The organism is Halomonas piscis, assembly GCF_031886125.1.
Taxonomy (GTDB): domain Bacteria; phylum Pseudomonadota; class Gammaproteobacteria; order Pseudomonadales; family Halomonadaceae; genus Vreelandella; species Vreelandella piscis.
Map to the genome: position 1 here is coordinate 2,266,841 of NZ_CP119391.1, position 56,509 is coordinate 2,323,349.

Below are 56,509 nucleotides of genomic sequence, written 5' to 3' on the forward strand. Positions count from 1 at the left end.
CCCAGACGCGCGCGATAGCGCGCCGCGGCGATCAGCAGCAGCACCAGGCCCAATAACAGCCCGCGCCAGAACATGAAGGTGGCCGCGTCTACCGAGGTGTCCTTGACCAGCAGCGCATCCGGCGAGAGCAACAACACACCGCTCATGGTGATCAGATAGCCGCGCAGACGAAACGGCAAACGCTTCCACATGAGGCAATCTCCCGGATTTGGTGCCATCGAGGGTGTTAACTGCAGGGTGCCGGATGATCGACTGGCCTGGCGCCACGGCCTGAAAGCGCTTCTCGTCGTGGCGCGTCAGCGCTGAGGGCGAAGCGGCGTTATCCGTCCTGGCACTCGCCCTGGTAGCTGCCTTCAATCTCGGTGTGCATGGTCATCTGGCCGATGTCGGACTCGGTGTCGATCTCGATATCGCCCTCGATGCGCTCGCCCATGAAGCGCATTTCACCGTCGATCATGGCTTCGCCGTCGTCGGCGTGGCAGGCCATGGAGTAGCTCAGTCCGTCGGCGCGGATGTCCTGGTCAAGCAGCTCGCAGCCTTCTTCCTCCTCGATAAAGCCAAAATCCGCGCTTTCCAGGTCTTCGGCAGTGATGCACTGGCTATCGGTATCGGTGCGCTCGGGCATGTCCACGTCGCCCTCGACGTTGGTGACGCTGGTGAACTCCCACTGGCCGGGCTTGATATCGGGGGTCTCGGCCTGAGCGGCGAGGGGCAGCGCGAAAACGACGGCGGCGGCTAGCATCTTCATGTTCATGGTCATCTGACTCCCGGATAAAAACGTGGCAGTGTGGCTGGAAACAGAGCTTGGGAAAAGCCCACAGGGTGCCATCCTACCCCAATCCGGCCGCGACTGCCCGCCTGCGGCGGCGAGCCGGCCATGCTTTCCCCGAGGTTTGCTTTTTTTACCCGAGCGCCGTTTTTGCCCCTTTCATGGAGGTTGTCATGCACGACGATGCCCTGATCGAACACGGGTTTTACTGCCCCTACTGCGCCAGCCCCCTGACCTTTGCAATCGACGCTTCCCAGGGCAGCCATACCACCTGGGAAGACTGCCACCAGTGCTGCGCCCCGATCCTGGTCGAAGTGGTGGTATCGCCGTTCAGCGGCGAGCTCGAAAGCGTGCGCACCGGGCGCGACGACGACGTGCTGTAACGCTCAGTCGCCGGTGCGCACAAGGCCCGCCCGGCGCTTTTTCTCCCCGCGGCGCATGAGGTACCAGGCCACCAGGGTGGCAAGGGATACCGCGAGGATGATCAGCGTGGCAAGGGCGTTGATCTTGGGCGACACTCCCAGGCGCACCGAAGAAAATACCACCATGGGCAGGGTGTTGGCCCCGGGGCCGGAGACAAAGCTGGCGACGACCAGATCGTCCAGCGACAGGGTAAACGCCAGCAGCCAGCCGGCGATCAGCGCCGGCGAGATGATCGGCAGGGTGACGGTAAAAAACGTCTTCGCCGGCGGCGAACCCAGGTCCATGGCGGCCTCCTCGATGGAGCGGTCAACCTCGCGCAGCCGCGCCGCCACCACCACCGCCACGTAGGCGCTGCAAAAGGTGGTATGGGCAATCCAGATGGTGACCATGCCGCGATCCGCCGGCCAGCCGGTCAGCGCGGCCATCTGCACAAACAGCAAAAGCAGCGAAAGCCCGGTGATGACTTCGGGCATCACCAGCGGCGCGGTGACCATGCTGGCAAGCATGGTCCTGCCGCGAAAGCGCCCGAACCGGGTCATGGCAAGCGCGGCCGGGGTTCCCAGGCACACCGCCATGCCGGCGGCAAAAAACGCCACCTTGAAGCTGGTCCACACCGCCGCGAGGATCTGCTCGTCGCGGAAAAGCTCGCCGTACCATTTCGTCGAGAACCCCGCCCATACGGTTACCAGGCTCGAGACGTTGAACGAATACGCCACCAGCACCGCCATGGGCAGATAGAGAAACACAAGCCCCAGCGCCAGCGCGGCGCCGCTGAAGGAAGGCAGCCGTCTCATGAGGCCAGCTCCCGGGACTGATGGCGGTGAAAGAGCATCAGCGGAATCACCAGCAGCCCCAGCATGATGGTGGCCAGCGCCGCCGCCACCGGCCAGTCGCGGTTGAGAAAGAACTCGTCCCACAGCACCTTGCCGATCATCAGCGTGTCCGGGCCGCCGAGAAGCTCGGGGATGACGAACTCACCCACCGCCGGAATGAACACCAGCAGGCAGCCCGCCACGATGCCGCCGGCAGACAGCGGCAGCGTCACCGTCATGAAGGTGTTGAAGCGCCGGGAGCCAAGATCCGACGCCGCCTCCCAAAGGGTCATGTCCAGCCGGTTCAAGTGAGCGTAAAGCGGCAGCACCATGAACGGCAGATAGGCATAGACAATGCCCACGATCACCGCAAAGCGGGTGTTGAGCAGGCGCAGCGGCGCGTCGATCAGACCAAGCCCCAGCAGCAGCTGGTTGGCAAGTCCGCTATTGCTCAAAATCCCCATCCAGGCATAGATGCGGATCAGAAACGACGTCCAGGACGGCAGCATCACCAATAGCAGCAAGACCAGCTGGGCGCGCGGCCGAGCTCGAGCCATGGCCCAGGCCATGGGATAGCCCAGCAGCAGGCACGCAAGCGTGGCCAGAAACGCCGTCTTCACCGACCCCCAGTAGGCCGCCGCGTAAAGCGAGTCGCCGAGGACAAACAGATAGTTGCCCAGGTCGAGAAACACCTGCAGCGTGCCGTCGACGTACTCGGCAAGCGGCGCGTAGGGCGGCACGCTGATCGCCGCCTCGGACAGGCTGATCTTCAGCACCAGCGCAAACGGCAGCAGGAAAAACAGCGCAAGCCAGACAAGCGGAAGCGCTATCACCGCCCGGCGCCCGAGCGACAAGCGCCCCGGCCGGGCGGCGGATAAAAAGGCAAGTCGGGCGCGCAAGGACATGGGCGGCGTCACTCCAGATGGTAAAGCCGGGGCGATGGCAAAAGGCCGACGGCCGAACTAGCGATTCAGCACGATGGTGCTGTGGTCTTCCCAGTAGACGTACACCGCATCCTCCCAGGTGGGTCGGTCGCCGCGGCGTTCGGTGTTGGCCATGCTCACCTTGAACAGCGTACCTTTTGCGGTGCGCACGTAGTAAAGCGAAAACCCGCCGAGATAGGCAATATCCTCCACCTCGCCCGCTTCCCAATTGTAGGGCGTGTCGGGACGCTGGCGGGTAAGCCAGACCTTTTCCGGGCGCAGCCCGGCCCAGACTCGGCGCTCGGCGGCCTGGGTGGTTACCCCGTGATCGATATAAAGCGGGCGCTCAAGGGCCGGGCTTGCAATCAGGCAGTGGTCGGCGGCGTCTACCTCGATTTCGCCTTCCACAAGGTTGAGCGTGCCGATGAATTCCGCCACCGTGCGGCTTGCCGGGCTTTCGTAGATATCCACCGGCGAGCCCACCTGCTCGATCCAGCCGTCGGCCATGACCCCGACGCGGTCGGCCATGGTCATGGCCTCTTCCTGGTCGTGGGTCACCATGATGCAGGTCACCCCCACCTGCTCGATGATTTCCACCACCTCAAGCTGCATTTCGGTGCGCAGCTTCTTGTCCAGCGCGCCCATGGGTTCGTCAAGGAGCAGCAGTCGCGGACGCTTGGCCAGCGAACGCGCCAGCGCCACCCGCTGTCGCTGGCCGCCGGAGAGCTGGGCCGGCTTGCGCCGGGCAAAGCGCTCCATATGGACAAGCCTGAGCATTTTGGCGACCCGCTCGCGAATTTCGGCTCTGGGCAGCCGGTCCTGCTTGAGACCGAAGGCGATGTTCCGCTCCACGCTCAGATGCGGAAACAGCGCGTAGGACTGGAACATCATGTTGATCGGCCGGCGGTACGGCGGCAGGCGGGTAATGTCGGTGCCGTCGAGCAGAATACGCCCGTCGCTTGGCGTCTCGAAGCCCGCCAGCATGCGCAGCAGCGTCGACTTGCCCGACCCTGATCCGCCCAGCAGGGCAAAGATCTCGCCGCGCCTGACCCGGAGGTTGACGTCGTCCACCGCCACCACGTCGTCAAAGCGTCGCGTCAGACGCCGAATATCGAGCACGGTCTCTTCGGCAAACCGCGGCGTCTTGCCCGCGGCGGCAGCAGGCGTCGTCATGCCCTTCCCTCCTGGCTCAGCGGCCGGATTTTACCCGGTTCCAGATGCGCGTGCGGGCGCGCTGCACGTCCCGGGGCTTTTCGTTGGCCACGTAGAGCTTGTCCATGACGTCGTCGCTCGGATAAATCGCCGGGTCGTCGAGAATGTCCTCGGGCAGGAAGTCGTCGGCCGCGGCGTTGGGATTGGCGTAGTGCACGTACTCGGTGATCTCGGCGGCGATCTCGGGCTTGAGAATGAAGTTGATAAAGGCGTGAGCGCTTTCCGGATTGGGCGCGTCGGCGGGAATCGCCATCATGTCGAACCACAGCGCCGCACCCTCCTTGGGAATGGTGTAGGCAATGTCGAAGTCGCGCCCGGCCTCCTCGGCGCGCTCGGCGGCCTGGAAGACGTCGCCGGAGTAGCCCGCCGCCACGCAGATATCGCCGTTGGCCAGGTCGCCGATGTAGCGCGAGGAGTGGAAATAGGTGACGTCGTTGCGCACCTTGGCGATGACGTCGCCGCCGGCCTTGAGGTCATCCACGTCGTTGCTGCGCGGGTCCAGGCCGATATAGGCCATGGCCGGCGAGATCATCTCGTCGGCGGAGTCGAGCATGGCGATGCCGCAGCCGGCGTCATCAAGCGCCCCGGTCACCTCGGGGTCGAACAAGAGCGCCCAGCTGTCGAGCGGGGCGTCGTCGCCCAGTATCTCGGTGACCCGGTCGACGTTATAGCCGATGCCGTTGGTGCCCCACATGTAAGGCACCGAGTAGCGGCTGCCGGGGTCAACCTCCTCGAGCTCGTCGAGTAGCCTGGTGTCGAGGTTTTCCAGATTGGGCAGCTGGTCATGGTCAAGCTCTTGATAGACGCCGGCGCCGAGCTGGCGACTCAGATAGTGATTGGACGGCACCACCACGTCGTAGCCCGAACGCCCGGCCAGCAGTGCGGCATCCAGCACTTCGTTGCTGTCGAACACGTCGTAGGTCACGTCGATGCCGGTCTCCCGGGTAAACTCTTCCAGCGTGTCCGGCGCGATATAGTCCGACCAGTTGTAGATGCGTACCTCGTCGGCCTGAGCGGGCATCGCCGCCACGGTACAGACAAGCGCTGCCGCCTTAAGCGGTAGTGTGTGCAGTCGCCCCATGAAACTCGCCCCCTTGTTGTACATTTTTACAGACTCGCCATTGATAGGCCCAGCGGCTGTTGCCTCCCGGCAGGCTCCCCCACTGGCAGACTAGCGAATTTTGCGGTCAGGCTAGGCTCATCGCAAGCGCCTGCCGGCAAAAAACTTGCATTTGGCCAACATGGCCCCCACGTCCTTGTCTGGCGGCGGCCTTTTGCCAAGACGCTGCCGCCTAGCCCAATACCCACATTACCGACTTTTTGCGCTTCAAGCCCGTTCGCTGGCGGCCTGGCACCCGCCGCACGGCACCGTTTCCCCGACCGCAAGGATAGCTTATAGCTATTACGATTTATGATTTTTCTCAATTTTATTAATCGAGCGGCAAGGGTTAGGGTATGAATCACCAGCTTGGCAACACCCGCTGAAGCAACCGACATCAACAGGAGATGTTTTATGTCCTTGATCAATACCGAAGTGAAGCCGTTTAAAGCCACTGCCTACCTCAACGGCGAATTCGTCGACGTCAGCGAAGAGAACCTCAAGGGTCAGTGGTCCATCTTCTTCTTCTACCCGGCGGACTTCACCTTCGTCTGCCCCACCGAGCTTGGCGATCTGGCCGACCGCTACGAGGAGTTCAAGAAGCTGGGCGTGGAAATCTACAGCGTTTCCACCGACACCCACTTCACCCACAAGGCCTGGCATGACAGCTCTGAGACCATCGGCAAGCTGCAGTATCCGATGCTCGCCGACCCGACGCACACCGTCTCGCACAACTTCGAAGTGCTGATCGAGGAAGACGGCGTCGCCGAGCGCGGCACCTTCGTGGTCGATCCGGACGGCAAGATCCAGATCATCGAGCTCAACGCCGGCAACATCGGCCGTAACGCCGAAGAGCTGCTGCGCAAGGTGAAAGCCGCCCAGTACGTCCGCGCCAACCCCAACGAGGTTTGCCCGGCGAAGTGGGAAGAAGGCGAAGAAACCCTGGCCCCGTCGCTGGACCTGGTCGGCAAGATCTAAACCGACCTGCGCCTTCGGCACCCGGGTCCGGCCCGGGTGCCCCACCCGTCACGGCGGGCTTGGGTTTGTGCCCCGAGGGCCAAGCGAGCCCAAACCCAAGCCCGGACCGCCAGGTCTCCCTGATACCCGAACCCCATGAATCGGCCGCGTTGTCCGCGTCGCGTGCGACGCCTCGTGCCCGTTTCATCCCTTATGACGCACCGTCAGCGACTGTGAGGAAGCGATCGACATGTTGGATGACAACCTGAAACAGCAGCTCAAGGCCTATCTGGAAAAAGTGACTCAGCCGTTCGAGCTTCTAGCCTCCCTCGACGACGGCGCCAAGTCTCAGGAGCTTGCCGAGCTGCTGGAAGAAATCAGCGGCCTGAGCGACAAGATTACCCTCTCGACCGACGGCACCGACGCGCGCAAACCGTCGTTTGCCATCAACCGCCCGGGCGAAGACACCGGCGTGGTGTTTGCCGGCATTCCCCTGGGCCACGAGTTCACCTCTCTGGTGCTGGCGCTGCTGCAGGTCGGCGGCCATCCGCCCAAGGTCTCCGACGAAACCCTGGAGCAGATCAAGTCCCTGGACGCCGACATGGAGTTCGAGACCTACTTCTCGCTCTCCTGCCAAAACTGCCCGGACGTGGTCCAGGCGCTCAACCTGATGGCGATCTACAACCCCCGGATTCGCCACGTGGCCATCGACGGCGCCGTCCACAAGCAGGAAGTCGACGAGCGCGAGATCATGTCGGTGCCCAACGTCTACTTGAACGGCGAGCCTTTCGATCAGGGCCGCATGAGCCTGGAGCAGATACTGGCCAAGGTGGACACCGGCGCGGCCGAGCGCGAAGCGCAGAAGATGAACGAAAAGGCAGCCTTCGATACGCTGATGATCGGCGGCGGTCCGGCCGGCGCCGCGGCGGCCATCTACGCCGCGCGCAAGGGCATCAGCACCGGCCTTGCCGCCGAGCGCTTTGGCGGCCAGGTCGCCGATACCCTGGGGATCGAAAACTTCATCTCGGTCTCCAAGACCGAAGGCCCCAAGCTGGTCACCGCCATGGAAGAACACGTCAAGGACTACGACGTGGACATCATGAACCTGCAGCGGGCGGTCAAGCTGACCCCGGCGGAAAACGAAGGCGGCCTGCACGAAGTCACCTTCGAGTCCGGCGCCACGCTCAAGAGCAAGACCCTGGTGCTGGCCACCGGCGCCCGCTGGCGCGAGATCAACGTCCCCGGCGAGAGCGAATACCGCAACAAGGGCGTGGCCTACTGCCCCCACTGCGACGGCCCGCTGTTCAAGGGCAAGCACGTGGCGGTGATCGGCGGCGGCAACTCCGGGGTCGAAGCGGCCATTGACCTTGCCGGCATCGTCGGCCACGTTACCCTGATCGAGTTCATGGGCGAAATGCGCGCCGATGCGGTGCTGCAGGAAAAGCTCGAAAGTCTGCCCAACGTGGACATTCTGCTCAGCGCCCAGACGACCGAAATCACCGGCGACGGCAGCCGGGTCAACGGCTTGACCTACAAGGACCGCAACACCGACGAAACCCACCACGTCGAGCTTGAAGGGGTTTTTGTGCAGATCGGCCTCGTGCCCAACACCGAGTGGCTCAAGGGCTCGCCGGTGGAAATGAGCGCCCACGGCGAAATCATCACCGACGACAAGGGCATGACCTCGGTGCCCGGCATCTTCGCCGCCGGCGACGTCACTACCGTGCCCTACAAGCAGATCGTCATCGCCATGGGCGAAGGCGCCAACGCCGCGCTGGGCGCGTTCGACTTCATTATCCGTAACTGAATGATTCGCAGCGGATCACGCGTCGCTGAATCACAAAACCCGCCGCAAGGCGGGTTTTTTTATGCCTGCATCAGCTGCATGGTGGTCTTTTATCCCGATATCGGCAGCATGGACTTGCTGCATGGTGGGAGCGCAATTTATTGCGCGAAGATACCGCCACGACACAGCATTCGCGCACTGAAGTGCGCTTATATGGACCCGTCCTGTTGTGCAAGCTAGAAGCAACCACGCATAAAGGTGAGGACTGCACGCTTATATCCGGCCTGTTGGTGGCACCTGCGGTGCCTGGCCCTGATGGAATACGCGCTCTCTGCTCTGATCTCCCACTCGGCCTCGCCATGGGCCTGCGCACTTCACAGAGTGACAGAGAGTCGGTCTGACCCGTTATGCCATCGAAGCATCTCGCCTGCGCAACCTCGGGGTTGGGTAACTTATCGTATGCTGAACGATCTCGCCTGTTTATTCGGTATCATTAAGCGGCCTCCTGCGGCTGGTAGCGGCGCTCATGGGCCAATAGCGACCAGCAAATCCGCGCCATCTTGTTTGCCAGGGCCACAATGGCCTTGCGTTGTCCAAGACGCGCCGCTAATGAGCAGGCCCAGCGGGACAGCCGGTCGGGCTGTTCCTGGCGCTGAAACTGGCGTAATGCCGCGCGGGCACCGTGCACCAGCTGCCGTCGAACCTCGCCATTGCCGCGTTTGGTGATACCCATTAACTGATGGCGGCCACCACTGGAATGCTGGCGTGGCACTAGCCCTAACGAGGCGCTGAACTGACGCCCGTTGGGAAACCGTGCCGGATCGCCCAGGTGGCTGAACAACAGCGTGGCGTTGATCGGGCCGATGCCGGGCAGACTCATCAGCCGCTGCATGTCGGCTGACGCTTTGGCCTGTCGCTGCAGCCGCTTGTCATAGCGCGCGATCCGCGCATCGTTCTCGAGCCACTGGTCGAGCAGGTCGTTCAGCAGGGTGTAGAGTTCTTCACCCAGCCGCGCCCGTTGCTCGTCCAGGCGTTCACGGATCACACCTTGGCGTATTACCGCATGCCCTTGCGACACGATCAGGCCAAACTCTCCCAGTAGGCCGCGCAGCTCATTGCCGATGGCAGTGCGCTCGCGCACTAACCGGCTGCGCACCCGGTGCACCGCTTGCAGGGATTGTTGCGCTTCTGTCTTGATCGTCACCCGAGGCGTCGCCGGGCGTGCTGCGGCCTCGGCGATAGCCGCGGCATCGCGTGCATCATTCTTGTGGCCCAGCACGAAGGGCTTGACCGCCTGCGGCGGCAGTAGTTCTGCCTCATGGCCCAGGGCGCGAATTTCGCGTGCCCAATAATGGGCCGAGCCGCACGCCTCCATGGCGATGCGGCAAGGCGGCAGCTGGGCCAGCGTGAGCCGCAGCTGATCACGCTTAACCTGCTTGTTAAAGATGTTATGGCCGCGCGCATCGGCGGCGTGCAACTGAAAAACGTGTTTGGCCAGGTCAATGCCGACAATGCTAATCTGTTTCATGGATGGGCCCTCCTTTCAGATGCCGTCAGTGTTCTGTGCACTGCTAGCTAGATGTCATATCCAGCTTGGCACAGAAGGACGGGTCCATCCCATTTCCCACCCAAGATTCAACTTAGTGCCAAAACAGGGCCACGGCACCTGCTAACGCCCACGACACACCGGGCATTCCGGGTCTCTTGGCAGCCTGAACTGCCGCCACTGCCCGCGCAGAGCGTCAAAGGTGGCAAGTCCCCGGTGCACCTGGCCGGCACCGCTCAAAAGCTTGAAGGTTTCCACTGCCTGGAAGGTGCCGATCAGGCCCACCAGCGGCGCCATGACGCCGTTTTCCGCGCAGGTCATGGCTTCGTCGTCGCTGTCGTCCGGCGGATAGAGGCAGGCGTAGCAGGGGCACTCGGGGTCCCGGGGGTCAAAGACCGCCACCTGGCCGGAAAAGCGGATCGCAGCCCCCGAGACCAACGGCACGCCGGTGGCCCGGCTGGCGGCGTTGATCGCGTAGCGGCTGGAAAAGCGGTCGGTGCAGTCGAGCACCACGTCCGCCGTGGCCACGACCTCCTTCAAGGCCTCTCCCAGCAGGTGGTCATTGATGGCAGTGATCTCGCAGCCGGGGTTGAGGGCGGAAAAGCTCGTTCTGGCGGACTCGGCCTTGTTGCGCCCCAGGTCCGCCTGGCCGTGGGCGATCTGGCGCTGAAGGTTGGAAAGCTCCACCTCGTCGGCGTCGACCAGAGTCAGCCGCCCAACCCCCATGGCGGCCAGGTACATGCCCGCCGGGGAGCCCAGCCCGCCGGCGCCGATAATCACCGCGTGGGCGTCCAGCAGGCGCTGCTGCCCGCCTATCTCCACCTCGGGCAGCATGATCTGACGGCTGTAGCGCAGTAGCGCCTGATCATCCATCATGAGTTATTTTCCCTCCAGGTCATCGAGCGGCAGGCTGAAGCTTTCCTTGACCTCTTCCATCACCACGTAGCTTTTGGACTCTTTCACCCCGGGCAGCGTCAGTACCACGTCGCCCAGCAGCTGGCGGTAGGCCGACATTTCGGCAATCCGGCACTTCAGGATATAGTCGAACTGGCCGGAGACCAGGTGGCACTCCTGGATCTGGGGCAGTTTTTCCACCGCTCGGCGAAACTCGTCAAACACCGCCGGCGTCTGGCTTTCCAGGCTGATTTCCACAAACACCAGCAGATCGGCGTGCAGCGCGCGCGGGTCGAGCAGGGCCTGGTAGCCGCGGATCACCCCGGTACGCTCCAGGCGCTTGACGCGCTCCAGGCAGGGCGTCGTGGAAAGCCCCACCCGAGCGGCCAGGTCGACGTAGGAAATGCGCGCGTTTTCCTGCAGGCAGCGCAGGATATTCAGGTCGATACGGTCCAGCGTCTTGTGCTTGGCTTTCATGGCAGGATCCCATCGCGTTAACAGAAATGGCAGTCAGGCAGCGGAGTGCTGCCCCAGGCTGACGCGTTCGTGGCCGCCCAGATCCCGCACGCTTGCCACGCGGGCGTAGCCGGCCCGGCCAAGCATAGCGCGCACATCGGCGGCCTGGGTATGGCCGTGCTCCAGCGCAAGCCAGCCGCCCGGGGCCAGAAAGTCGCGGGCGCGATCTACCAGAAAGCGCAGGTCGGCGTAGCCCGCCTCCCCGGCGACCAGCGCCGAGCGCGGTTCGAAGCGCACGTCGCCCCGCGCCAGATGCGGATCGTTATCGGCAATGTACGGCGGGTTGGCAACGATCAGGGCGAACGCCGGCTCGGCCTCGCGCTCCAGGGCCTCAAACCAGTCGCTGTGGATAAAGCGGGCGTTGCCCAGCCCGAGCGCAGCGGCGTTGCGCCGAGCAAGGGCGACGGCCTCCGTACGGATATCCACGCCGACAACCTGCCACCCCGGGCATTCGCTTGCAAACGCCAGCGCCACCGCGCCGGTGCCGGTGCCCATGTCCAACAGCCGGCCGGCGGGGGCGGCGGCGTGCTCAAGAGCGGCTTCGACCAGGGTTTCGGTATCCGGCCGGGGGATCAGCGTGCCCGGCGAGGTGGCCAGACTCAGCCCCCAGAACTCGCGCTCGTCGGTGAGGTACGCCACCGGCCAGCCCTGGGCCCGAGCGGCAACCAGGGCGTCAAAGCGCGCCCGGTGCCAGCGGGCGCCGGTGGCGCTGCCCTGCGTGCTCTCCCCCCAGGCTCCCCAGGTGCTGTCTCCCCAGGTATATAGCCAGGTGCGGTTACAGCCGATGACGTGAAGCAGCAGCGCTTCGGCGTCCAGCCGGGGGGTCGGCGAGCCGGCCTCTTCAAGGCGCCGGGCGGCTCGGCGCGCGCTCTCCTCCAGAATCACTCGCTGCCCTGAAGCGCGGCCAGCTGGTCAGCCTGGTATTCGTGAATCAGCGGGTTGATCACTTCATCCAGCTGCTCGCCGTTGACCACTTCGTTGAGCTTGTAAAGCGTCAGGTTGATGCGGTGGTCGGTGATCCGGCTCTGGGGGAAGTTATAGGTGCGAATGCGGTCGCTGCGATCCCCGGTGCCGACCAGCGAGCGGCGCGCGTCGGCCTGCTGCTGGCGCTGCTCGTCCAGCGCGTTCTGCTTGAGCCGAGAGGCCAGATGCGACATCGCCTTGGCCCGGTTCTTGTGCTGGCTGCGCTCTTCCTGGCACTCGACCACCACGCCGGTGGGCAGGTGGGTAATGCGCACGGCCGAGTCGGTGGTGTTGACGTGCTGGCCGCCGGCGCCGCTGGCGCGAAAGGTATCCACGCGCAGATCGGCCGGATTGATGTCGATCTCGCCGACGTCTTCCACCTCGGGCATCACCGCCACGGTGCAGGCCGAAGTATGTACGCGCCCCTGGGACTCGGTGGCCGGCACGCGCTGCACCCGGTGGGCGCCGGACTCGAACTTGAGCCGGGCGTAAACGCCGTCGCCCCGGACCCGGGCAATGATCTCTTTATAGCCGCCCATCTCGCCGTGGTTGGCGCTGACCACAGCCACCCGCCAGCCGTGCTGCTCGGCATAGCGCGAATACATGCGAAACAGATCGCCAGCAAACAGCGCCGCCTCGTCGCCGCCGGTACCGGCGCGCACTTCCAGAAACACGTTGCTGTCGTCGTCGGGGTCTCTGGGCACCAGCAGGCGCTTGAGTTCATCTTCCAGCGCTGCCAGCCGCTCGCGTCCGTCGTCGATCTCCATCTCGGCCAGCTCGCGCATTTCGGCGTCGCTGTCGTGGCGCATGGCCTCGGCGGCCTGAATATCGCCTTCGATGCCGCGGTAGCGCTGCCAGGCGGCCACCAGGTCCTCGAGCTCGGCGTATTCCCGGGAATAGTCACGAAAGCGCGGCTGGTCGGTGATCACATCGGGGTCGGCGAGCAGCATGGCCAGCTCCTCGAAACGTTCGACAAAGCCGTCCAGGCGGTGGCGCAGCGTTTCTTTCATACGAGGGTTTCATCCTTCTGGCGAGGCGCCTCTGCCTTGCGGGGCGCAGCGGCCTTGTCGTGAGTTTCAAAGGCGGGCTTGGGCGGCAACAATAGCCTCGGCGCCGCGTGCAATACGGCGTGATCCTCCTCGGAGGCGGCATCGCGAATCGCCTGGGTCGGCCGGTGCATCAGCCGGTTGGTAAGCTGATAGGCCAGCCGCTCGATGATCTCGGCGGGGTCTTCGCCCCGGGCCAGGCGCGCCAGCGCCTGGTCCCGGGAGAGATCGCGCAGCGCCTCCCCCTGCTCGCGGTAGGTCTGGATCAGCTGGCCGCCGCTGCGAATGCGGCGCTCGTGAAGCCAGCTGCCCACGCCGTGCTCGATCAGCGACTCGGCCTGGTCGGCGGCGACCTGACGATGGCGACGATTTTCCTGAATGACCACTTCCAGGTCATCCACGGTGTAGAGAAAGACGTCGGCAAGCTCGCCCACCTCGGGCTCGATATCCCGGGGCACGGCAATATCCACCATGAACACCGGGCGGTGTCGACGGTTCTTGAGCGCCCGCTCCATCATCCCCTTGCCCAGAATGGGCAAGGGCGAAGCGGTGGAGGAAATCACGATGTCGGCGCTTTCCAGCGCGTCGGGAATCTCCGGCAGGGTGATGGCCTCGCCGCCCAGCGCCGCGGAAACGTTTTCGGCCCGCTCCCGGGTACGGTTGGCCACGGTGAGCTGGCGCACGCCGGCCTCGTGCAGGTGGCGGGCCACCAGCTCGACGGTCTCGCCGGCGCCGATCAGCAGCGCCCGGGAGCGACCGAAGTCATCAAAGATGCGGCTGGCCATGCTCACCGCCGCGTAGGCCACCGACACCGGGTTCTTGCCGATACCGGTTTGGGTACGCACCTGCTTGGCCACGGCGAAGGTGTGCTGAAACAGGCGCTCGAGCTCGCCGCCCAGCCCGCGCGAATCCCGCGCCTGCTGGTAGGCTTCCTTGAGCTGGCCGAGAATCTGCGGCTCCCCGAGCACCATGGAGTCCAGCCCTACCGCCACGCGCATCAGGTGGCGGGCAGCGTCGTTGTCCAGGTAATGGTAGGCGCAGCGCGTCAGGTCCTCGACGCTAAGCTGATGAAAACGCCCCAGCCAGTCAAGCACAACGGGCTCTCCCGCGGCGTCGGTCACGCAGTAAAGCTCGGTACGATTACAGGTGGAAAGCACCGCCGCCTCGCGGATTTGCGGCAGCGAGCGCAGCTCACCAAGCGCCTGCGTCAGCTGCGCAGGCGTAAAGGCGACCTGCTCGCGCACGGCAACCGTGGCGGTACGGTGATTGATTCCCAGGGCAAGAAGCGTCATGCGTTGTGCGTCTTCACTAGTGTGTCGGTCGTGACATCTGGCCTTGTGGCTGCCAGTGCACGTCGATTGGCGCGCCTATTCTATCACAGCCGTGACGGCTCTTACCCCTACTGCTTTTCCTTGCCGCTGGCTCGCATCACTTTGCCCCGGGCCGGCAAGGGGCTATGCTGAGCGTCCCGGCCCACGGATCGAAAACTGACCGAGAACTGCATGCCACTTCGCGCTACCGCTACTCGCGCCACCCTGACGCGCGCCCTTCAGGCCGCGCCCGCGGCGTCGCTGCTGCCCCTGCTGGCGGCAGGCGCTCTGCTCGGCGGCTGCCAGACCGCGCCGCCGGCCAAGCCTCCCGGCGAGGACATCCTCGCCTCGGCCCCGCCCATTACCCGAGGCCTGGACGCCAAGGGACTGGAGACGCTGCTCACCGCCGAAATGGCCGGCCAGCGCGGACGCTACCGCGACGCTACCCAGGGCTACCTGGAGGCCGCCGAGCGCTACGCCGACCCCGCCCTTGCCGAGCGCGCCACCTTTGCCGCGCGATTCAGCGACTCCGCCTCGCTGCTTGAAACCGCCGCGGCGCGCTGGCAGACGCTGGACCCCTCAAGCACCACGCCCGGCCGTCTGCTCTCCGCCCTCGCCGCCGAGCAGGGCGACTGGGAGAGCGCCCTCGAGCAGCGCCTGAGACTTGCCGCCCGGGGCGACGAGGCTCGGCTTGCCGCTCTGGCCGGCCAGGCCATTGCCGAAGGCGCTCCGCCGTCGCCGCTGCTCGACCGGCTGGACGCCGCGCTGAATGCCGCCGACCCTCTGCCCCAAGCAGGCCGGGGGGACGCCCATCTGGCCGCCGCGCTGCTGGAACAGGCCCGCGACAACGCCCCTGCGGCGCGCGCGCATCTGGCCCAGGCCCGTCCTCTGATTGCCGACGCTCCGGCCCTGTGGCGAACCCAGGCACAGCTGGCGCTGGACAGCGGCGACTACCGCGACGCCCGCAAGGCCGCCCAAAAAGGGCTCGAGCTTGCCCCGGAAGACGCCCGCTTTACCCTGCTGCTGGTTCAGGCCGATATTCGTCTGGGCAACGTGGGCGCTGCCGAACAGCACACGCGCGATCTGCTGGAGCGCCACGAAGGCGGGCGCGACCTGCGCCTAGCGCTGGCCCGGCTGTATCTGGATGAAGAGCAGCCGGCCGCCGCCCGGCGGCTGCTCGAACCTGTGGCCGGCCGCGACGACCTTTCCGCTACCGGCCACTTTCTTCTGGGCAAGGCCGACCAGGCCACCGGCGATATCGACAGCGCCCTTCAAAACTACCGCCAGGTCACCGGCGGGGAGGAGCTTTTGCCCGCCAGCGCCGCGGCGGCGCGCATGCTGATCGACGCGGACCGCCTGGCCGATGCCCGCGCCTTTCTCCAGAACCAGCGCCGGCGCCTCACCGAACGTGACAGCGAACTATTGATGCTGGAAGTCGAGCTGCTCGACGAGCTTGGCCAAAGCGCCGAGGCCGACGCTCTGCTGGCCCAAGCCATCGAGCGCACCCCGAACGCCAAGGAGCTGCTGTATCACCGCGCCATGCGCGCCTGGCAAGACGGCGATATCGCCGGCATGGAGCGCGACCTTCAGCAGGTGCTGAAGCAGGACCCCGACAACGTCATGGCGCTCAACGCCCTGGGCTATACCTGGGCCGACGAGCAGGTTCCCGACCGCCTTGACGAGGCCCGCCGGCTGGTCGAGCGGGCCCACGAGCTGGCGCCCGACAACCCCGCGGTGCAGGACAGCCTCGGCTGGGTGTACTTTCGCCAGGGTCAGCCGGAAAAGGCGCTGCCCTTGCTGGAGCAGGCCTATCAGGCCATGCCCGACCAGGAGGTAGCCGCGCACCTGGCCGAAGTGCTTTACGCGCTGGATGAAACCACGCGCGCTCGCCGGATCATCGCCCGGGCGCTGGCGCGCCACGAACGTCACCCGGCGCTAGACGAGCTGCTTGCGCGCCACCCGGCGCTTGCGCCGTAGCGCCGCGCCCGCCACCGTTTCTTACGCTTTTACCTCAACAGGAAGCCCCTTATGCTCAGCACCCTGTCACGTACCGCCCGCCTGCCACTGCTTTCCGGCCTTGTCGCCGCCGGCCTGCTGGCCGGGTGTGCCACCCAAACGCCCGTTGATGACAGCGGCCGTGCCCGCGGCGACTGGAAAGCCCAGCAGACCGATATCCAGGCGCTCGAGCGCTGGTCGCTGGTGGGCAAGGCCGGGCTGCGCACGCCCGACGAGCGCCAGAGCGCCAACCTCGACTGGAACCAGTTCCCGCACTATTTTCGCATGCTGGTCAGCGGTCCCTTCGGCGGCGGGCGCACGGTGCTCGAAGGCCGCGAAGGCCGCTTTACCCTGACCAACGGCGACGGCCGCTTTGAAGCCGAGTCCCCCGAGGCGCTGATGGAAGAGCAGCTCGGCTGGTCGCTGCCGGTGCGCGACCTGCCTTACTGGGTGCGCGGCCTGCCCGGCGAGCGCGACACCTATCGGCTGGAAACCGACGCCTTCGGCTTCCCTGCACACCTGGAGCAAAACGGCTGGGAGATCGACTACCGCGACTGGACCCAGGCGGGCGAGCTGTGGCTGCCGCGCAAGCTGGCGCTGGCCTACGGCGACATGCGCGTCACCCTGGTCATCAACCGCTGGCAGACGCGCCCGGATGCCGGCAGCGCCGACGCGGACGACTGATCGATGACGGCCTCGCTTACGCTACCCGCGCCGGCCAAGCTCAACCGCACGCTGCATATTGTCGGCCGGCGGCCGGACGGCTATCACGAGCTGCAGACGCTGTTTCAGTTTCTCGACCTGTGTGACGAGATCACGCTGACTCCCCGGGTTGACGGCCGGCTGGTGCTGGAAAGCCCCCTTGACGGCGTGGCCGACGACGACAACCTGGCCCTGCGCGCCGCCCGGCGGCTGCAACGCCTTGCGCCCGCCGGCTGCGGCGTCAGCATCGAGATCGACAAGCGCCTGCCCCTGGGCGGCGGGCTTGGCGGCGGCAGTTCCAACGCCGCCACGGTGCTTCTGGGGCTCAACGCGCTCTGGCGACTCGGGCTGTCGCTTGACGAGCTGGCGACGCTGGGCCTGGCGCTGGGGGCGGACGTGCCGGTGTTCGTCAGAGGCCGCAGCGCCTGGGCCGAAGGCGTCGGCGACAGGCTTACGCCGGTCCAGCTGGCAACCCCCTGGTTCGTGGTCATTCACCCCGGCGTGAGCGTCTCCACCGCCGGGGTGTTCGGCGATCCAGAATTGACACGCCATACCCCGCCGATTAATATGGCGCGCGCACTTCAGGGGGGAGCATCCACCTGGCGCAACGACTGCGAAGCCGTGGTCAGAGCCCGATATCCGCCGGTCGCAAGCGCGCTTGGCTATCTTGGTCGCTACGCGCCAGCCGGGCTTACCGGTACCGGAGCCTGCGTGTTTGCGGCTTTCCCGCACGCGTCTGACGCCCGGCGAATAGCACAGGCGGCAGGCGAATACGGCACGGCCTGGATCGCCAGAGGATGCAATCACTCACCCCTTCATGAAGCTCTGGGCGGCTAAACGCCAGCCCTGCTGGAACACAACTGGGGTATCGCCAAGCGGTAAGGCACCGGTTTTTGGTATCGGCATGCGCAGGTTCGAATCCTGCTACCCCAGCCAGTCCGGCAGACAGCGGCGCCGAACGGCCTAGCAAGAACGCCCGAGATTTCCAACACTGCAAAGGTGGCTGCGCGTGTCAAAACTGATGGTTTTCGCCGGGAACGCCAATCCCGAGCTCGCTCACAAGATTGCCGATAGCCTGGACAGCCGAATGGGTAACGCCACGGTCGGCCAGTTCAGCGATGGCGAGATCGCAGTCGAGATCAATGAGAACGTGCGCGGCAAGGATGTCTTCATCCTGCAGTCCACCTGTGCGCCCACCAACGATAACCTGATGGAAATGATCCTGATGGTTGACGCCCTGCGTCGCGCCTCGGCGGCGCGCATCACCGCCGTACTGCCCTACTTCGGCTACGCCCGCCAGGATCGCCGGGTGCGCTCCTCGCGGGTGCCGATCTCGGCCAAGGTGGTGGCCGACATGATGGTCAAGGCCGGCGTGGACCGGGTGATGACCATGGACCTTCACGCCGACCAGATCCAGGGTTTCTTCGACGTGCCGGTGGACAACGTCTACGGCTCGCCGATCCTGCTCGACGATATCGAGCGGCAAAACTACCGCGATCTGGTTGTGGTCTCCCCGGACGTCGGCGGCGTGGTACGCGCCCGGGCCATCGCCAAGGCGCTCAACGTCGATCTGGCGATCATCGACAAGCGCCGCCCGGCGGCCAATCAGGCCCAGATCATGCATATCATCGGCGAGATCGAAGGCCGCACCTGCGTGGTGGTCGACGACATGATCGACACCGCCGGCACCCTGTGCAAGGCCGGCGAAGCGCTGATGGAGCGCGGCGCCAAGAGCGTGGTGGCCTACGCGACTCACGCCATTCTCTCGGGTCCGGCGGTGGACAACATTACCGACTCCGTGCTTGACGAAGTCGTGGTGGCCGATACGATTCCGCTGGCGGAAAACGCGCGTCGCAGCGGCCGCATCCGCCAGCTCAGCGTCGCCGGGCTGATCGCCGAGGCGATTCGCCGGGTCAGCAACGAAGAATCCGTCAGCGCAATGTTCCACTGATTGCCTGACTTTCGCAGCGGCGGGGAGTGCCCCGCCGCTTCTGGAAACGCCGTCGCCTGGTCGCGGGCGGCGGCGTTTTCCAACGTTAACCAAGAGGCACAACCAATGTCCGATTTTATCCTTAACGCCAGCGTTCGTTCCGACCTGGGGAAAGGTGCGAGCCGCCGCCTGCGTCGTGCAAACGAACAAGTTCCCGCCGTGGTCTACGGCGGCGACAAGGCGCCGCAGGCCATCGCCGTGGAAAAGACTTCCTTCTACAAGGCTGCCGAAAGCGAAGCGTTCTTCTCCTCGATCATCGATCTGAATATCGAGGGCACCAAGGAACAGGTCATCGTGCGTGACCTGCAGCGCCACCCGTTCAAGCCGCTGATGACCCACGCCGACTTCATGCGCGTGGACGCCAAGCAGGAAATCACCATCAACATCCCGCTGCACGTCACCGGCGAAGAGCAGTGCGTGGGCATCAAGGACCAGGACGGCGAGCTGCACACCCTGGCCGTGGAAGTCGCCGTCTACTGCCTGCCCAAAGACCTGCCGGACAACCTGGAAATTGACATTTCCGACGTGGAAGTGGGCACTACCCTGCACCTCTCCGACATCAAGATGCCGGAAGGCGTACGCTCGGTGGATCTCGCTCACAGCGATGAACACGACATGGCCGTGCTCAGCGTCGTCAAGATGAAGGATCGCGACGACGAAGAGGACGAGACCGAAGAAGGCGAAGGCGAAGGCGAAGGTGAAGGGTCTGGCGAAGGCGAAGGTGACAACGCCGAGTAAGCCACAGGCCCGGGCCGTGCCCGGCACGGCCCGCTAAATGTTATGATCAAGCGCTTCGGCGCTTGATTTTTTTTGGAGGGGAACAATGAGTCAGGTCCTGGCGCTTATCGGCCTGGGGAACCCCGGCCCGCAGTACGCGGCCACGCGACACAACGCCGGCGCCTGGCTGGTGGACGCCGTGGCCCGGGAGGCGCGCGTCGAGCTGCGCCCGGAAAAGAAGTTTCTCGGCCTCTATGCCAGGGCACGGCTGGGCAACAGCGAGCTGCATCTGCTCAACCCCACCACCTTCATGAACAAAAGCGGGGCCGCCGTGGCCGCGCTGTGCCAGTTTTTCAAGCTGGCCCCCGAGGAGCTGCTCGTGGCCCACGACGAGCTTGACCTGCCCGCCGGCCAGGCACGCTATAAAACCGGCGGCGGCCACGGCGGCCACAACGGCCTGCGCGACACCATCAGCGCCCTTGGCCAGCAGAAGCAGTTCCATCGCCTGCGCATCGGCATCGGCCACCCCGGTGAGTCTCACCGGGTGGTCAACTACGTGCTCAGCCGCCCGAGCAAGGCCGAGCAGGTCGCCATCGACGCCGCGCTGGACGAATGCCTCGCCACTCTGCCGCTGGGGCTTGCCGGCGACTGGCCCCGGGCCATGCAGCGCCTGCACAGCGCCAAATAACGCCCTTCTTTCCGGCCGCTATTCACTCACGTTTTTCAGGAATCATCACCATGGGTTTCAACTGCGGTATTGTCGGCCTGCCCAACGTCGGCAAGTCCACGCTCTTCAACGCGCTGACCAAGTCGGGCATCGACGCCGAAAACTTCCCCTTCTGCACCATCGAGCCCAACGTCGGCATCGTGCCCATGCCCGACCCGCGGCTCGACCCGCTCGCGGCCATCGTCAAGCCCGAGCGGGTGCTGCCCACCACCATGGAGTTTGTCGACATCGCCGGACTGGTAGCCGGCGCCTCCCGGGGCGAAGGCCTGGGCAACAAGTTTCTCGCCAATATTCGCGAAACCCAGGCCATCGCCCACGTGGTGCGCTGCTTTGACAACGACAACGTCATCCACGTCGCCAACCAGGTCGACCCCCGCGCCGACATCGAGATCATCAACATGGAGCTGGCGCTGGCCGACCTGGACACCGTGGAAAAGGCCCTTCAGCGGCTGGTGCGCGCCGTCAAGGGCGGCGACAAGGAGGCCGTGGCCACCAAGGCCGTGCTCGACAAGGTGCAGCCGCACCTGGCCGAAGGCCAGCCGCTGCGCAGCGCCGGCCTGGACGACGAAGAGAAAGAGCAGGTCAAAAGCTTCGGCTTTTTGACCCTGAAGCCCACCATGTACATCGCCAACGTCAACGAAGACGGCTTTGCCGACAACCCCTACCTCGACGTAGTCAACGAGATCGCCGCCGAAGAAGGCGCGGTGGTGGTACCGGTGTGCAACCAGATCGAAGCCGAAATCGCCGAGCTCGACGACGAAGAGCGCGCCATGTTCCTCGACGAGATGGGCATGGCCGAGCCCGGGCTCGACCGGGTGATCCGCGCCGGCTACTCGCTTTTGGGGCTGCAGACCTACTTTACCGCCGGGGTGAAGGAAGTTCGCGCCTGGACCGTGCGCGAAGGCGCTACCGCGCCGGAAGCGGCGGGGGTGATCCACACCGACTTCCAGAAAGGCTTCATCCGCGCCGAAGTGGTGGCCTACGACGATTTCGTCGGCCTGGGCGGCGAGCAGGCGGCCAAGGATGCCGGCAAGTGGCGCCTGGAGGGCAAGGACTACATCGTCCAGGACGGCGACGTCATCCACTTCCGCTTCAACGTCTGAGGCGCGCACCAACAAAACGGGGCGCCGGGAAAAGCGCTTGACGCCTTCCCGGCTGCCGGGTAGTATCCGCTCCCGTTGAATGGCTACGTAGCTCAGTTGGTTAGAGCACATCACTCATAATGATGGGGTCCCCTGTTCGAATCAGGGCGTAGCTACCAACCCGAATAAAGAGAGAAAAGCCCGCCGTCGAGCGGGCTTTTCTGCGTCAGGCCTCAGGCCCAAGGCTCGGCCGGTTCAGAAAGCTTCGCAGCGCGCGGGTCAGGTAGGTTAGGTCCTCGGTCCCGGCGGTTTCGCGGACGGAGTGCATGGCCCACTGGGGAACGCCCACGTCCAGCGTCGGCACGCCGACCTCGGTGGCGGTGATCGGCCCGATAGTGCTGCCGCAGCCCATGTCTGCCCGGGTAACGAACGCCTGAACCGGCACCGCGGCCTCCCGACAGATATCGCGGAACAGCGCCCCGGTGGCGCTGCTGGTGGCGTAGCGCTGGCTGGCGTTGACCTTGATCACCGGCCCCTGGTTGATCGCCGGACCGTGCTGCTCGTCGTGCTTGTCGAGAAAGTTGGGATGCAGCGCATGGGCGTTGTCGCAGGAAACCATCAGCGATGACTGGATCAGCTGCACCAGCGACGCCTCGGTTTTTCCACCGACCTGCTCGTTGAGACGGCGCAGCACGTCGTTCAGAAACGGGCCCTGGGCGCCGCAGGCGCTGGCGCTGCCGACCTCTTCGTGGTCGTTGGCCACCAGCAGCGCGCCCTGCTCGCCGTCGCACTCGAGCAGCGCCTCCACCCCCGCAAAGCAGGACAGCAGGTTGTCCAGCCGAGCGCTGGCAATCAGCTCCTGCTTCACGCCCACCAGCGCCGGCGGCTGAACGTCGTAAAACGAAAGCTCGAAATCCACCACTTCAACGTCGTCAAGGCCGTGCTCCTGCACCAGCCAGGCTTGCAGCAGCGGCGTCAGAGTGGCGCTCTCGCTCTGCAACAGCACCGGCGCCATCTGCGTCTGGGGGTTGATTGCCCGACCGCTGTTGGCCTCGCGGTCCAGATGGATGGCCAGGCTGGGAACCGTGGCCACTGGCCGGTCGACGTTCAGCAGCACGCTTTCCAGACGGCCGTCGCCGTGGCGCACGTGCACCCGCCCGGCAAGCCCCAGGTCGCGGTCAAACCAGGGCGCCAGCAGCGCCCCGCCGTAGACCTGCACGCCCAGCTGCAGCCAGCCGGCGGCGTATTGGCTCGCGTTGGGCTTCAAGTGAAGCCCGGGGCTGTCGGTGTGGGCGCCGATCATGCGCAGCGCGGCAAGCGCCGAGCGGGGCAGCTGAAAGGCAATAATCGACGAATCGTTGCGGGTCACGTAGTAGCGCCCGCCCGCGGCCAGCTCCCAGTCACGGGTCTCCTCCAGCCGCTGAAAGCCGGCACGCTCTAGCCGTCGGGCCATGTTGCGCGTGGCGTGCCACGGCGTGGGCGAGGTGTGCAAAAAGTCGCGCAGGCGGTCGAGGGTATCGGTATGTTCGCCCTGGGGCATGAAAAACTCCCTGACAAGAATGATGGTATGAGTCTCGGGGACGCAGGCTAACTGCTACAATGCGTTTTCGGTTCACGCACTATGCTGACTACTTGCGCTCTAGCCGCTTGCCGCACAAGGGCCTGAGTATACCTAACCCCGGGAGAGCTTGATTGATGAGCTGGTTTGCCACCCTTTCGCGCCTGACCGTCCTTACCGCGGTGCTGATCATGAGCAGCGCGGTCATGGCCCTGGAGCCGACCGATGAGCAGCGTCAGGCCGCCGTGGAAAGCGCGGACTCGCTGCGCTACGGGCACTACGCGGACGTGAATTTTGACGAAGCCTGGTCCCAGAACGCCTTTGACCGCTATCTGGATATTCTAGACGGTCAGCGCGCCTATCTGCTACAGCGCGACATCAAGCCGTTCAACCACCTGCGCACCGAGCTTGGTCGAGTGCTGAAAAACGGCGAGCTGGACGAGGTATTTGCCCTCCACCAGCGCGCCAGCCAGCGGCGCGAAGCGCGCCTTGAATGGCTGCTGGACGAGCTCGACCAGGGGCTGGATTTCGATTTCGACGGCAATCAGCGCCTGGAGGTCGACCGCGAGGACGCCGCCTTCGCCACCCGCGAAAGCGAGCTTGAAACGCTGTGGGAAAAGCGGCTGAAAAACGACGCTCTGAGCCTGGCTCTGACCGATCAGGATCGCGAGCAGGTCGAAGACGCCCTGCGCCAGCGCTACGAAGGCCAGCTGTCGCGCATCGAACAGACCGAGCCCGAAGACGTCTTTGGCCTCTTCATGGCCGCCGTGACCGGCAGCATCGAGCCGCACACCGCGTATCTGTCGCCGCGCCAGGGCGAGTCCTTCGATATCCAGATGAGCCTGTCTCTGGAAGGCATCGGCGCGCTGCTCCAGACCGACGGCGAATACGTCAAGGTGGCAAGTCTGGTGGCCGGCGGCCCGGCCGAGCGCGCCGGCGTGCTCAAGCCCGCCGACCGCATCATTGCCGTGGGCCAGGAAGACGAGGACGAGATGGTCAACGTCATCGGCATGCGCCTGGACAACGTCGTGGATCTGATTCGAGGCCCCAAGGGCTCCAAGGTCCGCCTCGAAGTCATTCCCGCCCAGGCGGTGGATACCACCCGCTCCCACGTCGTCGCCATCACTCGGGACACCGTGGACCTGGAAGACCAGGCCGCCAGCAGCGAAGTCATCGAGCTTGAGCGCGACGGCGAGCCACACTCCCTCGGCGTGATCAACGTGCCCACCTTCTACGTCGACTTTGACGCCTGGCAGGCCGGCGAAGACGACTACCGCAGCACTACCCGAGACGTCGCCGAGGAAGTCGAAAAGCTCAAGGAGCAGGACGTCGAAGGCATCGTGCTGGACCTGCGCAATAACGGCGGCGGTGCCCTTCAGGAAGCCAACTCGCTGATTGGCCTGTTCATCGATCGCGGCCCCACGGTGCAGGTACGCGACGCCCGGGGCCGCATCCAGCTCTACGGCGACAGCGAAGCCGGCACCCTCTACGACGGCCCCCTGGGCGTGCTGGTCAACCGCCTGTCCGCCTCCGCCTCGGAGATTTTCGCCGGCGCCATCCAGGACTACGGCCGCGGCCTGGTTCTCGGATCGAACACTTTCGGCAAGGGCACGGTGCAGACTCTTGACCAGCTCAACCACGGCGAACTCAAGCTCACCCGGGCGAAGTTCTACCGGATTTCCGGCAAGAGCACGCAAAACCGCGGTATTGAGCCGGACATTACCTTCCCCAGCCTGATCGACCCCGAGCGCATCGGCGAAAGCAGCCTGGATAACGCCCTGGGCTGGGACAGCGTGCGCGACGTGCAGTATCGCCGCTACGGCCAGCCGGAAGAGTTTCTGCCCGCGCTGAAAAAGCGCCACGAAGCGCGCGCCGAGGACAATCCCAACTTTGTCTATCTCGAGCGCCAGTCGGCTCTGGCCCGCAAGCTGCGCGAGCAGCACACCACCGTCAGCCTCAATCGCGAGCAGCGGAAAAAGGAAATGGAGGCCCAGGAGGCCGAGCAGCTGTCGCTTGAGAACCAGCGCCGCCGAGCGCTGGGCATGGAGGAGCTCGACGAATGGATCGACGCCCGCGAGGACGCCATGGCCGGGAGCCACCAGGACGGGATAAACGACGACAAAGACGACGACGATGAAGACATGCCCGCCGAGCGCGCCCAGGTACTGGAAGCCGCGGAAATTCTGCTCGACTACGCCGGCCTCGCGGCAAATACGCGCCTGGCCAAGGGCTAAGCTGCCTGTCCCAGCGTAGAGCGCCCCGCCGGGTGGCCCGGCGGGGCTTTTTTGTGCCTGGCGATCCGTCATTGCCGAGAAAGCCCGGCGGACGAACACGCGAAACTCGCCGAATGCAGAGCATCAGCGTAAAAACGAGAAGATAGTTGAGCGTCAGGCGTTAGCCGATGGGCTGGCTCCCCGAGCAGGATTCGAACCTGCGACCCAATGATTAACAGTCATTTGCTCTACCGGCTGAGCTATCGGGGAATCGTGCGGCGCGCGGTGAGGTTGGCTCCCCGAGCAGGATTCGAACCTGCGACCCAATGATTAACAGTCATTTGCTCTACCGGCTGAGCTATCGGGGAATCGTGCGGCGCGTGCGGTGTGTCTGGCTCCCCGAGCAGGATTCGAACCTGCGACCCAATGATTAACAGTCATTTGCTCTACCGGCTGAGCTATCGGGGATCCGCTGAAACACGCTGCGTAGTATACCCGTCACGCACCACGGGTCAAGTAGGGTTTTGCCGAACGCTAGCAGAGCCCCGCTCGCGTCCGTATAATGCGTGCAGGCACAGCACGCGGCGGCGCCGCGCCACCATTCACCCTCGTCCCTTGACGCTATCTCGTCTGTTCACGAGGCGTAGTCTTTGACGACCCACAGATCCCAGGTACCGATGGCGAAGAAGCTTTTCATCAAGACGCACGGCTGCCAAATGAACGAGTACGACTCGGCGCGCATGGCGGACATGCTCGGCGAGTCCCACCGGCTTGAACTCACCGACAGCGAGCAGGAGGCCGACGTTATCCTGCTCAATACCTGCTCGATCCGGGAAAAGGCCCAGGAAAAGGTGTTTCATCAGCTGGGGCGCTGGAAAAAACTCAAGCAGGCCAATCCCGACCTGGTGATCGGCGTGGGCGGCTGCGTGGCCAGCCAGGAAGGCGAGGCCCTGCGCAAGCGCGCTCCCCAGGTCGACATGGTGTTCGGCCCCCAGACCCTGCACCGGGTGCCCGGCATGCTCGACAAGCACCGCGACAACCAGATCGCCGCGGTGGACGTCACCTTTCCCGAAATCGAGAAGTTCGATCACCTGCCCAAACCCCACGCCGACGGCGCCACGGCCTTCGTCTCGATCATGGAAGGCTGCTCCAAGTACTGCAGCTTCTGCGTGGTGCCCTACACCCGGGGCGAGGAAGTCTCGCGCCCGTTCGATGCGGTCATCGACGAAGTCATGCATCTGGCCGATCAGGGCGTGCGCGAAATCAACCTCCTGGGCCAGAACGTCAACGCCTACCGCGGCGAAGACGATCTCGGCGACGAGGTGGACCTGGCCGAACTGATCGCCAGCGTCGCGGCCATCGACGGCATCGACCGCATCCGCTTCACCACCTCGCACCCGGTGGAGTTCAGCGACAGCCTGATCGACGCCTACGCCGAGATACCCGAGCTGGTGAGCCACCTGCACCTGCCGGTGCAGTCCGGCTCCGACAATATCCTTGCCGCCATGAAGCGCGGCCACACCGCCGAAGAGTACGTCGACAAGATGGAGCGCATCCGCGCCAACCGCCCGGACATCAGCTTCTCGTCGGACTTCATCATCGGCTTTCCCGGCGAAACCGAGCAGGACTTCAAGGACACCATGGAGCTTATCGGCCGCATCGGCTTCGATCACTCCTTCAGCTTTGTCTACTCCGCTCGCCCGGGCACCCCGGCCGCTTCTCTGCCGGACGAAACGCCGGAAAGCGTGAAAAAGGAACGCCTGGCAATTCTCCAGCAGCGCATTCTGCAGCAGGCCGGCCAGATCAGCCGGCGGATGGTCGGCACCACCCAGCGGATTCTGGTGTCGGGCTTTTCGCCCAAGGACCCCGGCGAGCTTTCCGGACGCACCGAGAACAACCGCGTGGTCAACTTCCGCGCCGCCAACCCCACCGAGCTGATCGGCTACTTCGTCGACGTCGACATCGTCGAGGCGCTGCCCAACTCGCTGCGCGGCGAGCTGGCCTCTCCCGAGCGCTACTGATCCGACCTCGCCTCCGCTCTATCCCCGCATAATTGCCCCGACGCCGGTCGGGGCAGTAAGCTGGGGGCACATTTAACAACCGACGGGTTTTCCTCTCTTGAGCCAGCCATCCTCTCAGGCCAACCGCATCATCACCCTAAGCCTCGAACCCAACGATCCCCAGCGGCTCGCGAGCCTTTGCGGCCAGCGGGACGAGCACCTGAAGCTGATCGAAAGCCGCCTGGACATCACCCTGCGCAATCGCGGCAACGTCTTTCAGCTGGCCGGCGCCGCCAACCGCATCAAGGCGGCGGCCAACGTGCTCGAACACCTCTATCGCGAGACCGCCTCTCACGAGCTGGAGGCCGATACGGTACACCTCTTTCTGCAGGAGTCCGGCCTCGAGGCGCTGGCCGAAGAGGACGCCGGCGACCCCGACGATAGCGTCGTGATCCGCACGCCGCGCACCGTCATCAAGCCGCGCGGCGTCAATCAGCAGCGCTACGTGTCGAGCGTGCGCGAGCACGACATCAACTTCGGCATCGGCCCGGCGGGCACGGGCAAGACCTACCTGGCGGTAGCCGCGGCGGTGGAAGCGCTCAACCAGCAGGAAGTGCGCCGTATTCTGCTGGTGCGCCCGGCGGTGGAAGCCGGCGAAAAGCTCGGCTTTCTCCCCGGCGATCTGGCCCAGAAGATCGACCCCTACCTGCGCCCGCTTTACGACGCGCTCTACGAGATGATCGGCTTTGAGCAGGTGTCCAAGCTCATCGAGCGCCAGATCATCGAAATCGCCCCGCTGGCCTACATGCGCGGGCGCACGCTGAACAACGCCTACATCATTCTCGACGAAAGCCAGAACACCACGCCCGAGCAGATGAAGATGTTCCTCACCCGAATCGGCTTTGGCTCCACCGCGGTAATCACCGGCGACGTCACCCAGGTGGACCTGCCCAAGGGGCAGCGCTCGGGGCTGATTCAGGTGCTCGACGTGCTCAGGGAAACCCCCGGCATCGGCACCACCCACTTTGCCGCCAAGGACGTGGTCCGCCATCCGCTGGTGCAGCGTATCATCGAAGCCTACGACGAATACGAATCCCGGGAAGAAGCCGAGGAGCGCAGGCGCCACGAGGCGCGCAAGCAGGAGCGCGAGGAGCGTCTCAGAGCCCGCGACGGTTCCTCATGAGCCGGCCCGAGCGCGATATTCCGTCCTTCAGCGACGCCGTTGTCGATCGCCAGGTAGCCGTCTCGGCCGTCGACAACATTGCCCTTCCCGGCCAGCCGGCGCTGGCGCGCTGGGCGGGCGGCGTGCTGGCCCACCACCCGGACGCCCCCGGCAGCGAGCTCACCGTGCGCTTTGTCACGGCGGAGGAAAGCCGGGCGCTCAACCGCGACTACCGCGGTCGGGACAAGCCCACCAACGTGCTTTCCTTCCCCTTCGAGGCGCCGCCCGGGGTCAACCTTGGGCTGCTGGGGGACCTGGTGATCTGCCACGCCGTGGTTGCCGACGAAGCGCAGAGCCAGCGCAAGGCGCTCGCCGATCACTATGCCCATATGGTGGTACATGGCACCCTGCACCTGCTAGGGTATGATCATGTTGACGACGATGAGGCCGACGTCATGGAGCAGCTGGAGCGCGAGATACTCGCCGGGTTCGGCATTGCCGACCCCTACGCCGCCGGCTGACGTCAGCCATCGCCCTGTCGCACGAGCCGGTGCGATATCACCCAACGCGATACCACAAGGGAACCCGCGCATGAGCGACGACCGAACGAGCACGTCAGCGTCCAGAAACTGGATGGGCAAGCTCTTTGGCGCCTTTACCGGAGACGGCGACGACCTGCATTCACGCGACGAGCTGATGGCCTTCCTGCGCGATACCGCAGGCAGGCTCAAGCTGGATCAGGACGCCCTGACCATCATCGAAGGCGCTTTGCACATCAGCGACCAGCAGGTGCGCGAAATACTCATTCCGCGCTCTCGGGTGATTGCCATCACCCTCGATCAGCCGGTGGAAGGCTATCTGCCGCTGATCGAGGAAACCGGCCACTCGCGCTACCCGGTCATCGGCGACAACCTCGACGACGTCAAGGGGCTTTTGCTGGCCAAGGACCTTTTGCCGCTGCTCTCGCGCTCCCAGCAGCAGCGCGACGCCTTCCAGCTCGACGAGGTGCTGCGCCCGGCCATGTTCGTGCCCGAGTCCAAACGGCTCAACAGCCTGCTCAAGGAGTTTCGCGATACCCATAACCACATGGCCGTGGTCGTCGACGAATACGGCGGCACTGCCGGTATCATCACCATCGAGGACATTCTCGAGCAGATCGTCGGCGACATCGAAGACGAGCACGACACCGACGAGGACGACGATATCCGCCCGCTCGACGACGGCCGCTTTGCGGTGCGCGCGCTGACGCCCATCGACGACTTCAACGCGCGCTTTGACACCGGCTTCAGCGACGACGAATTCGACACCCTGGGGGGGCTGGTCATGCAGCAGTTCGGCCACCTGCCAGGGCGCGGCGAGCAGACCTGCATTGGCGGCTACTGCTTTACCGTGCTCAACGCCGACAACCGTCGCATCCGCCTGCTGGAAGTCGCCCCCGACCCGGGCGATCCCCCCGCCGCTCCCGACGCCTGACCGGCGTTTTCACAGGATACCGTTTGATGAAGGAACCCCTTGTTAGCCGCCGCTCGCCGGCCTTTTACGGCCAGCTCCTGGCGGCGCTGATTGCCGGCGTTCTCACTACGTTGACCGCTTCCCCGTTTAAGCTCTGGTGGCTGGGCCCCGTGGCCATCGCGCTGGTCTACACCGGCCTTTATCGTCTGACGCCGGCCCAGGCGGCCTTCAAGGGATGGCTCTACGGCGTGGGGCTCTTTGCCAGCGGCACCTCCTGGGTCTACGTCTCGATCCACGACTACGGCTATACCGGCGTGCCGCTGGCGGTGTTTCTTACCGCGCTGTTCGTCGTCGTACTGGCGCTGTTTTTCGCCGCGACGCTGTGGCTTTATCGGCGCTTTTTCACCCCCCGACTGGCGTTTTTGACCTTCGCCGGCATCTGGGTGCTGGGCGAGGTGCTGCGCACCTACCTGTTTACCGGCTTTCCCTGGCTGCTGCTGGGCTCAAGCCAGGTGGATGCGCCGCTGGCCGAGTGGGCGCCGGTAGGCGGGGTTTATCTGCTGTCGCTGCTGGTGGCCCTGAGCGGCACTCTGCTGGCCGAGCTGGTGCTCTGCCGCCGCCTCTGGGCCGTAGCGCCGCTTGCCGCCATCTGGCTGGTGCCGCTCGCCCTGCCCGGCCAGTGGACGCACCGCGCCGACGCCGAGCCGACCCGGGTTGCCCTGCTCCAGGGCAACCTCCCCCAACTGACCAAGTGGACCGCCGAGGGCCAGCGCGAAGCCGCCAACACCTACGCCAGGCTGACCCGGCAGGTCGCCGATGACGTCGACCTGATCCTGTGGCCGGAAACCGCGCTGCCCATGGCCGAGCAGGACGCGCGCATGGTGCTGTCCCGGGTGCAGGCCAACCTGGCACCGGATACCGCGCTGATGACCGGCATCGTCCAGCGCAACGCGGCCGGACAGTACTTCAACAGCGTCGTCGGCGTAGGCGACGTCGAGGGCAGCTACCAGAAGGAGCATCTTGTACCCTTTGGCGAATACCTGCCGCTGGAAAGCTTGCTGCGCGGCACCATCGACTTCTTTGACCTGCCGATGTCGACCTTTGCCTCCGGCGCCGGCGAGCAGACGCCCATGAGCGCGGCGGGCACGGCGCTGGGCAACGCCATCTGCTACGAAATCATCTATCCGCAGCTGGTCGCCAGCCGCGCCCGGCACAGCGGCGCGCTGATCACCGTCTCCAACGACACCTGGTTTGGCGGCTCCATCGGCCCCCACCAGCACCTGCAGATGGCGCGGCTGCGCGCCCGGGAAAACGGCCGCTACGTGCTGCGCGCCACCAGCAACGGCATTACCGCCATCATCAACCCCAAAGGCGAAGTCGAGGCCCGAGCGCCGCAGTTCGAGGCCGCGAGCCTCACCGGCGAGTTTTACGCCATGGAGGGGCTTACGCCCTTTACCCGGCTGGGCAGCTGGCCGGCCTGGCTTCTGGCCGGCGCGCTGGTCATACCCGGCCTTGTCCGCCGGCGCCGAGCAACGGCCGGCCCGGAGAGCCAGCGGCGCTAGCCGGCCTCGCCGTTCTGGCCGCGCTGGCGCAGCCAGTGATCCATCAGCGCAAGCGCCATCATGGCCTCGGCGATGGGCGTGGCGCGAATGCCCACGCAGGGATCGTGGCGGCCCTTGGTCACCACCTCCACGGCCTCGCCCTGGACGTTCACCGAGCGCCCGGGTGTGGTGATGCTGGAGGTTGGCTTCAGCGCCAGCCGAGCCACCACCGGCTGGCCGCTGGAGATCCCGCCCAGCACGCCGCCGGCGTTGTTGGTCAGAAAGCCGTCGTCCGGGGTCATTTCATCGCGGTGCTCGCTGCCGCGCTGGGCCACGGCGGCAAAGCCCGCGCCGATTTCCACCCCCTTCACCGCGTTGATGCCCATCAGCGCGCGGGCGATGTCGGCGTCCAGGCGATCGAACACCGGCTCGCCCAGCCCCACCGGCACGCCCTCGGCGATCACGGTCACCTCCGCGCCCACGGAATCCTGGTCCCGGCGCAGCTGATCCATATACGCTTCAAGCTCGGGCACGCGCTCGGCATCCGGGCAGAAAAACGCGTTCTGCTCCACCGCCTCCCAGCTTTTGAACGCCATTTCCAACGGCCCCAGCCGGCTCATGTAGCCGCGAATCTCTACGCCCCGGGCGGCGAGATATTTCCTGGCAATGGCGCCGGCGGCCACGCGCATGGCGGTTTCCCGGGCGCTTGAACGCCCGCCGCCGCGGTAGTCACGGCGGCCGTACTTGTGGTGATAGGTATAGTCGGCATGGGCCGGGCGGAACTGATCCTTGATCTTCGAGTAGTCCTTCGAGCGCTGGTCGGTATTCTCGATCAAAAGCCCGATGGGCGTACCGGTGGTTTCACCCTCGAACACCCCGGAAAGGATCCGCACCCGGTCGGCCTCCTTGCGCTGGGTCGTGTGGCGAGAGCTGCCCGGTCGGCGGCGGTCAAGGTCGCGCTGCAGGTCGTCTTCGCACAGCGCAAGCCCCGGCGGGCAGCCGTCCACAATGGCGCCAAGGGCCTCGCCGTGGCTTTCGCCGAAAGTGGTGACGGTAAAGAGTTTGCCAAAGGTATTGCCTGACATGGGCGTTATGTCCTCACTCGAAAGACGCCGCGCAGGCGTCGAGTTCAGCGGCGGAGAGCGCAAACACGCCCTGCCCGCCGCGTTCGAATTCCAGCCACACGAAGGGCACGTCGGGAAAGGCCGCTTCCAGGTGGCGATCGGAGTTGCCGACTTCCACGATCAGCCAGCCGTCGTCGGTCAGGTGGTGGCGCGCATCGCGCAGCATGCGCCGCACGATATCCAGGCCGTCGCGGCCCGCTCCCAGCGCCATCTCGGGCTCGTGGCGAAACTCCGCCGGCATGGTGGCCAGGTCTCGGGCGTCGACGTAGGGCGGGTTGGCCACGATCAGCTCAAAGCGCTGCCCGGTCAGGCCGTCGAACACGTCGGCTTCTACCGCGCGCACTCGGTCGCCCACCTCGTGGCGGGTGATGTTTTCCTTCGCTACCGCCAGCGCGTCTTGGCTCACGTCAGTCAGTATCACCTCGCAGGTCGGCAGATAGCGCGCGGTGGCGATGCCGATGCAGCCCGAGCCGGTGCACAGGTCCAGCACCCGGGCCGGCGGCTCGTCACCAAAAAAGGCGCTGAAACCGTCTTCGACAAGCTCGGCAACCGGCGAGCGCGGGATCAGCACGCGCTTGTCGACGTTGAACGCCAGCCCGGCAAAAAACGCCTCGCCCAGCAGGTACGCCAAGGGCTCGCGCCGGGTGATCCGCTTGCGCGCCAGCGCCACGATGCGCGCCCGCTCCACGGGCAGAAGCGTGGCGTCGAGCACCGCCGGATCCACGTCCCAGGGAAGGTGCAGCGCGCCGAGCACAAGCGCCACGGCCTCGTCCCAGGCGGAGTCCGTGCCGTGGCCGTAGTGCAGCCCGGCCAGATGAAATTCGCTGGTCACCCAGCGCACGCAGTCGCGCAGCCGAGGCAGCCCGGCGGCCAGCTCGGCATCAGGCTGGAAAAGCGTCGAGGCGGATCGGGGCTTGGCAAAAAGCAGACGGGTCACGTTGAGTCCTTGGCGGTGAGGTTGGCAATAGCGAAACGGCGATTGCGCTACGGCGGCAAAGCGTTGATTGTACCTTTCGCGCCGGCCGGTTCACAGCGGCGCCTGTCACGCTATACTGTGCCCCCTTGCGAGACATTTTCTGCGATTTTCCCTGAGACGCCGAGCCTGCCATGAACCGCCGCCGCTACCCGCACGACGACTCACCTCATGACGATGACTTCAGCGCCTTTCGCCAGGCGCTCGAGGCTTCCGGGGTGCGTCGCCTGAACACCAATCGGGCGGATACCGGCAAGCCCAAACCGGCGGCTGTCGACAAGGCAATGCGGCGCAAGGCGGCGGTGGAAAGCCAAACGCTGAACACCACCGGGCGCACCTCGGACGGCCGGGTCGAAGCCGTGCGCCCCTCCGAGTACCTGGAGTTTTCGCTGCCGGACCTGCCCTGGCGCACCCTGAGCCAGCTGAAGCGCGGCCGAACCGCCTGGCAGGCCGGGCTCGACCTGCACGGCTATACCCTGGAAGAGGCGCGCCTGGAACTTGAGAGCTTTCTTCGCGACGCCGCTGCCCGGGGGCTTCGCTGTGTGATCGTGGTTCACGGCAAGGCCTGGGGGGCCACGGCGAACTTCCCCGTGCTCAAGAGCCATACCAACGCCTGGCTGCGCGAGTGGCCCGGGGTGCTGGCGTTCTGCTCGGCAACGGACGCCGACGGCGGCACCGGCGCCGTTTACGTGCTGCTGAAAAAACCCGGCCGCGGCTAGTCACCCACCGGCGGATCGTCGGCGCAGGGCAGCTGCGCGCGGGCGTCGCTGCTCAGATGATGCTTCAAGGCGTCGTCGGCCAGATGGCGCCCCAGCCGAATCAGGTCTTCCGCGCGATGAAACTCGTAGGCGCTGCACACGGTCTTGGGCACGTCGATCAGCACGTCGGGCGGATAGCCGGCGATCTTGTATTTGGCAAGGGCCGCCTGAGTAATGTCGAAGGACTCAAGGATCATGTCCAGCTTGCCCCATTCGCGCTTGCCGCGCGCTTCGGCTTCGCTAACGTCGCTCTTCTCGCCGCCGAAGCTGCCGATTCCCTGCCACAAACGACGGGTCGCCGTGCGCACTTCGCCCATCCAGCGGCTGACCACCTGGGCGTTCTCGCTCATGTCCACCACCCGCTCGGCGGGCCTTTCCGGCAGCAGCTCCTCAAGCGTGGCCGCCTGAGCGCTATGGGCCGTGGCGTTGACCGCCACCACGATATCCGCTTCGTGGGCGGCCAGCACCGGCATCAGCGGCAGCGGGTTCAAAAGGCCGCCGTCCACCAGCACCTGGTCGCCCAGGTTCACCGGCGTGATGACCCCGGGCACGGCAATGGAGGCGCGGATGGCGCGCAGCAGCAAGCCGTTCTGGAACCACACTTCGCGCTGGCGTATCAGGTCGGTGGCCACCGTGGTCACCGGAATCGGCAGGTCTTCCAGGCGCACGTCGTGGATCATGGCGTCCAGCTTGTCCATTACCTTGTTGGCGCGCATCGCCCCCATGGGGCTCCAGGTCACGTCAACCAGCCGCAGCACGTCCAGGTAGTCCAGCTGGCTGACCCACTCCCGGTATTCGGGCAGCTTGCCCGCGGCGTAGATCCCTCCGACCAGCGCGCCCATGGAGCAGCCGGCAATGGAGACGATGTCAACCCCCCGGGCTTCCAGGGCGTCGATCACGCCGATATGGGCATAGCCCCGGGCACCGCCGCTGCCCAGCACCAGCGCCACCTTGCACCTGCTGGCTTTTGCTTGTTCGTTCATGGTTCCTCAGCGCAGCGCCTGGCCAGCCGCACAGCCGTTGACCACCGCATCGGCTACGGCGTTAACGCGATCGCGTTCCAGATGGAGATGATGCCCACCGGGCACGACCTGGCGGGTCAGGTTGGGTACCGCCGCCCGGGCCTTTGCGGCAAAGGCGCGCTCGCCGAGAATGCCCTGCTCGCCCTCCACCAGCTGCACCGGGCAGCGGATATCGGCCAGCAGCGCCAGCACCTGCTCCGGCGTAAAACGCACCGGCGAGGGCTTGAGCAGCCGACTGTCGGTACGCAGCGTCACGCGGCCGTCTTCCAGTCGGCGGCTGTTGCGCTCGACCAGCGGCGCGGCGGTATCGGCATCGATGGGCGTGACGCCGCCGGCTACCCGGGCGGCAACGGCGCTTGTGACATCCGCATAGCCGGGCATGCGCGACGAACGCAGGCGGTGGGCGAGAAAGCCGCGGCGCAGCTGGGAGGCGGTATCTTCGACGGCGGTGGACAACATTCCCAGGCCGTCGATCAGCACCAGCCGGCGGATTTTTTCGGGAAGCGCAGCGGCCAGCAGGCAGGCCACCGCCGCCCCCATGGAATGCCCTACCAGCACGGCGTCGTCCAGCGCCAGCGCGTCCATGGCGTCCAGCACGTCGTGGCCGTAGTCCCAAATGGCATAGTCATCGGTAGCGACGGCGTTGGCGGCGGACAGGCCGTGCCCGCGAAAATCCAGCGCTACCAGGCGTATATCCAGCCTTTCGGCGAGTTGCGGCCCCAGGCGTGAGAAACTGGCGGCGTTATCCAGCCAGCCGTGCAGCCCAAGCCACACCGGCGCCTGCTCGCGCCCCCAGGCAAGCGCCGCTATCCTGCCTTCGGCCAGCGACAGCGAAGTGACGTCGGTGGCGCCAGCGTCTACCATGCCGGCACTGTCCTGCAGCATCGTGCTGTTCATTGTCATCCATCCTCCAGGAGTCCGTCATGAGGCCACGCCGCGACACCGTCGTCCGCAACCGGGTCTTTTTCATCACCGTGATTGCCGCTCTGGCGGTGGGCGCCTGGCTTTTGCGCTAGCGCGCTGCCGGCGCCCGGCCGAGCCTGGGACTCAACGCTTCGCCGGCTACCACCATGACCACCAGGATGCAAATCAGCCACGGCCAGTCCGCGGCAAGCGACACCTGATAGAGCCCCAGCGCATTGATAAAGATCACCACGATGCCCAGCGGGCTTACGTAGCGCACCATAAACAGCCAGGCCGCATAGAGTACCGGCGGCAACGCCAGCTCGTCGCGAAACGTCTGGCTCTTGAGCACAAAGCCCGCCAGCACCACCATGCCAAGCCCCCCAAGCGGCATCAAGAAGCGCGACGTCAGATAGTCGAGCCAGTCAAAGAAATTCTTGCCCCCAAGCGTCCAGTCGGCGCCGACGTTGAACGACAGCATGGCAAGCGTGCTGATCAGCCAGAGTACGATACCCGCGCTCCAGGCCGCCTGGGGGCGCGACAGCCCCTTGTTGTCGCACAGCCAGGAGAGCGTGGCCTCGATCATCGAAATAGAGGACGTCAGCGCGGCCATGGACAGCATGATAAAGAACAGCACGCCAAACAGCGTACCCAGCGGCATCGACTGAAACGCCAGCGGCAGACTCATGAAAATCAGCCCCGGGCCTTCGCCCGGGTCCATGCCGTTGGCGAAAATCGCCGGGAAAATGGCCAGCCCCGCCATCAGCGCCACAACGGTGTCGGCGATGGCGACGCCAATGGCGGTGCGCCCGATGGAGGCGCTTTTGGGCAGGTAGCTGCCGTAGGTCAGAATCGCGCCGGAGGCAAGCGACAGGGTGAAAAAGGCGTGCCCCAGCGCTGCCAGCATTCCCGCGCTCGACAGGCTGTCGGCGTCAAAGGCAAACAAAAAGCGCACCGCCTCGCCGAAGCCGCCGGAAAAAAAACCGTAAACAATCAGCAGCAACAACATCAGCACCAGCCCCGGCATCATCCAGCCGACGCTTCTTTCGATGCCTTTCTGTACGCCCTTGCCGACGATGAACATGGTCGCCACCGTCACCAGCGTACTCCAGAGCCCCAGACTGATCGGACTCTGATTATGAGCGGTGAACACCGCCACCATGTCGTCCACGCTTGTGCCGCTGATACCGCCGGTCAGCATCTTCCACACGTAGGCGAACGACCAGCCGGCCACCACCACGTAAAACGACAGAACCATGAAGCCGCAGAGCATACCCATCCAGCCCACCAGCGACCATACGGAACCGCGGTCGGACTCGTTGACCACGCGGCGGATAGCGTCCACGGGGCTCCCGCGCCCGCGCCGCCCGAGCGAAATCTCGGTCATCATTACCGGAACGCCCACGGCAAAAATGCATACCAGATACACCAGCACAAAGGCGCCGCCGCCGAATTCGCCGGTAATATAGGGAAACTTCCAGATGTTCCCAAGCCCCACCGCCGAGCCGGTGGCCGCAAGTAGAAAGCCCCAGCGGCCCAGCCACTGCACGCGTGGTTGTTGTGACGTCGTCATGGATACTCCGTTATTTGCGTCCGTTTCCCGGCCATGGCCTGTGCGCCGTATGGTAGGCGATTTTACCCGACCCGTGGCGCCCCGCCTATGGCTCGCCGCCCACCCCGCCTTGGGTTCTGCCTTTTACGCCCCCATCTGCTATCAAGGATGAGTCATGGCGGATCATGCCATAACTTGTCATGCCACGCGGCCGGCACCGCCGGCGCGCCCATCCGGAAAGGAGTCATCATGAGTCAGACCCAAGCCCCCTGGAAACAGCCCATGCCCGACGCGCAGTTCTCCCTGATGCGCGACATCCTCGCCGCCCCTAGCCCGGTAGGCCTGGAAGCAGCGATGACCTACGGCGTGCTCAAGCCGCACTTTGAGCGCTTCGCGCCAAAAGGCTGGCAGCTTCACCAGTTCAAGGGCAACGCCGGCGTGGTACTCGATACCCATCCCGGGCGCGACGACATGTTCAAGCTGATGCTCATCGGCCATGCCGACAAGATCCGCATGCAGGTGCGCTCCATCGGCGAAGACGGCAAAGTCTGGATCAATACCGACTCGTTCTTGCCCACGGTGCTCATCGGTCACGAGGTCAAGCTGTTCAGCGAAGACCCGGAAAAGCCCGGCGAATACCGCTGCCTGGAAGGCGGCACGGTCGAGGCGCTGGGCGCCATCCACTTCTCCGACCCGGCCCAGCGTTCCGGCGACAAGGGCATCAAGAAAGAGCAGATTTACCTTGACCTGCAGATTCACGGCGACAACAAGAAGCAGCAGGTGGAAAATCTCGGCGTCCGCCCGGGGGATTCGATCATCTTCAACCGCCCCATCCGCCAGGGCTTCAGCCCGGATACTTTCTACGGCGCCTACCTGGATAACGGCCTGGGCTGCTTTGCCACCGCCGAAGTGGCCAGGCTGATTGCCGAAGCCGGCGGTACGGACAACGTAAGGGTGATGTTTGCCGTTGCCAGCTACGAGGAAATCGGCCGCTTCGGCAGCCGCGTGCTGGCCGGCGAGCTCAAGCCCGACGCGCTGATCGGCGTCGACGTCAACCACGACTACGTAGCGGCTCCCGGCATCGGTGACAAGCGCATGCAGCCGCTGGAAATGGGCAAGGGCTTCACCATGTCGGTGGGCTCGATCGCCAGCGAGCAGCTCAACCGCGTCATCGCCCAGGCCGCCGGCGATCACGACATTCCGCTACAGCGCGACATCGTCGGCGTGGACACCGGCACCGACGGCATGGCCGGCGTGCTGGCAAGCGTCGACTGCGCGGCGACGTCCATCGGCTTTCCCATCCGCAACATGCATACCATCTCGGAGACCGGCAACACCCGGGACGTGCTCGCTGCCGTCCACGCCCTGACCTATACCATTCAGGCGCTGGACAAGAGGGAAAACCTCGAGCGCGAGTTCCTCGACAACCATCCGCGGCTGGACAACGCCCGCCCGCTTTCCCACCAGGGCAGCAACAAGCCCGACGACGAAGGCGAATAGCGCGCAAGGCCGGGCAGGGGCCAGGCGGGAAGCGGCCTCGCCGCCCTCCAGAACAAGATTAGCGGACTAAACGCCAACTTGGTAAAATAGCGCCCGCCGGTTTTCAAACGGTGTTCTTGATGGGTTGAACTTGCCCTTCTGTTGTCGACACGCCGTCCTGGGAACCGGCGGGTTTTTTTATCCGCTGCGCCCCGGAGACCACCATGCTCGCCCGCCGAATCCTGATTCTGAACGCCCTCGGCGTTGCCCTGCTGCTCAGCTGGGTAACGCCGTCTTTTACCGTCTGGGCCTACCTTGACGACGCCGTTTTCTGGTTTTTCAATCACACCATCAGCGTCGACAATCCGCGCTGGAACGTGCTGCTTGCCGCGCTCAACAACCGCAAGTTCGACATGGTCATCATGTTCGCCATGCTGGCGATCATGGTCAGCGCCAGCTACCGCGACAGGCAGGGCGGCTATCGGCGCTGGTTCGGCATCGGCGTGACCATGCTGATCACCGCCGGGCTGATGAACGAGCTGGTACGCAACCTGATTACCTACTCTCACCCCAGTCCGACGAAGGTGTTCGACGACGCCAACCTGCTGTCCCAGCTTGTACACTTCGCCACCAAGGACCAGGCCGGCAACAGCTTTCCCGGCGATCACGGCATCATGGCGATGATCTTTGCCGCCTTCATGCTGACCTTTGGCGACCGCGCCACGCGCATTGCCAGCCTGCTGCTGGTAGCCTGTGCGGTAGTGCCTCGGGTCATGGCCGGGGCCCACTGGCTGAGCGACGTCCTCGTCGGCTCGCTTTCCATCGTGCTGCTGCTGCTACCCTGGGTGCTGTGTACGCCCATCGCCCGCCGGTGCAGCGCCGCCATCACCCGCGCTCTGGAGCGCGGCGAACAGAAACTCGCTGCCCTGCGTGCGCGCCGGCCCCATTGAGCCCGCTAACGCTAGCCCGGGCAGCCGCTAGACACTCCGGGAGAAGTACATGGGAGAACATAAAGAAGCGCAAGGAAACGCGTCCGGTTCAGGCACCGCTGCGCGTATCGGCCTGGTTCTGGGGCCGCTGTGGCTGCTGATAACCTGGGTGTTACCGGCCCCGGCCGGCATGTCGGAGGCCGCCTGGTCGTGCCTCGGCATCGCCCTGTTGATGGCGACCTGGTGGTCCACCGAGGCCATCCCGATTCCGGCCACGTCGCTGCTGCCCCTGGTGCTGGTGCCGGCGTTCGGCATCGATACCGTCAAGGCGACCTCGGCCAGCTACGCCAATCCCATCATCTTTTTGTTTCTGGGCGGCTTTCTGATCGGCATCGCCATGCAGCGCTGGGACCTTCACCGGCGCATCGCCCTGCTGGTGCTGCGCCTCGTCGGCTCCCAGCCCCGGCGCCAGATTGCCGGCTTCATGCTGGCGACCGGCTTTTTGAGCATGTGGGTATCCAACACCGCCACGTCGATCATGATGCTGCCCATCGGCATGTCGGTGATCACCCTGCTCGATGACAGCGACCCCAAAGAGCTTGCTCGCTACGCCACCGCGCTGCTGCTGGCCATTGCCTACTCTGCCAGCATCGGCGGTATTGCCACCCTGATCGGCACGCCGCCCAACGCCCTGCTGGCAGGCTATCTGCTCAACGAGCAGAACATCGACATCGGTTTTGCCCAGTGGATGCTGGTCGGGGTGCCTGTCAGCCTTTCCATGATGGCGCTGGCCTGGCTGTGGCTTGGCCGCGGCGGCTTCAAGATCAACACCGGCGAGGACAGCGGCGCCATGATCCGCCAGGAGCTGGCGCGCCTGGGCCGCATGACCCGGGCAGAAAAGCGCGTGGGCTGCGTCTTCGTGCTAGCCGCTCTGGCGTGGATTTGCCGCCCGCTACTCAACAGCGCCGGTCTGGACTGGCTCTCGGATACCGGCATTGCCATCGCCGCCGGCATTGCGCTGTTTTTGATCCCCAGCGGCCAGCAGGACGGCCAGCGCCTGCTCAGCTGGCCGGAAGCGGAAAAGCTGCCCTGGGGCGTACTGCTGCTCTTTGGCGGCGGCCTGGCGCTGGCCGGGGCCATCACCCAGTCGGAGCTGGCCGACTGGATCGCCGAGCAGCTGGCCCTGCTGAGCACGGTGCCATTGCTTGCGCTGATTGCCTCTGTGGTGCTGGTCATCATCTTCCTCACCGAGGTCACCTCCAACACCGCCACGGCGGCCGCCTTTCTGCCCCTGCTGGGTGCGCTGGCGGTGTCCATCAACCACGAGATACTGCTGATCACGGTGCCGGCTGCCATTGCCGCCAGCTGCGCGTTCATGATGCCGGTGGCCACGCCGCCCAACGCCATCGTGTTTGCCACCGGGCACATGAGGATCCAGTCCATGATCCGAGCCGGCTTCGCCCTCAACCTGGCGGGCACCGCCGTTGTCACCCTGCTGGTCTACCTGCTGATCACGCTGCTCTGGTAGCGCCCTACTGGTCTAATTGCCGGCGCTACGCAAGGCGCCGGCGCTACCGGCGCCTGACCCAGCTACCCCGATACAGCAAGGCCCCCGATGGCAACCACCGGGGGCCTTGCACCGTTTGCGCTCCGCTTAAAGCGTCATGTAGGACGCGGCTTCGTGCTCGCTGAAGGTATAGACGTGATAAGGCTCGGTCTTGGCGCCCGGCATCCCCGGCGTGCCGATGGGCATGCCGGCAAGGCCGATACCGGCAGTGGCCGGCGCATCGTCGAAAAACGCCTCCAGCGCAGCCATGGGCACGTGACCCTCGATCCAGTAATCGCCGATCTTGACCGTATGGCAGGAACCCTTGCCGTAGGGCACGCCGGCCCGGGTCTTGATCTCGTTCATGTCGGCATCGCTGACCACGCTGACATCCACGCCCTGGGCTTCTAGGTGGCGGGCATAGGCGTCGCAGCACAGGCACTGCGGGTTCTTGTAGAGCGTGGCGGTTTCCGGCAGCGCGGCCTGGGCGGCGGTAGCGCTCAGTGACGTCAAGCCGGCCAGCAGTAGCGGGGTGAATACGCGGCGCATGGCGTTCTCCGTGTTGGTTCGTTCAAGTGCATTCGTAGGCCCGGCGCTATTACGCCACGGGTCGCGGCCTGCCGGAGCTCGTCAGATCATACGACCTGCGGGCGGCCCGCAGGTCAAGCGCTGACGCCTCCGCTAAGCCGCCAATTGCCATAACGTTGACCGGCAGCAAGAAGGCCGCGTTTTTACAAGTCCGCCGTGCGCGGCGGCTCGCCCACGCTGGCTTTCTTGATATCCTCCTGGCGCAGCCCGCGAAACAGCCCGACCATCATGATGAAGGCCAGGATAAAGATCGGCAGGCCGATCACCGTAATGACCTGCTGCAGCGCCAACAGCCCGGTCTCTCCGGCCAGCACGATGAGCATGGCCGCCAGCACCCCTTCAGAAATCCCCCAGAAAAGCCGCTGGCGAACCGGGCCCGGATCCGGCGTGCCTGTGCACAGCATGTCGACCACCAGCGACGCCGAGTCCGACGAGGTAGCAAAAAAGATGGCCACGATCAGCACCGCCAGCCCCTTGATGACGGTGGCAAAGGGGAAGTGCTCAAAGAAGGCGAACATGGCCAGCGGTATGCTGTCTTCCACCGCGGCGGACAGCGCCCCGGCCTGCTCGCCCAGCGCTGCGCGAGCGTCGGCGCCGATACCATCGATCTCCATGGCCGACCAGCCAAAAATCGAGAACCACACCAGGGTAAAAATCGACGGCGCAAACAGCACCCCGAGCACGAACTCGCGGATGGTGCGCCCGCGAGAGATCCGCGCCACGAAAATGCCGATGAACGGCGACCAGGTCACCGTCCACGCCCAGTAGAAGACGGTCCAGTTGCCCTGCCAGCCCCAGCCGCCGTTTTGCTGCTGGTACTGGGCCAGGGTGTCGTTCCAGAACGCCATGGGCACGATATTGGCAATATAGAGGCCGAACGTCTCGATGGTGGCGCGCAGCAAAAATACCGTCGAGCCGGTAAAGAGCACGAAAAACATCAGCCCCACGGCCATGCCGATGTTGATGTTGGAAAGCAGCTTGATCCCCGCGTCCAGCCCGGCAACGATCGAGCCCACGGCGACCGCCGTCAGCAGCGTAATGATGATGACCTTGGGCGTGACGGCGTTGGGAATACCGAACAGCTCGCTTAGGCCCGCATTGATCTGCTGGGTGCCAAGGCCGATGGATACCGCCACCCCGAACAGCGTGCCCAGCACTGCAAAGACGTCCAGCGTCTTGCCCAGCGGGCCGTAGATGCGATCTCCGATCAGCGGATAGAACACCGAGCTGTAGCGCATGGGGAGATCATAGCGATAAATAAAGTAGGCAAAAGCAAGGCCCGGCAGGGTGAAAATCGCCCAGGTGTGCAGACCCAGATGATAGATGGCAAAGCCGATGGCATCGTCGGCTGCCTCCACGGTAAAGGCGTCCACGTCCGGACGCGGCGGGTTGGAAAAGTGCGATATCGGCTCGGCCACGCCCCAGAACATCAGCACGGTGCCGATCCCGCCGGCAAACAGCATGGTGAACCAGGAGACGTTGCCGTAGTCGGGCCTGGCGTCGTTGCCGCCCAGGCGAATGGCGCCGTAACGGCTGATGGCAACCCAGAGCAGAAACGCCACCCAGCTGGTCACCCCGAAAATGAAGAACCAGCCCAGGTTGGTCACAATCCACAGGCGTCCGGCGCCAAAGGCATCCTCGATCATTTCGGGGATCAGCAGCAGCGTCACCAGAAACACCACCATGATGCCCGCGGCAATAAAAAAGATAACGGGGTCCGTTCTCAGGCCAAGCCTGCGCGCCAGTTTCTCCATCGTTGTTATCCTTGTGGTAGAGAAAGGGAAAGGAAACAAGGCGGAGAAAAGAGTCCGCTACGTGCAGCGCCTTGCCTCACCTCTCAGATTAGAAGCACAACCGCCAGGTGTCGAACATGGCGGTTGGCCAGGCCGGCATATCCGGCAGCCCCGGGTGCCGAGTGCCATAATGTCGCACGCCGTTGCCCGCCGCGAGCGAGCGGCATAAACTTGATCCATGACAACATCCCGCTCTTTTTGGCTGGTCCTCGCCCTGCCGGTTGTGGTAAGCGCAGCGCTTGGCGCGCTGATATTCGGCGGCGAGGCGGTGTCCGACAGCGACGTCGAAGCCGATATCCAGCAAGCCCTGGCCGAGCAGACCGCTGCCAGCGTCTTCGAGCTGCGCAATCTCCAGGAAGTCCAGTACGGCTACGGCATCTGCGGCTCCTACCGCCCGCTTGACGGCAGCAGCGGCTACGCGTCCTTTTTCTACGATACGGTCAATCACAGGGTAGTGCGCGACGCCAGCTCCCGGGCGTTCACTTCCCACTGCGACCTGTCGGCCATCTGCCGGGATACTCGCTAGTTTTTTTCCGTCCTCATGACACAGGAGCCATGCCTTGCCCCCGCTTTCGTTTGCCCACCGCCTTCCCACCCTGCTACTGGGGGTCTTGCTGCTGACCGCCGGCAGCGCTGCCGCTGCCAGCCTTGAAGCCACCGACGCCAGGCTGCGGCTGCTTCCCGGCGACCTTCCCGGCGCCGGCTATTTCACCCTGAACAACACAGGCGATACCCCTGTCACACTCACCGGCGCCGCAAGCGAAGCCTTTGACAAGGTGATGCTGCACCAAAGCATCGAAGAGGACGGCATGGCCAACATGCACGCGGTTGACGCCGTCGAGGTGGCGCCGGAGAGCACTTTCACCTTTGCTCCCAAGGGGCACCATCTGATGCTCATGCAGCGCAGCGCGGATCTCTCCGTGGGCGACAGCGTCACTGTCGAGCTTGAGTTTCAGCAGCGCGACCCGCTGAAGGTGACCTTTGACGTAGTCTCGCCGGCCGAGCGCTAAGCGCCAGGGCGCCTAGCGCCGTAAAGGCGGTCTGGAGGGCTTAGCCGGCGGAGGAAAGCGCGAACGCCGGCGGAAAAGAGCTTTCAGACGAAGCTAGAAAACAGCAAGGAAAGGGGAAAATGCTCAGGCGATTTTTAATCGGACTTGCCGTCCTGGCTGCACTCATTGCAGTGACCGGCTGCGAAGAAAGTCATGAATGGCGCACCGCCGATATCTCCGATCGCTTGCCGCCGCTGGACTTTACCCTGACCGATGAAAACGGTCGGACCGTGGACGAAAGCGACTATGCGGGTAAACCGACGCTGGTATTTTTCGGCTATACGCACTGCCCCGATGTCTGCCCGGTTACGCTTGCCCGACTGGCCTCTGTGATCCGCCAGCTGGATGCCGACGAGAGCGACCAGGTGCAGGTACTGTTCATTTCGGTGGATCCGGCCCGGGATACCCCGGCGGTGCTTGACGCCTATACCGACGCCTTCAACCCTCGATTTGTGGGACTCACGGGCAGCAAGGAGCAAATCGACGCCGTAACCAACCGCTACCGAGTGCACTACAGCTACGGCGACAAGGACGCCGACGGCGACTATGCGGTCACGCATTCAAGCGCCGTCATGGCCTTTGGCCGCGACGGCGAGCCGGCCTTCCTCACTCGGGACACGGATTCCGACGCAGCGCTCATCGACGACCTGGAAGCGCTGCTGAAATAATCGTGTCACACCGGTGGGGACGGGTTCGGGTACAAGGCTGCCTAGCTCTTTGCCTGCCTGCGCCCGCTGCGCACCCTATCGCGCTGGTCCTTGATCGCCACCACCAGCGCCGTGCAGATCACCAGCGCGATAATGCCGAAGCCGCTCGCCGCCGCGACCGGCCAGGACGTCACCTTGAGCAGGCCAAACACCGCCGCGGTAATCACCGCAATGCCTACCGAAGTACCGATACGCTGGCCGGTCTGCATGATCGCCCCGGAGCTGCCGGCATAGGCCAACGGCACCTCCGCCAGGGTAAGCGTCTGGTTGGGGCTGACCACCGCCCCCTGAGCCGTTCCCACCAGCGCCAGCGACGCCATCAGCCACCAGGGACTGATATGGCCGCCGGCGTGCAACAGGATCACCGTAATGCACAGCAAAAGCCCGACAATGGCGCAGCCAAGCCCGCCGATCACCACTTTGCGACCATAGCGCGATACGCGCTTGCCTGCCCAGTTGGCGGCAAAGGCCGACATCATGGCCGAGGGGATGCCCACCGTCCCCGCTTCCAGCGCCGTTCGATTGATGCCTTCCTGCATATAAAGCGCTACCAGAACCCAGATGCTGGTCATGCCCAAAAAGTACAGCGTCATGATCAGCGAGCCGTTGGTAAAGCTGCGGGTGGCAAAAATATTCAGGTCGACCATGGGGCTGCGCCCCAGGCGGGCGTAGTGGCGCTCCCAGCGCACCCAGGCCACCACCAGCGCCAGGCCTGCGGGCAGCCACAGCCAGGTAAGCGGCGACGTGCGCGCTTCCATGAACGGCAGCAGCACCGCGAACACCGCCAGGCCCAAAAGCAGGGAGCCCACCGGGTCAAGCGAGCGGCCGATATGCAAAAGCCGGTGGGAAACGCTCGCGCTGCCGCGCGGCCCGCCGGACAAGAGCGGCCGGGGGAACCAGGCAAAGGCCAGGATCAGCGTCAGCACGCCGATGGGCACGTTGACCAAAAACGTCAGCCGCCAGCCGATATCGGTACCGCCAAGCTCGATCAGAAAACCGCCAAGCAGCGGGCCGATGCCCACCGAGACCCCTACCACGCTGCCGAAGTAGCCAAACGCCCGGCCGCGCTCGCTGCCGCGAAAATACTGCTGGATCATGCCCACGCCCTGAGGGTTCAAAAGCCCCGAGCCCACGCCCTGCACGAACCGCGCAGCGTTGAGCGCGGTAGCGTTGGGCGCCAGCCCCGAAGCGATCGAGGCGGCGGTGAACACCGTCACCCCGATAATGAAAATGCCCCCGCGGCCCATGATGTCGCCCGCCCGGCCGGCTGCGACCAGCACCACGCCAAACGTCAGCGCATAGCCCGATAGCACCCACTGCAAATCCGACTGCGACGCCCCCAGCCCCTCCTGTACCGAAGGCAGCGCCACGTTGACGATGCTCACGCTGATCAGCGACATGGCAATCGCCCCCAGCAGCACAATCAGGATGCGCCAGCGTATCGGGTCGCGTGTCACGTCATACTCTGCTGCGTTTGTTTCAACCTGCTTGTGCACGAATCATTGCTCCCCTTACACTCGACAAGCCCGCCGACAACATACAACCAACGACAAAATAAAGGGGCGCACTCGGCCATCGCGAGCGCCCCGGGCATTGAGTATAACAGTCGCTTAGAAGCCTAGCTTTGCGGGGGCAAGGCTGTCGTGCAGGGTATAGGAAACATTTCATTCAGCGCAGACGGCGGCAGAGACGCCCACCGACGACAATATTGTTACTGCACCTCAATCACCGAGCGGCCAAGCAGTTCGCGACCGGTAACGTCCAAGAATCGAATCTCATAGGTGCCGGACTTTTCCGGCATGGCCAGCTCCATGGACTTTTTTTCCCCGATCGGTGTCACGCTGATCCAGCTGAATTCCGGCTGGTCCTTGTGCGCCAGAGCTATGCGCTGATCGCCACTATCGCTACCGCCGCGCCAGGTGACGACGATCGTCTCACCGGGAGCCGCTTTTTTCTGCACCGAAAGCCCGGCTCCGTGATCTAGCGGAGCATTTTCACCTACCACCTCAAGCGGCGCGCTGGCCAGCGTCTTCATACCTTCACGCAATACGTAGCGCACCTCATAAAGCCCCGGCTCGGCCGGCGCCGTGAGCGTGCCTTCGCGCTTGTCCCGTACCAGCCCGCGATCGCCCGTTTTGCCTTCATCGGCGCCCGCCGGCACCACGGTGTAGTAGTCGTCACTTGCAACGGTATCGCTCCAGCTAATCGTGACAGGCGTAGCGGCACGCACTATGTCAGGAGCGTTGATGGTCACGTCGGCATTGACTACCTCAAGCGGCGCGCTGGCCAGCGTTTTCATGCCCTCGCGCAATATATAACGCACCTCGTAAAGCCCCGGCTCGGCCGGCGCCGTGAGCGTGCCTTCGCGCTTGTCCCGCACCAGCCCGCGATCGCCCGTTTCGCCTTCACCGGCGCCCGCCGGCACCACGGTGTAGTAGTCGTCATTTGCAACGGTATCGCTCCAGCTGACCGTAAAGTGCGCACCGGTAGTCACCTCTTCGGGGGCGCTGATGGCTACCTCGGCTTTCACGACTTCAAGCGGCGCGCTGGTCAGCGTTTTCATGCCTTCGCGCAATATATAACGCACCTCGTAAAGCCCCGGCTCGGCCGGCGCCGTAAGCGTGCCTTCGCGCTTGTCACGTACCAGCCCGCGATCGCCCGTTTCGCCTTCACCGGCGCCCGCCGGCACCACGGTGTAGTAGTCGTCACTTGCAACGGTATCGCTCCAGCTGACCGTAAAGTACGCACCGGTAGTCACCTCTTCGGGGGCGCTGATGGCTACCTCGGCTTTCACGACTTCAAGCGGCGCGCTGGTCAGCGTTTTCATGCCTTCGCGCAATATATAACGCACCTCGTAAAGCCCCGGCTCGGCCGGCGCCGTAAGCGTGCCTTCGCGCTTGTCACGTACCAGCCCGCGATCGCCCGTTTCGCCTTCATCGGCGCCCGCCGGCACCACGGTGTAGTAGTCGTCACTTGCAACGGTATCGCTCCAGCTGACCGTAAAGTGCGCACCGGTAGTCACCTGCTCGGGTACGGTCAGCCCAATGTCAGGCAATGTCGGCGCCGGCTGAGATTCTGGCTGCCCCATGACCACCTGCACCTGGTCCAGCGCGTCATGCAGCTCGGCGGCATTGTTAGCCGGCACAAAGAGGCCGCCGGTATTGTCGGCAATGCAGGCAAGGCTTTCGTGAGCATCGGCTTCCAGGTCAAAGCCGACAACGTGGGTCGTCAGCTGCACGCCCTGCCGAGCAAGCCGCTCGGAAAGCTCGCAGGGATCGGCGTTACAGGTTTCCAGCCCGTCGGAAATCAGCACGATGGTCGACTGGCTGTCACGATACGACAATAGGTCAGCGGCGTGCTCGAGCGAAGCCGAGATGGGCGTTTTGCCCCTGGGCTTGATGGCATTAACGGTATCGATAAAGCTCGTTTTGTTTAACGGCCCGGGTTCGATAAGAGTTTCAATATCCCGACAGTCACCCTGGCGGCGATGCCCGTAGGCCACCAGTCCCAAAGGCGTATTTTCGTCCCACTCGTTAATCAGCTCTGCCATTACTTCCTGGGCAATTTCCATTTTGCTCACGCCGTCAATCTGCCCCCACATTGAGCCGGACGCGTCGTAAACGATAACCACCTCTTCGTTCGCCTGGGCCAGAGCGGCACAGGCCAGCCAGGCTGTGGCAAGGGTCGCTGACAACGTCGCTGTAAGCCGTTTCATTATTTTTCTCCTGCATGCTCACCGCTAATTGACTTGCTACGAGCGCTCCCGGCGGACCGTCATCCGCTTTTGAGTCCCGGAGGCCTCATGGTCGCAGCAGGCGCCGTGCTTGCCCCCGTCTATTCAGACAGGGGCCGGGCAAGTCTTCAGCTCCGATACTACACTGGCCGTTATGGCCCACCGCTCCACAGGAGGCTTATCATGTGGCAACTGCCCGGCGTATGGCTCGGCAGGGTCATCTTGCTTACTCTTGCGCTACAGTGCCCAGGCACGGCCGCCCAGGCTAACGACGCGTCCCCATCGCCTGAACCCGGCAACGTACAAGACACGGCTCCAAGTCAGGTTTTACTTGAGATAACCGACCCTACGAGCGGCGAAACCGTCGAGCTGAACCGCAAGGATCTGCAAGCGCTACCCGCAGCGACGCTTACCACCTCCACAGTAGTGACCGACGGCACGCATGAATTTCGTGGCTTTTTAATGCGCGACCTGCTGGAGCAGATAAATATCCCGGGCAGCCAAGTAACCGCCATTGCTCTGAACGACTACGCCGTGAACATCCCCGTGAAGGATTTTTATCGGTTTGATGTGATCGTGGCCTACGCCATGGACGGCAAGCGCTTAACCCGATCAGGCAAGGGGCCATTGTGGATTGTCTACCCGCGCGATGCGCATAGAGCGCTGCAGGATATCCGCTATGATTATCGCTGGGTATGGCAGCTCTACCGACTGGAAGTGCAATGAAACGCCTAAGCTCCTCCATTTTCGGCGTCTGGCTGCCGCTGGCGGCGGTGCCCGCCTTTGCGTTGCTGCTGTCGTTCTCATTGATTCGCATGCTGGATGTGGAAAGCGACATGCGAGTCGATGCCGAGCAGAACATGCTCTGGGTGCTGCACCAGGCAGAAGTCGCGGCGCTGCGCCTGACCAGCACCATTGCTCTGGCTGAAGCGGGTGCCGCCTCAACAGACGACGTCGCCCTGCGCTTCGACATTCTGCAAAGCCGGATTTCATTGCTCCACGCCGGACCGCAGCATCGCTTCATCGAGCAGATTCACTTTACCGACACGCTGGACCAGCTAAGCCGTACGCTGGATAGCCTGGCGCCGGAGATCGGCGCTTTTACGCCCAATGCCGGCCCCGGCCTGCGCAGCCGACTGGCACCTTTTGCACGCCGCCTGGGTCAAGCTGCCAACGTAGCCATGATCACCGAGTGGGACGATCTCGGCGGACGCCTGGAAGCCCAGCGCACACAGCTCCATCAGGCCATGGCCTCGCTCGCCGGCATTATGGTTGCAGGCGCCGTCCTGACCGTCACGCTGGTTCAAGCACTGCGTCAGTCTCATCGTCGCAACCGGATGCTTCGCCGGGAACGCGACTTTTCGGCGCTGCTGATTGCTTCCAGCGGCGAGGGCATTCTGGCGGTGGACAACGACGGACGCTGTACGCTGTGGAACCCCGCCATGGTCGACATCACCGGCAAGTCGGAAAGCCAGGCAACGGGCGAGACACTGGCGAACATCGCCAATTTTTTCACCACGCCGGCGGTGCACCAAGGCGTTGCTCGAGCGCTCGCCGGTAGCGCATCGCAATTAACGCTACAGCCGCTGTTTCCGCCCGGCTGTGCGACAGCGCTGTATGTGGATCTGCACGCCTTCCCGATGCGCGACGACGGCACCATCCTGGGCGCCATTCTGCTGCTGCACGACGCCTCGGACAGGCACGCTGCCCAGCAAAAAGAGGCCCTGCATCGCGATCAACTCGAAGAGCTGGTGACCGAGCGCACCCGGGAGCTGAACAGCGCGCTCCAGCGTGAACGCTCGGCGGCCGAGCTGTACCGCAACTTTGCCGCCATGGTATCCCACCAGTTTCGCACGCCGCTGGCAGTGGCGGACTCGGCCCTGCAGCGCCTGGTGCGTCGCGGAAAACGCGCCCCAGCGGAAGAGATAGCCGAGCGCGCCGAACGCGCCAGGCGCGCCATTGCCGGGCTCACGCGGCTGGTGGACAGCACGCTCGACGCCGCCCGGCTGGATGCCGGCCAGATCGGCGCACGCCGGCAACGGTGCAGCGTCGCGGCCATTGTCGAAACGGTCTGTGAGCGCCAGCGCGAGACCACCCCGGAGCGTCAAATAGTGCTCGAGCACGCCATCGCCACAAGCGCGACCGCCTTCTGCGACCCGGCCCATGTCGAGCAGATACTCGAAAACCTGCTGTCCAACGCCGCCAAGTACGCCCCTCACAAAGCCCCCATCACTGTGCGCATCCATGCCGACAGCGCCCGGCTGATCTGCGACGTCCACCACGACGGCGCGCCGATCGCTTTCCAGGATCGTGAACGAGTGTTCGAACGCAACTATCGCGGTGTCAACAGCGCAGGCATTGCCGGCACCGGCATCGGCCTTTTCATGGCACAAACGCTTGCGCGCATGCAGGGTGGCGAGCTGCACCTGCAGCCCGCAGACCAGGGTGTCACCTTTCGTCTGACACTGCCCCGCTACGCAGGAGCCATGACATGACCCACTTCGTGACAGCCCCAGACAGCGCGCTTGTTCTGGTCATAGAAGACGAGCAGGCCCTGCGCGATGATATCGCCGACGAACTTCGGGAGGCCGGATACCGCACCAGTGTAGCAAGCGACGGCCAGCAGGCGCTCGATCTGCTGAGCAAAGCCCCACCCGACCTGCTGCTGTGCGATATCACCATGCCCGGCATGGACGGCTACGAGCTGCTGGACGCCGTGCGCACCCGGCATCCGACACTGGCAACCGCGCCGTTCATCTTTCTTACCGCTCTCGCCGGACCCAACGAAGTGGTCAGGGGCAAGCTGCAGGGAGCTGACGACTATCTGGTCAAGCCCATTGATTACGACCTGATGCTGGCCACCGTCGAGGCGCACCTGCGTCAGGTCAAACGCCTTTACCGGCATCACCGCGACGAGCTTTCCACGCTGCGCACCGCCGTTGGCGAGCTTTCCGGCAGCGGCGCTACCCAGGCGCTGGACTTGATCACCCTGGGCGTAGTGCTGCTTGATCTTCAGGGCAGGCCGGTTCGCGTCAACCGGGCAGCGCGCAGCCTGGCCGATGACGCCGACGTCATTCATCTCCGCGATACCGGCATTCAGGCGCTGGACACACCCTCCAACCGGGCACTACAGCAAGGCCTTGACGAAGCTCGCGCCGCTGCCATGGCGGGTAAAGACAGGGTGGTCGGCGCTATGCTGGCGTGCCAGCACCAGCCTGCCAGCGTCTCAGCGCTGATCTGTGCGCTGCCCGGCGAGCCGATAAACGGTCACTCAGGCCAGCCCGGCGCTGTCGTCTTCCTCTCGCCTTCTCACCAGCGCCGCCGCGCATCAGAGACGCTGCTGATGGAGCTGTTTGACCTGACCCCCACCGAAGCACGGGTCGCCGGGGCGCTGGCCGGCGGCGCTCGCAAAGCAGACATTGCCGGCGAGCTTGGCATCTCCCCGACCACCGTCGCCTTCCATATGCGTAACCTGTTTGACAAGACTCGCACTCATCGCCAGGCCGACCTGATCGCACTGATACTTGCCGGCCCCATGATGGTGAACTCCGAATAAAACTCGCCGATTCAGCCGCCAAGATAGCCTCCTCCAGGGCCCGTGCTCCCCCTCGTTCAAACGGGGCGTCAGTCCCGCTGAGCTTATACGCTACGGCAACGAAGGCGCGCTCTGCCTGGCCACGACCAGCTTTCAAGGGACAACGGATGACGCTATTGCGGTTAACGGTTGCCGCTGCCATTGGCTGCAATCTGCCTGCAGCAGGCGAACCACCAGCCGTCTAAACACTGAGGGCAGCCCACACCGGCAACGCCGCCAGCTGTGTCGAGAGTTGAACAGCCTCGCGCGCGAGCTTCGCACCCTTGAGCACGAGCAGCTCAGGCGACAGTCGCACCGTGCATGCGCTATAAAAAAATCCGCCAGGCAAGCACAACAAACAGATTGACGGAGTCAATACCATGAAAGACTTTCAAGTCAGCAGCATTATTGGGCTGATGCGCCGCACGTCCCCCTTTTTGATCTTTCGCTTTTTGATTTACTTCGGCATCACGCTTGGCTATGTACTTGCTACCGGTGCGGGGGCGAGTGTGGGCTATACCGCCGGTGCAGTCTTTGGCGATACCGGCACCGGCGCTACCTGGGGCGGTTTTATCGGGTTTGGCCTGGCCGGCGCGGTGATGTATTTCCTGCGCGAATACCTACTCTATATGGTCAAGGCGGGGCATATTGCCGTGCTGGTCAAGCTGATGGACGGCAGCCAAATCCCCGATGGGCGCAGCCAGATCGGCTATGCGCAAGGCGTGGTCAAAGAGCGTTTTGCCGAATCCAACGTGCTGTTCGGCGTTGATCAGCTGATCAAGGGCGTTATCAAGGTGTTCAACCGCGCCTTCTTTACGCTGGCGGCCGTGATACCGATTCCCGGCATCGAAGGCGTTGCCAAGCTGATGAACACCTTCATTCGCTTGTCACTAACCTACCTTGACGAAGTCATTCTGGCGTACAACATTCGCACCCGCAGCGATAATCCCTGGGCGTCCAGCCGCACCGCACTGATTCTTTACGCGCAAAACTACAAAGCCTTTTTCCTTAACGCCGTCATCCTGACGTTTATCATCTGGGGGCTGACGCTGGGCGTTTTCCTGTTGATTCTTGCGCCGATTGCCGGTCTGGTCGCGCTGTTCCCGGACCTTGCCGGCTCGTTTGCGCTGCTTATCGCCCTGGCGTTTGCCTGGGGCGTTAAACAGGCCGTGATTGAACCTTTCGCGATGACCGCCCTGATGCAGGTGTTTTTCAAGATTACCCAGGATCAGCAGCCCGATCCGGAATGGGAGCAGAAACTGGGCGCCATATCCAACCAGTTCGGCGAGCTGAAGAGCAAAGCTAAAGAGTGGGGCCATAGCCGGCAGGAACAGGAAGTTGAGGGAAAAAATACTGTGCCATAGCGCATCAAGCAGCGTTCTACTACTTGGTTCGCCATTTGACAGCAGCTACGAATTGCTCGCTCGTTTCGTTTACGGCGCCAAGATAGGCGCTCCGACATGGCTCTGCTCGAGTCAGCCCATCACATCCACAGCGAGAAAACACCATGAGCCAACAGCAGAATCTTCCCACTCGACTTCGGCCTATAGCCCCGCTATTCCTTCTCCTGCCTGGTCTTGCGCTGGCCGGCGGCAAGGCCACTCTGATAGAAGCCGGTCACTCCATGCCGATTGGCAATCAGATGATTGAAACGGGCCCAACCGAGATTTCCCTTACCTGGCAGGATGCCGATACGGTACGGATGGATTTTGACGAAGAGAGCTCGCTTTTCCGCCTTGACGGCAAGACATATACGGTAAGCCGCAGCGACGGCGAAGTAGAAGTCATCGATATAGGCGCCATGATTGAGATGATGCATTCCATGACTCACCAGGGAAAGAATCAGGAGGACAAAGACCCGTCCGACGCTCTTTTCTCAACCCAGGCGACCGGCAAAACTGAAACCCTAGCCGGCTTCAAGGGCCGAGTTTATCAGGTGCAGTCGAACCTTTTTGACGAAGACGAAGGGCCCGACGAGGTCGTCTTTACCGACGACCCTCTGGTCGTGGAAATGACCCACGCCTATTTCGGCGTGATGGGCGGCATGGCCAGCAAGGAAACGAACCAGAGCTGGCTGGACGTTCTTCCCGACAAGGATCGAGGCCTGCTGCGCCTCGGCGATCAGCTGAGGCTCGAGTCGATCCAGCGCACCGACCCGCCCGCCTCCGTCTTTGAGCTACCTGCCCAACCAATGGATCTGCAAAGCCAGATGGGCAGCATGGGAGCGCCTTGACACCTCTTGAGGTTGTTGGCTGCTCAAGGCCAGCGTATTCAGACACAAAAAAGCCCGCTCGAGGCGGGCTTTTTCGCTATGTTCTGGCGGAGGAGGAGTCTGCCGCCGTCGCGTCTCACCATGTCTTAATCCCTACCAATTAAACCCACCATATCAGCAACATACAGCCAACCCGCCCTTATTCTTGTCTCAAGGTGTCGCAACCAATCGCCGCCGATGGTACTATTTATGTTGGTACGGATGATGGGGAGGAAAAGCGATGCCAAAGGTAGCGAAGGAGTTAAGCGCGGCTGAAGTCAGGCGGCTACATACGCCCGGCTTCCATGCGGTGGGAGGCGTGTCTGGCCTCAACCTGCGCGTATCAGATAAGGCTGGCCGCTCGTGGATACTACGCACCGTCATAGGCGGCAAGCGTCGTGACATTGGGCTGGGAGGTTTTCCCGACGTGACGCTGGCCGGTGCCCGTCAGGCAGCCAGAGAGGCCAAGGAGAAGATTCGCGCCGGTATCGACCCGGTAGCCGAGCGCCGGGAGCTGCGCAGCCAGCTAATAGCCCAGCAGGCACGGGAAGTGACCTTTGCCGCCGCCGCTGCCGAGGTGATGAAGAATAAGCAGGCCGAGGCCACGAACCCAAAACATGCTCAACAGTGGGCGAATACGCTCAAGACCTACGCTTTTCCGGTGCTGGGCAGAATGGCCGTTGCCGACATCGAGATAAGCCACGTTCTCAAGGTGCTGCGCCCGATCTGGGAAACCAAGACCGAGACAGCTACTCGCCTGCGCCAGCGTGTCGAGGCGGTGTTGGCATGGGCAACGGCCAACGGGCACCGCAGCGGCGATAACCCGGCGCAGTGGCGCGGCAACCTTGACGCGGTGCTGCCCAAGCCCAGCAAGGTCGCCAAGGCAAAGAACCATGCCGCCCTGCCCTATACCTGCGCTGCCGAGTTCATGGCCGACCTACGTACTCGTAACGGCCTGGCTGCCAAGGCGCTGGAGTTCACTATCTTGACCGCCGCCCGCTCCGGCGAGATACGTGGTGCCAAGTGGGAAGAGATCGACCTTGCCAGCGGCGTCTGGACAGTGCCAGCCGAGCGCATGAAGGCGAAGGTAGAGCACCGCGTCCCGCTGTCTCCGTCTGCCGTGTCGCTGCTGG

Annotated in this window: 51 protein-coding genes and 5 tRNA genes (2 of these 56 cut by a window edge); 31 read left to right on the forward strand and 25 right to left on the reverse strand. The window is 64.3% G+C overall.

Annotation, left to right across the window (positions count from 1 at the left end):
* Both P1P91_RS10615 and P1P91_RS10620 read right to left on the reverse strand, forming a co-directional pair.
* A protein-coding gene (locus P1P91_RS10615; protein WP_311882498.1) for a DMT family transporter crosses the window boundary here: on the reverse strand, window positions 1–191 show its 5' portion. It extends 793 nt beyond the left edge of the window; only the first 191 of its 984 coding nucleotides appear in the window; its start codon is at window positions 189–191; its stop codon lies beyond the left edge, outside the window.
* Window positions 192–319: 128 nt separating this feature from the next.
* Window positions 320–754, reverse strand: coding sequence for a DUF3617 domain-containing protein (locus P1P91_RS10620; protein WP_311882499.1), 435 nt, complete (start codon window positions 752–754; stop codon window positions 320–322).
* A 188-nt stretch (window positions 755–942) separates the two neighbouring features.
* On the opposite strand from P1P91_RS10620, the gene P1P91_RS10625 reads away from it, so the two are divergent.
* Window positions 943–1,152: a CPXCG motif-containing cysteine-rich protein gene (locus tag P1P91_RS10625; protein ID WP_311882501.1), complete on the forward strand. Its 210-nt coding sequence runs from the start codon at window positions 943–945 to the stop codon at window positions 1,150–1,152.
* Between the two features lie 3 nt (window positions 1,153–1,155).
* On the opposite strand, the gene P1P91_RS10630 is transcribed toward P1P91_RS10625, so the two are convergent.
* From P1P91_RS10630 to P1P91_RS10645, 4 genes are read right to left on the reverse strand one after another with little or no spacing between them, the layout of a single operon-like run.
* Complete coding sequence (locus tag P1P91_RS10630) at window positions 1,156–1,986, reverse strand: ABC transporter permease subunit (protein WP_311882502.1); 831 nt, start codon at window positions 1,984–1,986, stop codon at window positions 1,156–1,158.
* Entirely contained in the window at window positions 1,983–2,909 is a 927-nt protein-coding gene (locus P1P91_RS10635) for an ABC transporter permease subunit (RefSeq protein ID WP_311882503.1), read from the reverse strand. Before P1P91_RS10635 ends, P1P91_RS10630 begins: the two co-directional genes overlap by 4 nt.
* Window positions 2,910–2,966: 57 nt before the next feature.
* Window positions 2,967–4,100 (reverse strand): polyamine ABC transporter ATP-binding protein, encoded by a 1,134-nt coding sequence (gene potA, locus P1P91_RS10640; RefSeq protein ID WP_311882505.1) that lies wholly within the window; start codon window positions 4,098–4,100, stop codon window positions 2,967–2,969.
* 16 nt (window positions 4,101–4,116) lie between these two features.
* A complete protein-coding gene (locus P1P91_RS10645) occupies window positions 4,117–5,220 on the reverse strand; it encodes a polyamine ABC transporter substrate-binding protein (RefSeq protein ID WP_311882507.1) in 1,104 nt (367 codons plus the stop codon).
* Window positions 5,221–5,652: 432 nt separating this feature from the next.
* On the opposite strand from P1P91_RS10645, the gene ahpC reads away from it, so the two are divergent.
* Together ahpC and ahpF are read left to right on the forward strand one after the other, a co-directional pair.
* The gene (gene ahpC / locus P1P91_RS10650; protein ID WP_311882509.1) at window positions 5,653–6,216 is read left to right on the forward strand and encodes an alkyl hydroperoxide reductase subunit C; all 564 of its coding nucleotides are present in this window, start codon (window positions 5,653–5,655) and stop codon (window positions 6,214–6,216) included.
* 229 nt (window positions 6,217–6,445) lie between these two features.
* Window positions 6,446–8,002: an alkyl hydroperoxide reductase subunit F gene (gene ahpF, locus P1P91_RS10655; protein WP_311882510.1), complete on the forward strand. Its 1,557-nt coding sequence runs from the start codon at window positions 6,446–6,448 to the stop codon at window positions 8,000–8,002.
* Window positions 8,003–8,474: 472 nt separating this feature from the next.
* On the opposite strand, the gene P1P91_RS10660 is transcribed toward ahpF, so the two are convergent.
* From P1P91_RS10660 to hemA, 6 genes are all read right to left on the reverse strand, one after another.
* Complete coding sequence (locus P1P91_RS10660) at window positions 8,475–9,509, reverse strand: IS110 family RNA-guided transposase (protein ID WP_311882511.1); 1,035 nt, start codon at window positions 9,507–9,509, stop codon at window positions 8,475–8,477.
* A gap of 141 nt (window positions 9,510–9,650) precedes the next feature.
* On the reverse strand, window positions 9,651–10,403 hold the full coding sequence (locus tag P1P91_RS10665) for a HesA/MoeB/ThiF family protein (protein ID WP_311882512.1): 753 nt from the start codon (window positions 10,401–10,403) through the stop codon (window positions 9,651–9,653).
* A gap of 3 nt (window positions 10,404–10,406) precedes the next feature.
* Window positions 10,407–10,898 carry a leucine-responsive transcriptional regulator Lrp gene (gene lrp, locus P1P91_RS10670; RefSeq protein WP_311882513.1) on the reverse strand — a complete coding sequence of 164 codons (492 nt, stop codon included), beginning with the start codon at window positions 10,896–10,898 and terminating at the stop codon, window positions 10,407–10,409.
* Between the two features lie 33 nt (window positions 10,899–10,931).
* Window positions 10,932–11,822, reverse strand: a complete 891-nt coding sequence (gene prmC / locus P1P91_RS10675; protein ID WP_311882515.1) for a peptide chain release factor N(5)-glutamine methyltransferase — start codon at window positions 11,820–11,822, stop codon at window positions 10,932–10,934.
* Window positions 11,819–12,910, reverse strand: a complete 1,092-nt coding sequence (gene prfA / locus P1P91_RS10680) for a peptide chain release factor 1 (protein ID WP_311882516.1) — start codon at window positions 12,908–12,910, stop codon at window positions 11,819–11,821. Before prfA ends, prmC begins: the two co-directional genes overlap by 4 nt.
* Window positions 12,907–14,238, reverse strand: a complete 1,332-nt coding sequence (hemA, locus tag P1P91_RS10685) for a glutamyl-tRNA reductase (protein ID WP_311882517.1) — start codon at window positions 14,236–14,238, stop codon at window positions 12,907–12,909. Before hemA ends, prfA begins: the two co-directional genes overlap by 4 nt.
* A gap of 210 nt (window positions 14,239–14,448) precedes the next feature.
* On the opposite strand from hemA, the gene P1P91_RS10690 reads away from it, so the two are divergent.
* From P1P91_RS10690 to P1P91_RS10730, 9 genes are all read left to right on the forward strand, one after another.
* On the forward strand, window positions 14,449–16,233 hold the full coding sequence (locus P1P91_RS10690; RefSeq protein ID WP_311882518.1) for a tetratricopeptide repeat protein: 1,785 nt from the start codon (window positions 14,449–14,451) through the stop codon (window positions 16,231–16,233).
* A 51-nt stretch (window positions 16,234–16,284) separates the two neighbouring features.
* Complete coding sequence (gene lolB, locus P1P91_RS10695; RefSeq protein WP_311882519.1) at window positions 16,285–16,935, forward strand: lipoprotein insertase outer membrane protein LolB; 651 nt, start codon at window positions 16,285–16,287, stop codon at window positions 16,933–16,935.
* A gap of 3 nt (window positions 16,936–16,938) precedes the next feature.
* Entirely contained in the window at window positions 16,939–17,790 is an 852-nt protein-coding gene (gene ispE / locus P1P91_RS10700) for a 4-(cytidine 5'-diphospho)-2-C-methyl-D-erythritol kinase (RefSeq protein ID WP_311882520.1), read from the forward strand.
* Between the two features lie 24 nt (window positions 17,791–17,814).
* Window positions 17,815–17,889: transfer RNA gene (locus P1P91_RS10705), tRNA-Gln, on the forward strand.
* A 73-nt stretch (window positions 17,890–17,962) separates the two neighbouring features.
* On the forward strand, window positions 17,963–18,904 hold the full coding sequence (locus P1P91_RS10710; RefSeq protein WP_311882522.1) for a ribose-phosphate pyrophosphokinase: 942 nt from the start codon (window positions 17,963–17,965) through the stop codon (window positions 18,902–18,904).
* 105 nt (window positions 18,905–19,009) lie between these two features.
* A complete protein-coding gene (locus tag P1P91_RS10715) occupies window positions 19,010–19,681 on the forward strand; it encodes a 50S ribosomal protein L25/general stress protein Ctc (RefSeq protein WP_311882524.1) in 672 nt (223 codons plus the stop codon).
* Window positions 19,682–19,766: 85 nt separating this feature from the next.
* Entirely contained in the window at window positions 19,767–20,348 is a 582-nt protein-coding gene (gene pth, locus P1P91_RS10720; protein WP_311882525.1) for an aminoacyl-tRNA hydrolase, read from the forward strand.
* Window positions 20,349–20,398: 50 nt separating this feature from the next.
* Window positions 20,399–21,490, forward strand: a complete 1,092-nt coding sequence (gene ychF, locus P1P91_RS10725; RefSeq protein ID WP_311882527.1) for a redox-regulated ATPase YchF — start codon at window positions 20,399–20,401, stop codon at window positions 21,488–21,490.
* 81 nt (window positions 21,491–21,571) lie between these two features.
* Window positions 21,572–21,648, forward strand: a tRNA-Met gene (locus tag P1P91_RS10730).
* 47 nt (window positions 21,649–21,695) lie between these two features.
* Here the strand turns inward: P1P91_RS10730 and P1P91_RS10735 are convergent.
* Window positions 21,696–23,009, reverse strand: coding sequence for a M18 family aminopeptidase (locus tag P1P91_RS10735; RefSeq protein ID WP_311882529.1), 1,314 nt, complete (start codon window positions 23,007–23,009; stop codon window positions 21,696–21,698).
* 155 nt (window positions 23,010–23,164) lie between these two features.
* On the opposite strand from P1P91_RS10735, the gene P1P91_RS10740 reads away from it, so the two are divergent.
* On the forward strand, window positions 23,165–25,261 hold the full coding sequence (locus P1P91_RS10740; RefSeq protein ID WP_311882530.1) for a carboxy terminal-processing peptidase: 2,097 nt from the start codon (window positions 23,165–23,167) through the stop codon (window positions 25,259–25,261).
* A gap of 173 nt (window positions 25,262–25,434) precedes the next feature.
* Here P1P91_RS10740 and P1P91_RS10745 read toward each other — a convergent pair.
* The 3 genes from P1P91_RS10745 to P1P91_RS10755 form a co-directional block, all read right to left on the reverse strand.
* Window positions 25,435–25,510, reverse strand: a tRNA-Asn gene (locus P1P91_RS10745).
* Between the two features lie 22 nt (window positions 25,511–25,532).
* Window positions 25,533–25,608 (reverse strand) — tRNA-Asn (locus P1P91_RS10750).
* 24 nt (window positions 25,609–25,632) lie between these two features.
* Window positions 25,633–25,708: transfer RNA gene (locus P1P91_RS10755), tRNA-Asn, on the reverse strand.
* Window positions 25,709–25,917: 209 nt separating this feature from the next.
* Between P1P91_RS10755 and miaB the strand changes: the two genes are divergently transcribed.
* The 5 genes from miaB to lnt all read left to right on the forward strand — a co-directional run bounded on the left by miaB (window position 25,918) and on the right by lnt (window position 31,416).
* Entirely contained in the window at window positions 25,918–27,261 is a 1,344-nt protein-coding gene (miaB, locus tag P1P91_RS10760; protein ID WP_311882531.1) for a tRNA (N6-isopentenyl adenosine(37)-C2)-methylthiotransferase MiaB, read from the forward strand.
* Between the two features lie 97 nt (window positions 27,262–27,358).
* Window positions 27,359–28,423, forward strand: a complete 1,065-nt coding sequence (locus P1P91_RS10765; RefSeq protein WP_311882532.1) for a PhoH family protein — start codon at window positions 27,359–27,361, stop codon at window positions 28,421–28,423.
* Window positions 28,420–28,923, forward strand: a complete 504-nt coding sequence (gene ybeY, locus P1P91_RS10770; protein WP_311882534.1) for an rRNA maturation RNase YbeY — start codon at window positions 28,420–28,422, stop codon at window positions 28,921–28,923. The genes P1P91_RS10765 and ybeY overlap by 4 nt, the downstream gene beginning before the upstream one ends.
* 70 nt (window positions 28,924–28,993) lie before the next feature.
* Entirely contained in the window at window positions 28,994–29,875 is an 882-nt protein-coding gene (locus tag P1P91_RS10775) for an HlyC/CorC family transporter (RefSeq protein ID WP_311882536.1), read from the forward strand.
* A 26-nt stretch (window positions 29,876–29,901) separates the two neighbouring features.
* Window positions 29,902–31,416, forward strand: coding sequence for an apolipoprotein N-acyltransferase (lnt, locus tag P1P91_RS10780; protein WP_311882537.1), 1,515 nt, complete (start codon window positions 29,902–29,904; stop codon window positions 31,414–31,416).
* Here the strand turns inward: lnt and aroC are convergent.
* The gene (gene aroC, locus P1P91_RS10785; protein WP_311882540.1) at window positions 31,413–32,480 is read right to left on the reverse strand and encodes a chorismate synthase; all 1,068 of its coding nucleotides are present in this window, start codon (window positions 32,478–32,480) and stop codon (window positions 31,413–31,415) included. The genes lnt and aroC overlap by 4 nt on opposite strands.
* Window positions 32,481–32,493: 13 nt before the next feature.
* Entirely contained in the window at window positions 32,494–33,456 is a 963-nt protein-coding gene (gene prmB, locus P1P91_RS10790) for a 50S ribosomal protein L3 N(5)-glutamine methyltransferase (RefSeq protein ID WP_311882541.1), read from the reverse strand.
* Window positions 33,457–33,626: 170 nt separating this feature from the next.
* On the opposite strand from prmB, the gene P1P91_RS10795 reads away from it, so the two are divergent.
* A complete protein-coding gene (locus P1P91_RS10795; RefSeq protein WP_311882543.1) occupies window positions 33,627–34,211 on the forward strand; it encodes a Smr/MutS family protein in 585 nt (194 codons plus the stop codon).
* Here the strand turns inward: P1P91_RS10795 and P1P91_RS10800 are convergent.
* The 3 genes from P1P91_RS10800 to P1P91_RS10810 form a co-directional block, all read right to left on the reverse strand.
* A complete protein-coding gene (locus tag P1P91_RS10800) occupies window positions 34,208–35,233 on the reverse strand; it encodes a patatin-like phospholipase family protein (protein ID WP_311882545.1) in 1,026 nt (341 codons plus the stop codon). The two genes, P1P91_RS10795 and P1P91_RS10800, sit on opposite strands and share 4 nt — an antisense overlap.
* A 6-nt stretch (window positions 35,234–35,239) precedes the next feature.
* On the reverse strand, window positions 35,240–36,136 hold the full coding sequence (locus tag P1P91_RS10805; RefSeq protein ID WP_311885788.1) for an alpha/beta fold hydrolase: 897 nt from the start codon (window positions 36,134–36,136) through the stop codon (window positions 35,240–35,242).
* A 148-nt stretch (window positions 36,137–36,284) separates the two neighbouring features.
* Entirely contained in the window at window positions 36,285–37,748 is a 1,464-nt protein-coding gene (locus P1P91_RS10810) for a sodium-dependent transporter (RefSeq protein ID WP_311882546.1), read from the reverse strand.
* 228 nt (window positions 37,749–37,976) lie between these two features.
* Between P1P91_RS10810 and P1P91_RS10815 the strand changes: the two genes are divergently transcribed.
* From P1P91_RS10815 to P1P91_RS10825, 3 genes are all read left to right on the forward strand, one after another.
* Window positions 37,977–39,227: a M20/M25/M40 family metallo-hydrolase gene (locus tag P1P91_RS10815; protein WP_311882547.1), complete on the forward strand. Its 1,251-nt coding sequence runs from the start codon at window positions 37,977–37,979 to the stop codon at window positions 39,225–39,227.
* A 203-nt stretch (window positions 39,228–39,430) separates the two neighbouring features.
* Complete coding sequence (locus tag P1P91_RS10820; RefSeq protein WP_311882549.1) at window positions 39,431–40,156, forward strand: phosphatase PAP2 family protein; 726 nt, start codon at window positions 39,431–39,433, stop codon at window positions 40,154–40,156.
* A 49-nt stretch (window positions 40,157–40,205) separates the two neighbouring features.
* Complete coding sequence (locus P1P91_RS10825) at window positions 40,206–41,663, forward strand: SLC13 family permease (protein WP_311882551.1); 1,458 nt, start codon at window positions 40,206–40,208, stop codon at window positions 41,661–41,663.
* 126 nt (window positions 41,664–41,789) lie between these two features.
* On the opposite strand, the gene P1P91_RS10830 is transcribed toward P1P91_RS10825, so the two are convergent.
* Window positions 41,790–42,230, reverse strand: coding sequence for a DUF411 domain-containing protein (locus P1P91_RS10830; RefSeq protein WP_311882553.1), 441 nt, complete (start codon window positions 42,228–42,230; stop codon window positions 41,790–41,792).
* A 182-nt stretch (window positions 42,231–42,412) separates the two neighbouring features.
* Complete coding sequence (locus P1P91_RS10835) at window positions 42,413–44,023, reverse strand: BCCT family transporter (RefSeq protein WP_311882554.1); 1,611 nt, start codon at window positions 44,021–44,023, stop codon at window positions 42,413–42,415.
* A gap of 217 nt (window positions 44,024–44,240) precedes the next feature.
* Here P1P91_RS10835 and P1P91_RS10840 point away from each other — a divergent pair, with 217 nt between their 5' ends.
* The 3 genes from P1P91_RS10840 (at window position 44,241) to P1P91_RS10850 (ending at window position 45,779) form a co-directional block, all read left to right on the forward strand.
* Window positions 44,241–44,588, forward strand: coding sequence for a hypothetical protein (locus P1P91_RS10840; RefSeq protein WP_311882556.1), 348 nt, complete (start codon window positions 44,241–44,243; stop codon window positions 44,586–44,588).
* A 34-nt stretch (window positions 44,589–44,622) separates the two neighbouring features.
* Window positions 44,623–45,072, forward strand: a complete 450-nt coding sequence (locus P1P91_RS10845) for a copper chaperone PCu(A)C (RefSeq protein ID WP_311882557.1) — start codon at window positions 44,623–44,625, stop codon at window positions 45,070–45,072.
* Between the two features lie 119 nt (window positions 45,073–45,191).
* On the forward strand, window positions 45,192–45,779 hold the full coding sequence (locus P1P91_RS10850) for an SCO family protein (protein WP_311882558.1): 588 nt from the start codon (window positions 45,192–45,194) through the stop codon (window positions 45,777–45,779).
* 41 nt (window positions 45,780–45,820) lie between these two features.
* On the opposite strand, the gene P1P91_RS10855 is transcribed toward P1P91_RS10850, so the two are convergent.
* Window positions 45,821–47,275 (reverse strand): MFS transporter, encoded by a 1,455-nt coding sequence (locus P1P91_RS10855; RefSeq protein ID WP_311882559.1) that lies wholly within the window; start codon window positions 47,273–47,275, stop codon window positions 45,821–45,823.
* A 254-nt stretch (window positions 47,276–47,529) separates the two neighbouring features.
* On the reverse strand, window positions 47,530–49,533 hold the full coding sequence (locus P1P91_RS10860) for a vWA domain-containing protein (RefSeq protein WP_311882560.1): 2,004 nt from the start codon (window positions 49,531–49,533) through the stop codon (window positions 47,530–47,532).
* Between the two features lie 201 nt (window positions 49,534–49,734).
* Here P1P91_RS10860 and P1P91_RS10865 point away from each other — a divergent pair, with 201 nt between their 5' ends.
* From P1P91_RS10865 to P1P91_RS10890, 6 genes are all read left to right on the forward strand, one after another.
* A complete protein-coding gene (locus P1P91_RS10865) occupies window positions 49,735–50,277 on the forward strand; it encodes a molybdopterin-dependent oxidoreductase (RefSeq protein WP_311882561.1) in 543 nt (180 codons plus the stop codon).
* Window positions 50,274–52,046 carry a sensor histidine kinase gene (locus P1P91_RS10870; protein ID WP_311882563.1) on the forward strand — a complete coding sequence of 591 codons (1,773 nt, stop codon included), beginning with the start codon at window positions 50,274–50,276 and terminating at the stop codon, window positions 52,044–52,046. Before P1P91_RS10865 ends, P1P91_RS10870 begins: the two co-directional genes overlap by 4 nt.
* Complete coding sequence (locus P1P91_RS10875; protein WP_311882564.1) at window positions 52,043–53,107, forward strand: response regulator; 1,065 nt, start codon at window positions 52,043–52,045, stop codon at window positions 53,105–53,107. Before P1P91_RS10870 ends, P1P91_RS10875 begins: the two co-directional genes overlap by 4 nt.
* 398 nt (window positions 53,108–53,505) lie before the next feature.
* On the forward strand, window positions 53,506–54,489 hold the full coding sequence (locus tag P1P91_RS10880) for a glycine zipper family protein (RefSeq protein WP_311882566.1): 984 nt from the start codon (window positions 53,506–53,508) through the stop codon (window positions 54,487–54,489).
* 143 nt (window positions 54,490–54,632) lie between these two features.
* A complete protein-coding gene (locus tag P1P91_RS10885) occupies window positions 54,633–55,358 on the forward strand; it encodes a hypothetical protein (protein WP_311882567.1) in 726 nt (241 codons plus the stop codon).
* A 337-nt stretch (window positions 55,359–55,695) separates the two neighbouring features.
* Window positions 55,696–56,509, forward strand: the 5' portion of a protein-coding gene (locus P1P91_RS10890) for a tyrosine-type recombinase/integrase (RefSeq protein ID WP_311882569.1). Its footprint extends 392 nt past the window's final position; only the first 814 of its 1,206 coding nucleotides appear in the window; the start codon lies at window positions 55,696–55,698; its stop codon lies off the right edge, out of view.

What these genes read in the sequence shown, in the direction of transcription:
- P1P91_RS10620 (WP_311882499.1), bottom strand. Translation starts at nt 754, where the DNA reads ATGAACATGAAGATGCTAGCCGCCGCCGTCGTTTTCGCGCTGCCCCTC.
- P1P91_RS10625 (WP_311882501.1), top strand. Translation starts at nt 943, where the DNA reads ATGCACGACGATGCCCTGATCGAACACGGGTTTTACTGCCCCTACTGC.
- P1P91_RS10630 (WP_311882502.1), bottom strand. Translation starts at nt 1,986, where the DNA reads ATGAGACGGCTGCCTTCCTTCAGCGGCGCCGCGCTGGCGCTGGGGCTT.
- P1P91_RS10635 (WP_311882503.1), bottom strand. Translation starts at nt 2,909, where the DNA reads ATGTCCTTGCGCGCCCGACTTGCCTTTTTATCCGCCGCCCGGCCGGGG.
- potA (WP_311882505.1), bottom strand. Translation starts at nt 4,100, where the DNA reads ATGACGACGCCTGCTGCCGCCGCGGGCAAGACGCCGCGGTTTGCCGAA.
- P1P91_RS10645 (WP_311882507.1), bottom strand. Translation starts at nt 5,220, where the DNA reads ATGGGGCGACTGCACACACTACCGCTTAAGGCGGCAGCGCTTGTCTGT.
- ahpC (WP_311882509.1), top strand. Translation starts at nt 5,653, where the DNA reads ATGTCCTTGATCAATACCGAAGTGAAGCCGTTTAAAGCCACTGCCTAC.
- ahpF (WP_311882510.1), top strand. Translation starts at nt 6,446, where the DNA reads ATGTTGGATGACAACCTGAAACAGCAGCTCAAGGCCTATCTGGAAAAA.
- P1P91_RS10660 (WP_311882511.1), bottom strand. Translation starts at nt 9,509, where the DNA reads ATGAAACAGATTAGCATTGTCGGCATTGACCTGGCCAAACACGTTTTT.
- P1P91_RS10665 (WP_311882512.1), bottom strand. Translation starts at nt 10,403, where the DNA reads ATGATGGATGATCAGGCGCTACTGCGCTACAGCCGTCAGATCATGCTG.
- lrp (WP_311882513.1), bottom strand. Translation starts at nt 10,898, where the DNA reads ATGAAAGCCAAGCACAAGACGCTGGACCGTATCGACCTGAATATCCTG.
- prfA (WP_311882516.1), bottom strand. Translation starts at nt 12,910, where the DNA reads ATGAAAGAAACGCTGCGCCACCGCCTGGACGGCTTTGTCGAACGTTTC.
- hemA (WP_311882517.1), bottom strand. Translation starts at nt 14,238, where the DNA reads ATGACGCTTCTTGCCCTGGGAATCAATCACCGTACCGCCACGGTTGCC.
- P1P91_RS10690 (WP_311882518.1), top strand. Translation starts at nt 14,449, where the DNA reads ATGCCACTTCGCGCTACCGCTACTCGCGCCACCCTGACGCGCGCCCTT.
- lolB (WP_311882519.1), top strand. Translation starts at nt 16,285, where the DNA reads ATGCTCAGCACCCTGTCACGTACCGCCCGCCTGCCACTGCTTTCCGGC.
- ispE (WP_311882520.1), top strand. Translation starts at nt 16,939, where the DNA reads ATGACGGCCTCGCTTACGCTACCCGCGCCGGCCAAGCTCAACCGCACG.
- P1P91_RS10715 (WP_311882524.1), top strand. Translation starts at nt 19,010, where the DNA reads ATGTCCGATTTTATCCTTAACGCCAGCGTTCGTTCCGACCTGGGGAAA.
- pth (WP_311882525.1), top strand. Translation starts at nt 19,767, where the DNA reads ATGAGTCAGGTCCTGGCGCTTATCGGCCTGGGGAACCCCGGCCCGCAG.
- ychF (WP_311882527.1), top strand. Translation starts at nt 20,399, where the DNA reads ATGGGTTTCAACTGCGGTATTGTCGGCCTGCCCAACGTCGGCAAGTCC.
- P1P91_RS10735 (WP_311882529.1), bottom strand. Translation starts at nt 23,009, where the DNA reads ATGCCCCAGGGCGAACATACCGATACCCTCGACCGCCTGCGCGACTTT.
- P1P91_RS10740 (WP_311882530.1), top strand. Translation starts at nt 23,165, where the DNA reads ATGAGCTGGTTTGCCACCCTTTCGCGCCTGACCGTCCTTACCGCGGTG.
- miaB (WP_311882531.1), top strand. Translation starts at nt 25,918, where the DNA reads ATGGCGAAGAAGCTTTTCATCAAGACGCACGGCTGCCAAATGAACGAG.
- ybeY (WP_311882534.1), top strand. Translation starts at nt 28,420, where the DNA reads ATGAGCCGGCCCGAGCGCGATATTCCGTCCTTCAGCGACGCCGTTGTC.
- P1P91_RS10775 (WP_311882536.1), top strand. Translation starts at nt 28,994, where the DNA reads ATGAGCGACGACCGAACGAGCACGTCAGCGTCCAGAAACTGGATGGGC.
- lnt (WP_311882537.1), top strand. Translation starts at nt 29,902, where the DNA reads ATGAAGGAACCCCTTGTTAGCCGCCGCTCGCCGGCCTTTTACGGCCAG.
- aroC (WP_311882540.1), bottom strand. Translation starts at nt 32,480, where the DNA reads ATGTCAGGCAATACCTTTGGCAAACTCTTTACCGTCACCACTTTCGGC.
- P1P91_RS10795 (WP_311882543.1), top strand. Translation starts at nt 33,627, where the DNA reads ATGAACCGCCGCCGCTACCCGCACGACGACTCACCTCATGACGATGAC.
- P1P91_RS10800 (WP_311882545.1), bottom strand. Translation starts at nt 35,233, where the DNA reads ATGAACGAACAAGCAAAAGCCAGCAGGTGCAAGGTGGCGCTGGTGCTG.
- P1P91_RS10805 (WP_311885788.1), bottom strand. Translation starts at nt 36,136, where the DNA reads ATGGTAGACGCTGGCGCCACCGACGTCACTTCGCTGTCGCTGGCCGAA.
- P1P91_RS10810 (WP_311882546.1), bottom strand. Translation starts at nt 37,748, where the DNA reads ATGACGACGTCACAACAACCACGCGTGCAGTGGCTGGGCCGCTGGGGC.
- P1P91_RS10815 (WP_311882547.1), top strand. Translation starts at nt 37,977, where the DNA reads ATGAGTCAGACCCAAGCCCCCTGGAAACAGCCCATGCCCGACGCGCAG.
- P1P91_RS10820 (WP_311882549.1), top strand. Translation starts at nt 39,431, where the DNA reads ATGCTCGCCCGCCGAATCCTGATTCTGAACGCCCTCGGCGTTGCCCTG.
- P1P91_RS10825 (WP_311882551.1), top strand. Translation starts at nt 40,206, where the DNA reads ATGGGAGAACATAAAGAAGCGCAAGGAAACGCGTCCGGTTCAGGCACC.
- P1P91_RS10830 (WP_311882553.1), bottom strand. Translation starts at nt 42,230, where the DNA reads ATGCGCCGCGTATTCACCCCGCTACTGCTGGCCGGCTTGACGTCACTG.
- P1P91_RS10835 (WP_311882554.1), bottom strand. Translation starts at nt 44,023, where the DNA reads ATGGAGAAACTGGCGCGCAGGCTTGGCCTGAGAACGGACCCCGTTATC.
- P1P91_RS10840 (WP_311882556.1), top strand. Translation starts at nt 44,241, where the DNA reads ATGACAACATCCCGCTCTTTTTGGCTGGTCCTCGCCCTGCCGGTTGTG.
- P1P91_RS10850 (WP_311882558.1), top strand. Translation starts at nt 45,192, where the DNA reads ATGCTCAGGCGATTTTTAATCGGACTTGCCGTCCTGGCTGCACTCATT.
- P1P91_RS10860 (WP_311882560.1), bottom strand. Translation starts at nt 49,533, where the DNA reads ATGAAACGGCTTACAGCGACGTTGTCAGCGACCCTTGCCACAGCCTGG.
- P1P91_RS10865 (WP_311882561.1), top strand. Translation starts at nt 49,735, where the DNA reads ATGTGGCAACTGCCCGGCGTATGGCTCGGCAGGGTCATCTTGCTTACT.
- P1P91_RS10870 (WP_311882563.1), top strand. Translation starts at nt 50,274, where the DNA reads ATGAAACGCCTAAGCTCCTCCATTTTCGGCGTCTGGCTGCCGCTGGCG.
- P1P91_RS10875 (WP_311882564.1), top strand. Translation starts at nt 52,043, where the DNA reads ATGACCCACTTCGTGACAGCCCCAGACAGCGCGCTTGTTCTGGTCATA.
- P1P91_RS10880 (WP_311882566.1), top strand. Translation starts at nt 53,506, where the DNA reads ATGAAAGACTTTCAAGTCAGCAGCATTATTGGGCTGATGCGCCGCACG.
- P1P91_RS10885 (WP_311882567.1), top strand. Translation starts at nt 54,633, where the DNA reads ATGAGCCAACAGCAGAATCTTCCCACTCGACTTCGGCCTATAGCCCCG.